General features: G+C 39.2%; 53 protein-coding genes and 1 riboswitch (1 of these 54 cut by a window edge). Of the genes, 7 read left to right on the forward strand and 46 right to left on the reverse strand.

The features are described from left to right. A protein-coding gene (locus ACVWM0_RS05415; protein ID WP_476473602.1) for an amino acid permease crosses the window boundary here: on the forward strand, positions 1–1,285 show its 3' portion. The gene continues 155 nt to the left of window position 1, outside the view; 1,285 of the gene's 1,440 nt are visible here — the last part of the coding sequence; its start codon lies off the left edge, out of view; it ends in the stop codon at positions 1,283–1,285. A 62-nt stretch (positions 1,286–1,347) separates the two neighbouring features. Here ACVWM0_RS05415 and ACVWM0_RS05420 read toward each other — a convergent pair whose 3' ends face one another. From ACVWM0_RS05420 to parE, 24 genes are all read right to left on the reverse strand, one after another. Further along, the gene (locus ACVWM0_RS05420; RefSeq protein WP_476473603.1) at positions 1,348–1,995 is read right to left on the reverse strand and encodes a YfbR-like 5'-deoxynucleotidase; all 648 of its coding nucleotides are present in this window, start codon (positions 1,993–1,995) and stop codon (positions 1,348–1,350) included. Positions 1,996–2,147: 152 nt separating this feature from the next. Next, entirely contained in the window at positions 2,148–3,938 is a 1,791-nt protein-coding gene (locus tag ACVWM0_RS05425; protein WP_476473604.1) for an aminopeptidase P family protein, read from the reverse strand. Between the two features lie 64 nt (positions 3,939–4,002). After that, positions 4,003–4,350 carry a DUF2500 family protein gene (locus ACVWM0_RS05430; protein WP_476473605.1) on the reverse strand — a complete coding sequence of 116 codons (348 nt, stop codon included), beginning with the start codon at positions 4,348–4,350 and terminating at the stop codon, positions 4,003–4,005. A gap of 65 nt (positions 4,351–4,415) precedes the next feature. Further along, positions 4,416–5,039, reverse strand: a complete 624-nt coding sequence (gene pyrE / locus ACVWM0_RS05435; protein ID WP_476473606.1) for an orotate phosphoribosyltransferase — start codon at positions 5,037–5,039, stop codon at positions 4,416–4,418. A gap of 2 nt (positions 5,040–5,041) precedes the next feature. Next, positions 5,042–5,755 carry an orotidine-5'-phosphate decarboxylase gene (gene pyrF / locus ACVWM0_RS05440; RefSeq protein WP_476473607.1) on the reverse strand — a complete coding sequence of 238 codons (714 nt, stop codon included), beginning with the start codon at positions 5,753–5,755 and terminating at the stop codon, positions 5,042–5,044. Continuing rightward, a complete protein-coding gene (locus ACVWM0_RS05445) occupies positions 5,755–6,672 on the reverse strand; it encodes a dihydroorotate dehydrogenase (RefSeq protein WP_476473608.1) in 918 nt (305 codons plus the stop codon). The genes pyrF and ACVWM0_RS05445 overlap by 1 nt, the downstream gene beginning before the upstream one ends. After that, on the reverse strand, positions 6,669–7,463 hold the full coding sequence (locus ACVWM0_RS05450; protein ID WP_476473670.1) for a dihydroorotate dehydrogenase electron transfer subunit: 795 nt from the start codon (positions 7,461–7,463) through the stop codon (positions 6,669–6,671). The genes ACVWM0_RS05445 and ACVWM0_RS05450 overlap by 4 nt, the downstream gene beginning before the upstream one ends. Beyond that, positions 7,460–10,639, reverse strand: coding sequence for a carbamoyl-phosphate synthase large subunit (gene carB, locus ACVWM0_RS05455; RefSeq protein WP_476473609.1), 3,180 nt, complete (start codon positions 10,637–10,639; stop codon positions 7,460–7,462). Before carB ends, ACVWM0_RS05450 begins: the two co-directional genes overlap by 4 nt. Beyond that, the gene (locus ACVWM0_RS05460) at positions 10,632–11,714 is read right to left on the reverse strand and encodes a carbamoyl phosphate synthase small subunit (RefSeq protein ID WP_476473610.1); all 1,083 of its coding nucleotides are present in this window, start codon (positions 11,712–11,714) and stop codon (positions 10,632–10,634) included. Before ACVWM0_RS05460 ends, carB begins: the two co-directional genes overlap by 8 nt. Beyond that, on the reverse strand, positions 11,711–13,000 hold the full coding sequence (locus tag ACVWM0_RS05465) for a dihydroorotase (RefSeq protein ID WP_476473611.1): 1,290 nt from the start codon (positions 12,998–13,000) through the stop codon (positions 11,711–11,713). The genes ACVWM0_RS05460 and ACVWM0_RS05465 overlap by 4 nt, the downstream gene beginning before the upstream one ends. A gap of 7 nt (positions 13,001–13,007) precedes the next feature. Next, the gene (locus tag ACVWM0_RS05470) at positions 13,008–13,934 is read right to left on the reverse strand and encodes an aspartate carbamoyltransferase catalytic subunit (RefSeq protein ID WP_476473612.1); all 927 of its coding nucleotides are present in this window, start codon (positions 13,932–13,934) and stop codon (positions 13,008–13,010) included. A 20-nt stretch (positions 13,935–13,954) separates the two neighbouring features. Next, positions 13,955–15,247, reverse strand: a complete 1,293-nt coding sequence (gene uraA, locus ACVWM0_RS05475; protein WP_476473613.1) for a uracil permease — start codon at positions 15,245–15,247, stop codon at positions 13,955–13,957. A gap of 138 nt (positions 15,248–15,385) precedes the next feature. Then, the gene (pyrR, locus tag ACVWM0_RS05480; protein WP_476473614.1) at positions 15,386–15,916 is read right to left on the reverse strand and encodes a bifunctional pyr operon transcriptional regulator/uracil phosphoribosyltransferase PyrR; all 531 of its coding nucleotides are present in this window, start codon (positions 15,914–15,916) and stop codon (positions 15,386–15,388) included. Between the two features lie 188 nt (positions 15,917–16,104). Next, the gene (locus ACVWM0_RS05485; RefSeq protein WP_476473615.1) at positions 16,105–17,031 is read right to left on the reverse strand and encodes an RluA family pseudouridine synthase; all 927 of its coding nucleotides are present in this window, start codon (positions 17,029–17,031) and stop codon (positions 16,105–16,107) included. Positions 17,032–17,109: 78 nt separating this feature from the next. Further along, the gene (locus ACVWM0_RS05490) at positions 17,110–17,484 is read right to left on the reverse strand and encodes a hypothetical protein (protein WP_476473616.1); all 375 of its coding nucleotides are present in this window, start codon (positions 17,482–17,484) and stop codon (positions 17,110–17,112) included. A 21-nt stretch (positions 17,485–17,505) separates the two neighbouring features. After that, on the reverse strand, positions 17,506–17,841 hold the full coding sequence (locus ACVWM0_RS05495; protein WP_476473617.1) for a thioredoxin family protein: 336 nt from the start codon (positions 17,839–17,841) through the stop codon (positions 17,506–17,508). A 61-nt stretch (positions 17,842–17,902) separates the two neighbouring features. Continuing rightward, on the reverse strand, positions 17,903–18,865 hold the full coding sequence (locus ACVWM0_RS05500) for a hypothetical protein (protein WP_476473618.1): 963 nt from the start codon (positions 18,863–18,865) through the stop codon (positions 17,903–17,905). Between the two features lie 57 nt (positions 18,866–18,922). Then, positions 18,923–19,849, reverse strand: coding sequence for a manganese-dependent inorganic pyrophosphatase (locus tag ACVWM0_RS05505; protein ID WP_476473619.1), 927 nt, complete (start codon positions 19,847–19,849; stop codon positions 18,923–18,925). Positions 19,850–19,922: 73 nt separating this feature from the next. Then, complete coding sequence (locus tag ACVWM0_RS05510; protein ID WP_476473620.1) at positions 19,923–20,237, reverse strand: DMT family transporter; 315 nt, start codon at positions 20,235–20,237, stop codon at positions 19,923–19,925. A 1-nt stretch (position 20,238) separates the two neighbouring features. Next, the gene (locus ACVWM0_RS05515; protein WP_476473621.1) at positions 20,239–20,577 is read right to left on the reverse strand and encodes a DMT family transporter; all 339 of its coding nucleotides are present in this window, start codon (positions 20,575–20,577) and stop codon (positions 20,239–20,241) included. A gap of 62 nt (positions 20,578–20,639) precedes the next feature. Beyond that, positions 20,640–20,752, reverse strand: a riboswitch (guanidine-I (ykkC/yxkD leader). A 44-nt stretch (positions 20,753–20,796) separates the two neighbouring features. Next, positions 20,797–21,558 (reverse strand): pyruvate formate-lyase-activating protein, encoded by a 762-nt coding sequence (pflA, locus tag ACVWM0_RS05520; protein ID WP_476473671.1) that lies wholly within the window; start codon positions 21,556–21,558, stop codon positions 20,797–20,799. A 66-nt stretch (positions 21,559–21,624) separates the two neighbouring features. After that, positions 21,625–23,871, reverse strand: a complete 2,247-nt coding sequence (gene pflB / locus ACVWM0_RS05525; protein ID WP_476473622.1) for a formate C-acetyltransferase — start codon at positions 23,869–23,871, stop codon at positions 21,625–21,627. A gap of 428 nt (positions 23,872–24,299) precedes the next feature. Then, on the reverse strand, positions 24,300–26,747 hold the full coding sequence (gene parC / locus ACVWM0_RS05530; RefSeq protein ID WP_476473623.1) for a DNA topoisomerase IV subunit A: 2,448 nt from the start codon (positions 26,745–26,747) through the stop codon (positions 24,300–24,302). A gap of 24 nt (positions 26,748–26,771) precedes the next feature. Beyond that, the gene (gene parE, locus ACVWM0_RS05535; RefSeq protein ID WP_476473624.1) at positions 26,772–28,769 is read right to left on the reverse strand and encodes a DNA topoisomerase IV subunit B; all 1,998 of its coding nucleotides are present in this window, start codon (positions 28,767–28,769) and stop codon (positions 26,772–26,774) included. A 275-nt stretch (positions 28,770–29,044) separates the two neighbouring features. Here parE and ACVWM0_RS05540 point away from each other — a divergent pair, with 275 nt between their 5' ends. Then, positions 29,045–30,238: an MFS transporter gene (locus tag ACVWM0_RS05540; protein ID WP_476473625.1), complete on the forward strand. Its 1,194-nt coding sequence runs from the start codon at positions 29,045–29,047 to the stop codon at positions 30,236–30,238. Between the two features lie 18 nt (positions 30,239–30,256). Continuing rightward, positions 30,257–31,417 carry a M20 metallopeptidase family protein gene (locus tag ACVWM0_RS05545; RefSeq protein WP_476473626.1) on the forward strand — a complete coding sequence of 387 codons (1,161 nt, stop codon included), beginning with the start codon at positions 30,257–30,259 and terminating at the stop codon, positions 31,415–31,417. 66 nt (positions 31,418–31,483) lie between these two features. Here ACVWM0_RS05545 and ACVWM0_RS05550 read toward each other — a convergent pair whose 3' ends face one another. The 8 genes from ACVWM0_RS05550 to ACVWM0_RS05585 form a co-directional block, all read right to left on the reverse strand. Continuing rightward, the gene (locus tag ACVWM0_RS05550) at positions 31,484–32,050 is read right to left on the reverse strand and encodes an NADPH-dependent FMN reductase (RefSeq protein ID WP_476473627.1); all 567 of its coding nucleotides are present in this window, start codon (positions 32,048–32,050) and stop codon (positions 31,484–31,486) included. A 1-nt stretch (position 32,051) separates the two neighbouring features. Then, on the reverse strand, positions 32,052–33,119 hold the full coding sequence (locus tag ACVWM0_RS05555) for an LLM class flavin-dependent oxidoreductase (protein WP_476473628.1): 1,068 nt from the start codon (positions 33,117–33,119) through the stop codon (positions 32,052–32,054). Next, positions 33,116–33,598: a MarR family winged helix-turn-helix transcriptional regulator gene (locus tag ACVWM0_RS05560; RefSeq protein ID WP_476473629.1), complete on the reverse strand. Its 483-nt coding sequence runs from the start codon at positions 33,596–33,598 to the stop codon at positions 33,116–33,118. The genes ACVWM0_RS05555 and ACVWM0_RS05560 overlap by 4 nt, the downstream gene beginning before the upstream one ends. Positions 33,599–33,717: 119 nt before the next feature. Beyond that, positions 33,718–35,262 (reverse strand): bifunctional metallophosphatase/5'-nucleotidase, encoded by a 1,545-nt coding sequence (locus ACVWM0_RS05565; RefSeq protein WP_476473630.1) that lies wholly within the window; start codon positions 35,260–35,262, stop codon positions 33,718–33,720. A gap of 12 nt (positions 35,263–35,274) precedes the next feature. Then, the gene (gene phnE, locus ACVWM0_RS05570; RefSeq protein ID WP_476471657.1) at positions 35,275–36,084 is read right to left on the reverse strand and encodes a phosphonate ABC transporter, permease protein PhnE; all 810 of its coding nucleotides are present in this window, start codon (positions 36,082–36,084) and stop codon (positions 35,275–35,277) included. Positions 36,085–36,099: 15 nt separating this feature from the next. Next, entirely contained in the window at positions 36,100–36,912 is an 813-nt protein-coding gene (phnE, locus tag ACVWM0_RS05575; protein WP_476471658.1) for a phosphonate ABC transporter, permease protein PhnE, read from the reverse strand. A gap of 4 nt (positions 36,913–36,916) precedes the next feature. After that, positions 36,917–37,666: a phosphonate ABC transporter ATP-binding protein gene (gene phnC, locus ACVWM0_RS05580; protein WP_476471659.1), complete on the reverse strand. Its 750-nt coding sequence runs from the start codon at positions 37,664–37,666 to the stop codon at positions 36,917–36,919. Between the two features lie 65 nt (positions 37,667–37,731). Beyond that, positions 37,732–38,781: a phosphate/phosphite/phosphonate ABC transporter substrate-binding protein gene (locus tag ACVWM0_RS05585; RefSeq protein WP_476471660.1), complete on the reverse strand. Its 1,050-nt coding sequence runs from the start codon at positions 38,779–38,781 to the stop codon at positions 37,732–37,734. A gap of 378 nt (positions 38,782–39,159) precedes the next feature. Between ACVWM0_RS05585 and plsY the strand changes: the two genes are divergently transcribed. Then, positions 39,160–39,792, forward strand: a complete 633-nt coding sequence (gene plsY, locus ACVWM0_RS05590) for a glycerol-3-phosphate 1-O-acyltransferase PlsY (RefSeq protein WP_476471661.1) — start codon at positions 39,160–39,162, stop codon at positions 39,790–39,792. Between the two features lie 32 nt (positions 39,793–39,824). Here the strand turns inward: plsY and ACVWM0_RS05595 are convergent, their stop codons facing one another. From ACVWM0_RS05595 to iolG (ACVWM0_RS05615), 5 genes are all read right to left on the reverse strand, one after another. Continuing rightward, entirely contained in the window at positions 39,825–40,730 is a 906-nt protein-coding gene (locus ACVWM0_RS05595) for an AEC family transporter (RefSeq protein WP_476471662.1), read from the reverse strand. A 58-nt stretch (positions 40,731–40,788) separates the two neighbouring features. Then, positions 40,789–42,702, reverse strand: coding sequence for a 3D-(3,5/4)-trihydroxycyclohexane-1,2-dione acylhydrolase (decyclizing) (gene iolD, locus ACVWM0_RS05600; RefSeq protein ID WP_476471663.1), 1,914 nt, complete (start codon positions 42,700–42,702; stop codon positions 40,789–40,791). 203 nt (positions 42,703–42,905) lie between these two features. Beyond that, the gene (locus tag ACVWM0_RS05605; protein ID WP_476471664.1) at positions 42,906–43,721 is read right to left on the reverse strand and encodes a sugar phosphate isomerase/epimerase family protein; all 816 of its coding nucleotides are present in this window, start codon (positions 43,719–43,721) and stop codon (positions 42,906–42,908) included. 21 nt (positions 43,722–43,742) lie between these two features. Further along, entirely contained in the window at positions 43,743–44,627 is an 885-nt protein-coding gene (iolE, locus tag ACVWM0_RS05610; RefSeq protein ID WP_476471665.1) for a myo-inosose-2 dehydratase, read from the reverse strand. Between the two features lie 26 nt (positions 44,628–44,653). Further along, a complete protein-coding gene (gene iolG, locus ACVWM0_RS05615; protein ID WP_476471666.1) occupies positions 44,654–45,688 on the reverse strand; it encodes an inositol 2-dehydrogenase in 1,035 nt (344 codons plus the stop codon). Positions 45,689–46,027: 339 nt separating this feature from the next. Here iolG (ACVWM0_RS05615) and ACVWM0_RS05620 point away from each other — a divergent pair, with 339 nt between their 5' ends. Together ACVWM0_RS05620 and ACVWM0_RS05625 are read left to right on the forward strand one after the other, a co-directional pair. Beyond that, positions 46,028–46,780 (forward strand): DeoR/GlpR family DNA-binding transcription regulator, encoded by a 753-nt coding sequence (locus ACVWM0_RS05620; protein ID WP_476471667.1) that lies wholly within the window; start codon positions 46,028–46,030, stop codon positions 46,778–46,780. Between the two features lie 11 nt (positions 46,781–46,791). After that, positions 46,792–47,184: a tautomerase family protein gene (locus tag ACVWM0_RS05625; RefSeq protein WP_476471668.1), complete on the forward strand. Its 393-nt coding sequence runs from the start codon at positions 46,792–46,794 to the stop codon at positions 47,182–47,184. Positions 47,185–47,237: 53 nt separating this feature from the next. Here ACVWM0_RS05625 and iolB read toward each other — a convergent pair whose 3' ends face one another. The 7 genes from iolB to nrdR all read right to left on the reverse strand — a co-directional run bounded on the left by iolB (position 47,238) and on the right by nrdR (position 53,533). Then, positions 47,238–48,056, reverse strand: coding sequence for a 5-deoxy-glucuronate isomerase (gene iolB / locus ACVWM0_RS05630; protein ID WP_476471669.1), 819 nt, complete (start codon positions 48,054–48,056; stop codon positions 47,238–47,240). Positions 48,057–48,127: 71 nt separating this feature from the next. Beyond that, on the reverse strand, positions 48,128–49,582 hold the full coding sequence (locus ACVWM0_RS05635; RefSeq protein WP_476471670.1) for a CoA-acylating methylmalonate-semialdehyde dehydrogenase: 1,455 nt from the start codon (positions 49,580–49,582) through the stop codon (positions 48,128–48,130). A gap of 219 nt (positions 49,583–49,801) precedes the next feature. Next, entirely contained in the window at positions 49,802–49,981 is a 180-nt protein-coding gene (rpmF, locus tag ACVWM0_RS05640; protein ID WP_476471671.1) for a 50S ribosomal protein L32, read from the reverse strand. A gap of 55 nt (positions 49,982–50,036) precedes the next feature. Then, complete coding sequence (locus ACVWM0_RS05645; RefSeq protein WP_476471672.1) at positions 50,037–50,609, reverse strand: YceD family protein; 573 nt, start codon at positions 50,607–50,609, stop codon at positions 50,037–50,039. 84 nt (positions 50,610–50,693) lie between these two features. Further along, a complete protein-coding gene (dnaI, locus tag ACVWM0_RS05650) occupies positions 50,694–51,623 on the reverse strand; it encodes a primosomal protein DnaI (RefSeq protein WP_476471673.1) in 930 nt (309 codons plus the stop codon). Beyond that, on the reverse strand, positions 51,623–53,044 hold the full coding sequence (locus tag ACVWM0_RS05655) for a replication initiation and membrane attachment family protein (RefSeq protein ID WP_476471674.1): 1,422 nt from the start codon (positions 53,042–53,044) through the stop codon (positions 51,623–51,625). The genes dnaI and ACVWM0_RS05655 overlap by 1 nt, the downstream gene beginning before the upstream one ends. Before the next feature lie 21 nt (positions 53,045–53,065). Continuing rightward, complete coding sequence (gene nrdR, locus ACVWM0_RS05660) at positions 53,066–53,533, reverse strand: transcriptional regulator NrdR (protein WP_476471675.1); 468 nt, start codon at positions 53,531–53,533, stop codon at positions 53,066–53,068. A gap of 200 nt (positions 53,534–53,733) precedes the next feature. On the opposite strand from nrdR, the gene ACVWM0_RS05665 reads away from it, so the two are divergent. Next, the gene (locus ACVWM0_RS05665; RefSeq protein WP_476471676.1) at positions 53,734–54,921 is read left to right on the forward strand and encodes a DUF998 domain-containing protein; all 1,188 of its coding nucleotides are present in this window, start codon (positions 53,734–53,736) and stop codon (positions 54,919–54,921) included. A 14-nt stretch (positions 54,922–54,935) separates the two neighbouring features. On the opposite strand, the gene ACVWM0_RS05670 is transcribed toward ACVWM0_RS05665, so the two are convergent. Then, positions 54,936–56,450: a UDP-N-acetylmuramoyl-L-alanyl-D-glutamate--L-lysine ligase gene (locus ACVWM0_RS05670; RefSeq protein ID WP_476471677.1), complete on the reverse strand. Its 1,515-nt coding sequence runs from the start codon at positions 56,448–56,450 to the stop codon at positions 54,936–54,938. Positions 56,451–56,628: 178 nt separating this feature from the next. Next, the gene (iolG, locus tag ACVWM0_RS05675; RefSeq protein WP_476471678.1) at positions 56,629–57,633 is read right to left on the reverse strand and encodes an inositol 2-dehydrogenase; all 1,005 of its coding nucleotides are present in this window, start codon (positions 57,631–57,633) and stop codon (positions 56,629–56,631) included. Between the last annotated feature and the right edge of the window lie 38 nt (positions 57,634–57,671).

Genomic DNA, 57,671 nt, shown 5'->3' on the forward strand with positions numbered 1-57,671 from the left:
TGCTTTAATCGTAGGACAATTAGGGTCAACGTTTAAGGACAGTTCTGGTGGGGTTAGTAGTTGGGTTAAAAATACTACTACTAAAAAAATTGGTTACTTTGCTGCTTGGACTTACTGGGTAGTGCATATCCCCTACTTAGCACAAAAGCCGCAACAGATTGTTATTGCTTTCAACTGGATTATCAAACAAAATGGTAATTTAATTAATGAAGTAAGTTCTACTGTTGTCTCTATCATGAGTTTAACGATTTTTTTATTTTTCTTATGGATTGCCTCTAAAGGGTTAACAACCTTAAAAAGAATTGGAAATGTAGCAGGAACAGCGATGTTTATTATGTCATTATTATTCATTTTACTCGCAGTTTCTGCTCCAGCTATCTCAGGAGCAAGCTTTGCAACGCCAGATATGGGAAGTATTAAAACATACATTCCAAACTTTAACTTTGCTTACTTTACAACAGTTTCTATGTTGGTTTTTGCTGTAGGTGGGGCTGAAAAAATTTCACCTTATGTTAACGATACTAAAAACCCATCTAAAGAATTTCCAAAAGGCATGTTAGCTCTGGCTATTATGATTGCAGTTTGTGCGATTCTAGGGTCATTCTCTATGGCTATGTTGTTTGATAGCAACAATATCCCTGCTGACTTGATGGCCAATGGTGCTTATGAAGCCTTTGGTAAATTAGGGGCTTACTATAACGTCGGAAATCTTTTTGTGGTGATTTATGCAGTGGCTCAAGCCTTAGCACAAATTTCAGCGTTAGCTTTCTCTATCGACGCACCATTAAAAATTCTTTTAGCAGATTCTGATAAAGAATTTATTCCTGAAAGCTTTGCACAAACCAATGAAAATGGGACGCCACTTAAAGGATATGCTCTAACAGGTGTCTTAGTTAGTATCCTAATTATTGTGCCTGGTCTTGGGATCAAGAACATGAACGAGTTATACAACTGGTTACTAAATCTAAATTCAATCGTAATGCCACTACGTTATTTATGGGTATTCTTTGCTTATATGATGGTTAACAAAATGCACAAACAATTTGACTCTGAATATAAATTCATGAAAAACCCTAAAATCGGTTATCTTGTTGGCTTGTGGTGCTTTTTATTTACAGCCTTCGCATGTCTTTTAGGGGTTATTCCTAAAATGACCTATGGAGATAACCCAAAAGCCTATATTTTCCAATTGGTATTAAATATTTTAACACCGATTGTCTTAATCGCTCTTGGCTTCATCTTCCCAGCTCTTGCTAGAAGAGAAAATGCTAAACAAGCAGCTTAATCTAAAGGAATATTAAAAAGCCGCAACAGAAAATATCTGTTACGGCTTTTTCTTTTATTAATTTATAAATGTCGATTTTCCGGTAATAAAGCGTTGTTTATATGGGAAACTAACTCTTGTTTCCCATAGAATTCTTTATTTAATAGCTCTGGAAAGATCTCTTTAAAAAAATAAGTCACACTAGCTAAGTGTTGATATTGCTGAATCGTTGTGATGGATTCGATAAACATGCTCTTATAAACAGGTTCAGGGTTGTTATTAATAATTTCTTCAAAAGACTCATACAATAAGTCAACTTTATCAGCTACTGCTAATAACTGGCCCTCTTTAGAACTATCTTTTCCTTCTGATAACCGTTTACGATAAATATCTTGGAAGGCTTCAGGGATTTCTTGGCTAATAAATTCTTCAGCCATGCTCTCTTCAACAATCTGAAGCATCCCTCTTAATTCTACGCTGGCATACTTTACAGGTGTTTTTATGTCCCCGATAAAGCGTTCTGTATAATCATGATTTAAAGCTTTTTCATACAATACTTTCCAGTTAATGGTCTCTCCGCTCAATTCTTCAATATCACCTAGTACTTGAGCAATTGATGTCACTCGGTAAGAATGGGCTGCCACAGTGTGCTCTGTAAACTTAAAAAAACCAGGTGCACGGTATATTTTTTCCAAACTATTTAATCCTAAAATAAATTCATTTAATCCCATAAAAACACCTCCATATTTTTATCTATAATACCATTAACTTTGTTTATGTCAATCAAAATGCAATGATAAAGTTTACTATAATTATATTATGTTAACCATATAGATGAAAAGAAGGAAACAGTTCATCGACTGATTCCTTCTTAAGCTAATATTTACAATGGTTGAGTGATAGCCTTCAACCATATTTGTTCTGATTCAGGTAATAAATCAACCAATAGGCCATAGACTTTTTCGTGATACGCATTCAACCAGTTGATATCTTCTGTCGATAGTAATTCTGGTAAGATAGCGTCTCTATCGAATGGAACATAAGTAATGCTCTCAAAATGCATAAATTGGCCGTATTCGTTCTTTATTCCTTTTTGAACCAGTAGTTCATTTTCTAATCTAACACCGTGAGAACCGGCAATATAGACCCCTGGTTCGTTGGTAACAACCATTCCCTCTTCAAAAGGATGTGATTCACCTGAACGATACTGCCAACGAATACCAATAGGTGACTCATGAATGTTAAGTAGATACCCAACCCCATGACCTGTTCCATGATTATAATTCAATCCTTGTTCCCAGAATGGTTGACGTGCAAGGATATCAAGGTTCACCCCATTCACCCCATGTAAAAAGACTGCTTGTGAGAGACGAATATGACTCTTCAAAGTCGTGGTATAATGACGTTTCATTTCTTCTGTCACTTCACCTAAAGCAAAGGTACGACTAATATCAGTAGAGCCTTGTAAGAAGCCAGCACCTGTATCACTTAATAAAAAGGATCCTGGGGTCACAGTCTTATTACTTTCCTCACTCGCACTGTAATGAACAATTGCCCCGTGCTCACCAAAGGCTGTGATGGGTTCAAAACTTTGACGAATGTAGCCCTCTTGCTCTTTTCTAAAAGCTTCTAATTGCTCCGTTGCGCTCATTTCTGTGATCGTTTTCTTACCTACGTTGTGTTTTAACCAATACATGTAGCGTGTATGTGCCACACCATCTTTTAACTGAGCTTGTTTCATGTTAGCAATTTCAACAGGATTTTTAATCGCTTTAAAGACGACTGTGGGATTGGTTGCTTCAATCACTCTTACCGTCGTTGGAATATCTTGTTGCAAGGCGAAATTCATTCGAATCGGATCAACAAGTAACACGTTTTCTTCTGTTAGCGTTTTAGCATAATCATAGACACCATTGTAATCATTCACAATGACATGATTCGCTTTAAAATCTGCCATGATTGTCTCGTCTAGCTTAGAAGCATCAATAAATAGCTCCACTTTATCTGGTGTTATCACAGCGTAACTCAACACCATTGGGAAAAAATCAATGTCATTGCCACGTATGTTAAGTAACCAACAGATATCGTCTAAAGAAGTCATGATGTGGGTATTAGCACCCATGTCAGTCATAGCTTCTCTTAAACGGGTTAATTTTGACGCCGTGCTTTCCCCACTGAATTGTTCTTCTAAATGGAAAGCTGGTTCTGTTGATAGGGCTGGACGATCTGTCCAAATGGAATCAATTAAATCAGTGTCATACAAAATGCGACCGTTCTTTTTGGTAACAATCTCTTGATACACTAAGCCATCTTCCATAGACACTACTCGGCCATCAAAGCCTAATGTTCCTTGGTCTTGTAAGTTGGCTTCAATAAATTCTGCGATGGTTGGAACATCTGGCTCTCCCATTTTATATAGTGTTACCCCAGAACCTTTGAGTTGTTCTTCAGCAGCTAAAAAATAACGTCCATCTGTCCATAAACCTGCTTGGTCTAAACAAATAACCGCTGTTCCCGCTGACCCATCAAACCCTGTGATAAAAGCGCGCTCTTTAAAGTGCTCTCCCACGTATTCACTTTGATGAAAATCTGCCGTAGGGACTACATACATAGCCATCTCTTGCTCCATCATTAATTGTCTTAGTTGTGCGATTCTATCTGCAATTACTGTCATTCCATACAACACTCCTTCTTATACTCTTTTCTAGTTTACCACTTTTTTGTTATTTTTAAAGGGATTAACCTTGTCTATCAAAGCTTCTAAACCAGTTTCTTTTATAGCGAACAGTGCCTTTATCTCCTACAACATATTGATGGTAGACTTTTTTAGAAACATTCAACGAGAGACGTTCCTTATGAGTGTCTTCAAATATAAATGTATACGTTGTATTTGAATGAGAATGTTCTGTGCTGTGATTAACACTTATGGAACTATCTTTTCCAATTAATGTGACTTTTTTACTTTGTTCTTCTGCGGTGACATTAAGCAGTCCGTTGATAATCGCATAGAGAAACATCCCTACAATCACAACAGTAATCAGCGTAAACATAATCGTAAATAAATCAAATCCCATTATATCAAACATACACATACCTCCACTTTTTTATCCATTATAACAAAAAAAGCTAACAAAAACGTTAGCTTAGAGTATTATTTATCTAACCAGTTCTCAGGATCTTCTTTCCAAAGGGTTAACAAGGCTTTCTCTTCCCCATTTATCACATGGTCTTTTTCAGCTACTTCGATTAATTCTGTGTATGTCGTCAAAGTAAAGAAGGGTAAGTTATGCGCTTTAAAGTTGGCAATGCCTTTAGGTAATTCATAGGTGAAAATAGCTGCCACACCTATCACATCAGCCCCCTCATTTTTCGCGGCTTCTGCTGCATCAATGACACTGCCACCTGTAGAAATCAAATCTTCAATGATCACCATTTTTTGATTCTCTGTGATTCGCCCTTCAATTTGATTTTTCTTTCCATGCTCTTTGGCTTTACCACGGATATAGACCATAGGAAGGTCCAAGTAATCAGCGACCCATGCGGCATGAGGTATGCCTGCTGTGGCTGTCCCTGCGATGACTTCTATATCAGGGTATAGCTCTTTAATGGTATCTCCCAACGCTTTAGCAATGTCTTGACGAACATTGGGATAACTCATCGTCAGACGATTGTCACAATAAATGGGGCTTTTTAGTCCGCTTGCCCAAGTAAAGGGATCCTTTGGGCTTAAGGCTACGGCTTCAATCTCTAATAAATGTTTGGCAATGTGTTTCATGCTTATCTCTCTCCATTCCAGTCTGCTTTTATGTCTTGGTAAGCTTTGTAAGGGTTAGTTGCTTGTGTAATAGGTCTTCCTACCACGATAAAACTTGATCCGATTTCTTTTGCTTCTCTAGGTGTGACAACTCGTTTTTGATCACTGTTATCTGTTTGGCTTGGCCTAATGCCTGGGGTTAAACAAATAAAATCCTCTGCCACTTGTTGTCGGATGTGTTGGACTTCTAAGGCGGAACACACCACGCCATCTAATCCTGCTTCTTCTGTCATTTTAGCGTAATGTACGACGCTCTCCATCAAACTCATCCTCATACCTTGGTCTTGTTTCATTTGTGCTTCACTGGTGGAGGTTAGTTGTGTGACAGCGATTAATTTAGGTAAGGCTCCTTGATGAAGGCTTCCTTCTTTTAGCCCTTCATAGGCAGCGGTCATCATCTCTTTTCCACCTGCTGCATGAACATTTGTCATAGCTACATCAAGACTCGCAATACGTGCCATAGCGGATTTCACTGTGTTAGGAATATCATGTAATTTCAAATCCAGAAAGACATCATGTCCTAAATCTCTTAACCAAGTAACAATACGAGGCCCTTCTGCGTAAAAAATTTCCATTCCGACTTTGACATAAAGAGCTTCTTCCTTAGGGAAATGACTTAAAAAAGTGGCAATCTCCTGTTGGTTGGCAAAATCTAAAGCAATAATAGGACGATTCATTAGCGATTCTCCTTTACTTCTTTGATGAGTTGTTCTAAGGTTTCAATGCCCAGCTCATCCATGCGTTCAGGTAAACCTTGGATGAGTTTCGGGCAAATATAAGGGTCTGTAAAATTCATGGTACCTACACCAACCGCACTAGCACCAGCCATAAACATTTCTAAGACATCGTCCACTGTGGCAACACCTCCCATACCAATGATCGGAATATCTACAGCTCGAGAGACTTGGTGAATCATACGAATCGCCACAGGTTTAATGCCAGGTCCTGATAAGCCACCGGTCCCATTAGCAAGAACGGGCTGACGTGTCTTTAAGTCCAAGCGCATGCCCAGAAGCGTATTAATCATAGTAATCCCATCTGCACCGGCTTCTTCCACCGCTTTAGCAATGCTCACAATGTCTGTCACGTTAGGAGATAATTTGATGTAAACAGGGACTGTGGCTACTTTTTTCACGGCACGAGTTAACTCGGCAGCAACTTTAGCATCTGTACCAAAGGCTAGTCCACCTTCTTTAACGTTAGGGCAAGAGATGTTTAACTCAATGGCATGAACGTTTGGTGCATGACTAATCGCTTCACACACTTTCACGTACTCTTCTTCGTAAGAACCTGCGACGTTAGCAATAATTGGTACATCGTATTTTTCTAGCTCAGGTAATTGATGCGTCATAACCGTTTCAATCCCAGGATTTTGCAAGCCAATAGCATTTAACATCCCACTTGGGGTTTCTGCTACACGAGGGGTTGGATTTCCGTAACGTTTTTCTAATGTGGTTGCTTTAGCCATAATGGCTCCCAATTCACTTAAGTCATAATACTTTGCATACTCCGCACCAAAACCAAAACACCCACTGGCTGGCATAATTGGGTTTTTTAAGTCTAACCCTGGTAAGCTTACTCTTAATCGGCTCATAATTGTATCTCCCCTGCTCTAAATACTGGACCTTCATCACATACTTTGATATTAACGGATGGGTCTTTTTTCGATTGACACACACAGGCATAACATGCACCGACCCCACAGGCCATACGCTCCTCCATGGAAATATAGACATGAGGATGATTCGGATAGTGGGCTTCCACTGATTTAAGCAATCCTTTCGCACCACAAGCAAATACTGCCTTAGGTTTTTGTTTAGCTACTTGATCCATTAGAACCCCCACATGACCTGGGTCACCGTAACTACCATTGTCTGTAGCAATCATGGTATGACCTAAAGCGGTGAATTCTTCTTCGTAATAGACTAGCTCTTTATCCGCAAAACCATTCATAAAAACGATGTTGGCGTTTTTTGCCTTTAATTGTCGACCAAGTTCATATAAAGGAGGGACACCAATGCCCCCGCCAATCACATGAACCACGTCCCCTTCTTCAATCATATCCAGAGGAAAACCGATACCTAAAGGTCCTAAGACATCCACGGAATCCCCTGTTTTAAATTCAGCTAATACGCGAGTACCATCACCATCTGCACGGTAAATAATTTTACACGTCCCTGTCTCCTTAGAAATCTCAGCTAAACTAATCGGACGTCTGAGTAAAAGGTCTGTGCGAGGGACACGAATGTGAATAAACTGCCCAGGCATGCCCATCTCTTTGACCAACTCACCTGCTAAGGTTAATTCAAATATATGTGGTGCCAACTCTCTTTGTTTGACAACCGTCATTTCTTCTTGCTTCATATTCCCTCTCCCTTTCCTTATAACGCCATCATTGAAAAACTACGACCTTCTAACACTCTAAGAATAGCATCTGCTGTATCCAGAGAGGTCATTAATGGGACCCCATTCTCGACAGCCAATCGTCGTATTTTAAACCCATCTGTTGCATGTCGGTCATCGTTACCAGTGGTATTAATAACTAGTTGTGTCTGTCCTAATCTAATCACATCTAGTACATTTAGTTGCTCGTCTTGGCTAATTTTTGAAACTGTTTCAACGACTAAGCCATGTTCTTTTAAGAAGTTACTCGTGCCTTCTGTGGCCATTAAGCCGTAACCAATCTCATTGAAGCGCTTCGCTAAAGCTAATGCTTCTTCTTTTGTTTCATCTGCGACGGTAAACAAGACAGTACCATGATCGGCTAAGTGCATCCCTGCTGCTTCAAAAGCCTTGTATAACGCTTTTTCTAAGGTTACATCTGTCCCCATCACTTCTCCTGTAGACTTCATTTCAGGTCCCAATTGAGTGTCTACTTGATGCAATTTAGCAAAAGAGAACACAGGCGCTTTGACATGAACCAAATCAGAAGATGGGAACAACCCTTCTGGATAACCTAAATCGGCTAAAGTATTTCCTAAAATTAAGGTAGTCGCTACTTGGGCCATAGGAATTCCTGTCACTTTGCTTAAAAATGGGACGGTTCGACTGGCTCTAGGGTTCACTTCGATCACATAGACTTCTTCATCTTTCACGATAAACTGAATGTTCATCATGCCTTTACAATTCAATCCAATGGCCAGTTTTTTCGTGTAATCCACAATTTTATCAATCACACCTTCACTTAAGCTTTGAGGAGGGTAGACAGCCATTGAGTCTCCCGAATGGACCCCTGCTCGCTCGATGTGTTCCATGATTCCTGGAATTAAGACGGTTTCTCCGTCACTAATTGCGTCGACTTCACACTCTGTCCCAACTAAATAGCGGTCGATTAATACAGGATGTTCTGGTGACGCTTTGACCGCTTCTTCCATGTAACGCTCCAAGTCTTTTGTGCTCCAAACGATCTCCATAGCGCGTCCACCTAAGACATAACTTGGTCTAACTAGAACAGGATAATTCAAGCTCTCAGCAATGTTAACCGCGTCTTCTTTGTTGGTTGCTGTAGCGCCTTTTGGTTGTGGAATGTTTAGCTCTTGAAGGGCCTGTTCGAATTTATCTCTGTTTTCAGCACGGTCTAGATCTTCAATCGTTGTTCCGATAATCGGTACACCATGTCGCGTTAGGCCTTCTGCTAAGTTAATCGCTGTTTGTCCACCAAACTGAACGATCACTCCTTTAGGTTGTTCTAAGGCTACTACATGTAACACATCTTCTAGAGTTAATGGCTCAAAGTACAATTTATCTGAGATAGAAAAGTCTGTTGAGACTGTTTCAGGGTTACTATTCATAATAATGGCTTCATATCCAGCCTCTTGAATGGCTTTCACTGAATGAACGGTAGCGTAATCAAACTCAACGCCTTGACCAATACGGATAGGACCAGAACCTAGAACTAAAACTGATTCTTCTTTGCTTCTTACGCTCTCGTTTTCTAATTCATAGGTGCTATAAAAATAAGGAGTCTTAGATTCGAACTCTGCAGCACACGTGTCCACCATTTTATAAACAGGTAGGATGTTGTGTTCTTGTCTTGTAGCATAGACTGCATCGTCTGTTGTTTCCCATAAATCCGCAATAATTTTATCTGTAAAACCATATTCTTTGGCTTTTTTTAATGTATGGATGTCGTCTTTCTTTTCTTTCAATTCTGTTTCGATCTCGATAATGTGTAACAATTTATCTAAGAAAAACACGTCTATTTTGGTAAAGTCTGCGATATCATAGATTGAGTAACCTCTTCTGATAGCCTCAGCAACATGGAATAATCGGTCATCTTGGGCATGAATCATTAAATGTGTTAACTCATCGTCTGATAGCTCTGTCATTTCTGGTAAGGACAAATGATAAGCGCCTATTTCTAGTGACCGAACCGCTTTTAACAAAGATTCCTCAATGGTACGTCCAAGGGACATAACCTCTCCTGTTGCCTTCATTTGAGTACTAAGGACACGATCTCCTTTTTCAAATTTATCAAAGGCCCATCTCGGTATTTTAGATACCACATAATCTAAGGTGGGCTCAAACATGGCATAGGTTGTTTCTGTGACAGGGTTCTTCATTTCATCCAAAGTTAGACCAATGGCGATTTTAGCTGCTAATTTAGCAATCGGAATCCCTGTTGCTTTACTGGCTAAAGCAGAAGAACGGCTAACACGCGGGTTCACTTCAATCACATAGTAATTAAAACTATGAGGATCAATCGCTAGCTGAACATTACAACCTCCCTCAATTTTTAAGGCTTTAATAATTTTAAGTGAGGCATCTCTTAATAATTGAATCTCAATATCTGACAAGGTTTGACACGGAGCGAACACAATAGAGTCTCCAGTATGGATCCCCACCGGATCAAAATTTTCCATGTGACAGACCACAATGCCGTTATCATTAGCGTCTCGCATAACCTCAAATTCAATTTCCTTGTATCCTGCGATACTTTTCTCGATTAAACACTGAGTGGCAGGTGATAAATGTAAACCGTTCTTAGTAATCTCTATTAAAGATGCCTCATCCTCACACATACCACCGCCCGTTCCTCCAAGCGTAAAGGCCGGACGGACAATCAACGGGTAGCCAATCTCATTAGCAAAGTCGATAGCTTCTTGTACCGTTGTAACAATGGCACTCTCAGGTATCGGCTCTCCTAATTCTTCCATTAATTGTTTGAATAAATCTCTGTCCTCTGCTTGATCGATTGCACTAAGTTTTGTTCCTAAAAGTTCAATATTTAATTCATCTAAAATACCATCTTTAGATAAGGCCATGGCCATATTTAGACCCGTCTGTCCTCCTAATGTTGGCAAAATAGCATCGGGGCGTTCTTTTCTTAAGATTTTAGAAACGAATTCTAAGGTAATGGGTTCAATGTAAACTTTATCCGCTACCTCTTTGTCCGTCATAATCGTTGCAGGGTTTGAATTGATTAAGATGACTTGGTAGCCTTCTTCTTTTAAAGCTAAACACGCTTGTGTCCCAGCATAATCAAATTCTGCCGCTTGGCCGATGATAATTGGTCCTGAACCAATCACGAGTATTTTGTTGATATCTTGTCTTTTAGGCATGTTGATTCCCCCGATTTTCCATTAATTCAATAAACTCATCAAAGAGTGAGACCGCGTCATGTGGTCCAGGTGCTGCATCAGGATGAAATTGCACTGAAAACGATGGGTATTGTCTATGTTTTACCCCTTCCACTGTTTCATCGTTGATTTCTACGTGTGTCATCATGAGTTCCGTTGTTTCTAAACTCGCCTTAGATACGGCATAGCCATGATTTTGTGCGGTAAAGTAAATACGGCCGGATGCAATGTCTCTTACCGGATGATTGCTCCCACGATGTCCATAAGCAAGCTTATAGGTATCAGCTCCGTTGGCTAAACTTAGTAATTGATGCCCCAAACAGATACCAAAGATTGGCACTTGTCCTTGAATATCTTTAATCATGTCTGTTACCTCTTCAATGTCTTTTGGGTCCCCAGGTCCATTAGATAACATGACACCATCTGGTGATAGGTCTAATATTTCTTTTGCTGTATAGGTATGTGGCACAACCACAATACTACACTCTCGATTAACCAATTCTCTTAATATGCTATGTTTCAGACCAAAGTCCACGACTACCACATTTTTTCCATTACCAGGGATACTGTAAGCTTTAGTCGTTGAGACTTCTGCTACTTGGTTTCTTGGTAACACTGTGGCTCTTAGTTGATCGTATTGATGCTCAATATTGTCAATGTCATTAATGATGCGAGCTTTCATGGTACCCACTTCTCTAATTTTTTTCGTTAAGGCTCTGGTATCAATGCCTGAGATGCCTGGTATTTTTTTCCCTTTTAAGTACTCATCTAGTGTCATTTGGCTGCGCCAATTGGAAGCTACTCTAGCGTGTTCTTTAACAATCACCCCGTTACATGCAGGTACCATGGCTTCAAAATCATCTCTGTTGATCCCGTAATTTCCAATCAGTGGGTAGGTAAACATAATTAATTGCCCTTTAAAACTCGGATCCGTTAACACTTCTTGGTACCCGCTCATCCCTGTTGTAAAAACCACTTCTCCCGTAGCAATGCCTAAATCCCCAAACGCTTGGCCTTCATAGGTCGTGCCATCCTCCAAAATTAATAATCGCTTCATGCCTTTTCTTCTCCCCTAACGTATACTGTTTGTCCATCGACTAAGGTATATAATGTCTCACCTTTAACTTTTGTTCCGATAAATGGTGTGTTGTTTGATTTTGATGCAAAAGTGTCTGTTATGACGCTCTCATGAGTGATATCAAAGATGGCAATATCTGCCGCTGCACCGATTGTTAAAGTTCCTGCTTGTCTTTTGAATAGTCTAGCCGGTGCTTCAGTCATCCAATACACCACTTGTTCTAAGGTAAACACATCTGTCTCCACAAAATGCGTAAACATTAGTTGAAAGGCTGATTCACTTCCGATAATGCCAAAAGGTGCGTCTAGCATAGATTGATCCTTTTCTTCATGACTATGCGGGGCATGATCTGTGGCAATGCAATCAATGGTTCCATCTAACAGCCCTTCAATCAAAGCTTGTCTATCATCTTTCGCTCTAAGAGGTGGGTTCATTTTATAATGACCATGGTCACATGGGATATCCCCGTCATGTAAGATTAAGTGGTGAGGGCAGACCTCGCAGGTGACGTGAATGCCTTGTTTTTTCGCTTGGCGAATCACTTCCACGCTTTCTTTTGTGGACACATGACACACATGATAGTGACCCCCTGTTTCTTTTGCTAAGAGAACGTCTCTTGCGATTTGAGAAGATTCTGTGGCACTCATGATACCTGGTAAGCCTAACCTTTTAGAGACTTCACCTTGATGCATGACCCCTCCAAATAACAAGGATTCATCTTCTGTATGGGCCACAATCGCCATGTCTAGCGCTGCCGCTTCTTTCATAGCTAAGTACATGGTTCCAGCCGTTTGAACCCCTACACCATCATTGGTAAAAGCAAACGCACCGGCATCCTTTAGCCCTTTAAAATCAACTAATTCCTCACTTCTAAGTTCTTTTGTAATTGGGGCATACTGTAACACTTTAACCATACCGTCTCGTTTAATAATGTCGTACACTCTCTCTAAACGCTCTGGTGTATCTGGTACTGGGTTTAGGTTTGGCATAGCACATACGGTGGTATATCCCCCTTTTGCAGCAGAAAGACTTCCTGTTTCAATCGTCTCCTTGTATTCAAACCCTGGTTCTCTGAAATGCACATGCACGTCAACCAGTCCTGGAGTGATTAATCCTTCTTTTGCATCAATGATTGTTTCAGGGGTTAACTGACGCTCATCAAATCGTCCAATGCCTGCAATAACGCCCTCTTTGATCCATACATCGACTTGGTTTAGTTGATTGTCTCTCGTTACCATATAACCGTTTTTAATTAATGTTGTCATGTTCCACCTATGCCTTTCCATGTAGAATGGCCTCTAAAATAGCCATTCTCATAAATACTCCGTTGCTCATTTGTTCTGTGATACGTGATTGATAACTTTCAACTAGCTTATCTGCTAACTCTACGTCTCGATTAACAGGAGCGGGATGCATAATAATTGCTCCTGGTTTCATTTGTTTGGCTCTCTCTTCTGTCAAACCGTACTCTTGGTGATAGGTTTCTTTCGAAAAGCCTTTGTCCGAATCATGACGTTCATGTTGCACTCTTAACATCATCATGACATCCACTTCGTTAACCACATCATCCATGTCTCTGTAATCGCCGTAAGCTTCATACTTAGGGTTATACCAATCTTTTGGGCCACAAAAATGAAGGTTAGCGCCTAAGCGTTTTAACATTTTCATGTTTGAATTCGCGACTCTAGAATGGGTCAAATCCCCACAAATCGCAATATCCAACCCTTCAAATCCCTTAAATTCTTCATATATAGTTAAAAGATCCAATAAACATTGCGTCGGATGATTCCCGCTTCCATCTCCCCCGTTAATAATCGACGTGGTGATGGTTTTACTTTGAATCAATTCATTGTAATAGTCTTCCTCCCAATGCCTAATCACACAAGCGTGTACCCCGATGGCTGACATGGTGAGTACTGTGTCGTATAAAGATTCTCCCTTTGACACTGAACTGGTCTTCGCATCAAATTCAATCACATCTATTCCTAGCTTCTTCTCAGCTACTTCAAAACTTTTGTGTGTCCTAGTACTGTTTTCAAAAAATAAGTTGGCCACAAACAGCTGGTCATCTGATAAAGATGACTTACTGCCTTGCTTAAATTCTTGGGCACGCTTGATAAGTCCCATGACTTCTTGATCGCTCAGAGCTTCTGCTGTGAGTAGATGTTTCAAACTAATTTGTTCTGATTGAATGATCATGCTATTTTCCCCCTGTTTCTCTATTCCATTTCACTTTTAGCTTGTTCTGGTAATACTAAGTTAAGAATGATACCAAAGACTGTTGCTAGAGCCATTCCTGATACTGCCATAGCTCCCATTTGGAAGGTTAAACCACCAATTCCCACTACTAAGACCACTGAAGCAATCAGTAAATTACGTTTTAAGTTAAAATCAATCTTGTTGTCGATGAGTATTTTTAGACCACTTGAAGCAATGACTCCAAACAGGATAAAGCTGATTCCTGCAATAACTGGCCCAGGGATACTTTGAATGAGTGCTGTTAATTTACCTACAAAGCCCAACACCATCGCAAGGGTTGCAGCGCCACCAATAACGAACACGCTGTGTACTCTTGTAATCGCTAGAACGCCGATGTTTTCACCATAACTTGTTACAGGAGGACCTCCTACAAGACCAGCCATAATTTGTGCTAGGCCGTCACCTGTTAACGTACGGCTCAAACCTGGGTCTTCAAAGAAGTTACGTTTCGTTAATTTGTTTAAGACCATCAAATGGCCAATGTGTTCCGTCATTGTCACAAAAGCAATGGGTGCCATGGTTAACACCGCTGTTAAGTAAAATTTCGGTTGGTAAGTGACAAAGGGTGTTTGGAAGTTAGGTAAAGCAAACCAACTAGCATCTGCGATAGGTTGAGTGTCCACAATGCCAAAGGCTAAAGCCACCAGATAACCACAGACAATTCCTAGTAAGATAGGGATAAGACCTAGAAATCCTTTAAGGTACATGTTGAAGAAAATCGTTAAGGCTAAGGTAATCAATGCAACCGCGATGTATTTAATATTATATAATTGCGTGCCATCTGCTAAATTCTCAAACATGGCCTGATTCGCTGCATTGGCTGCTAAGCCTAACCCAATAACCATAACAACCGGTCCTACTACAATGGGTGGCAACAGTCGGTCTAACCAGCTAGAGCCGATTTTTTTAACGATGAATGCCACAAGCAAGTACACCAGTCCAGTGGTAATCGCTCCAAGAGCAATTGCTGCATACCCGTCACCTTCCATCAACATTTGCATGGCTGCAATAAAAGCAAAACTGCTGCCTAAGTAAGCTGGAATTTTTCCTTTGGTTACGATTAGGTACACGACCGTTCCTAGTCCTGAACTGAATAAGGCAATTCCTGGGTCAATACCTACAAGGATTGGAACTAGTACTGTTGCTCCGAACATAGTGAAGAGATGTTGTAAGCTAAGTCCTAACCATTTCACCCCACTTGGTTTATCTTGTATATCTAATACGACGTCTTCGTTTCTGAATTCTTTTGACATAATGTTTCCCCTTTATAATAAAAAATCCTCGTTTCAATTAGAAACGAGGGACACGAAAAGATAAGACATCAAAGGTTAGCCCCTTGTATCTTGTTTATTTTCGCTTTTCCTAGTCTCTCTGTACTCGATTAAAAAGCTTTATTTTTTAATTAAAATGTGATCAGCGCCGTCTACTTCTTCCACAGCAACAATAATTTGTTCTGTTTTAGAGGTTGGGATGTTTTTTCCAACATAGTCTGCTCTGATTGGTAGTTCTCTGTGACCGCGGTCAACAAGAACGCCTAGTGAAATTTTATCTGGTCTACCGATATCCATAATCGCATCCAGAGCGGCACGAATGGTTCTGCCTGTAAATATAACGTCATCGATTAAGATAACTTCTTTGTTCTCAATTGAGAATGGCACATTAGAAGAATGCACTTCTGGTGTGCCGTGATTGTTTTCATGGTGGTCGTCACGGTAAAGAGTGATATCCAACTCTCCTACAGGAACATCAAGGTTTTCCAGTTCTTTTAATCTTTTAGCGATGCGTTTCGCTAAATAAATCCCTCGTGTTTTGATGCCAATCAGTACGATGTCATCTAATCCTTTGTGGCGTTCAATAATTTCATAAGTAATCCGGGTTAACGCTCGGCTCATGGTGATGTTGTCGACGATTTCCTTTTCCATTCTGTTTATCTTCCTCTCTTTAGACAATAAAAAAATCTCTTACCCAGAGAGGATAAGAGATGACGTTATCACTTTATAGAGACCTACTGCTCCCAAAAAGAGCATAGACTCGTCCACGTGTATAAGCACCTTGTTAGCCTCTCTGGACTATTCTTTAAAGGTTCTACTATTTATTTATTGATTAAATCTTAACTTAGATCTTTACAAAAATCAAGAGCTTTTCTTAATTCTTCTAACGTTTCTTCAAAAATAGCAGGTAATTCTGACGTGAATTCCATGTTTTCATGCGTTGTTGGGTGTTCAAATCCAATGGTTTGAGCGTGTAAGAACTGACCATTTCCTTTTAATGTCTTACGTGGTCCATATAGCGGATCACCAGCGATTGGGAAATCGATGTAGTCTAAATGCACACGAATTTGATGCGTGCGTCCTGTTTCAAGGATACATTCAATCAATGTAAAGTCTTGGAAGCGTTCAAGTACTTGGAAATGAGTAACTGCGTCTTTTCCTTCTTTCACCACGGCTTGTTTTTGACGATTTTTGGGACTTCTACCAATCGGCGCTTCGATGGTTCCTTTATCATGAGGAATAACACCATGAACTAAAGCCACATATTTACGTAATGGTTTTTTCTCTTTTAATTGATTTTGTAAAAATTCATGACTGTGATTGTTTTTAGCCACCATTAACAGACCTGACGTGTCTTTATCAATACGATGAACAATCCCAGGTCTAATCACATCATTGATACTTGAAAGGTCTTTAACGTGATATAAAAGAGCATTAACAAGAGTACCATCTGCATGACCCGCTGATGGATGAACGACCATCCCTTGTGCTTTATTTACAACAATCACATCTTCGTCTTCATAAACAATTTCTAAGGGTAAATCTTGTGCAATTAATTCTAAGGTTTCTGGTTCAGGTGGTGTCACCATGATAATATCCCCAGATTTCACTTTATAGTTTGCTTTAATCACGTCGTCATTGACTGACACGTGGCCATTTTTTAACCAGTTTTGGAATTGGGATCTTGAGATCGTGTCAAAAATCTCTGGTAAGAGCTTATCGATTCGTCCCTTTTCGTCTTGTACTACATATTTTAGTGTATCCATTTAATAGCTCCTTAAGTTATTTCCTTTACAGTTTACCACAAATACTAGGAAATAAAAAAAGAACTTAGTAATTAAGTTCTAATTTTTATCTTCTTCTTTATCACTAAAGATAGCTAAGATCTGACCATCCTCTTGTTTCCCAGCAAATACGAGATACAATGACTCTTCTGGATACTTCTCCAGCTGGTAGCTGCCATCTTCTAAAAGGGCAGCATCTAACTCGTCCCAACTCTCAAACGTGTCAGAAAAACCAAATTTTTTAACAAGCTTTTCTGTTTCAGTTCCCTCTTCTTCTTCTTTTTTAGGCTCTTTTTTAATTTCTTCAATGTTAATTTGACCCGTATCTGTGGCAACTTTATCTGGTGTTTTTTGTTTGACTTGTTCTGAATAGAAGAAGTACCCACCACCTGCAATTAATGCCAACATAATAATCCATGAAAAAGCTTTCTTCACTCTTACATCACCTATCTCTCTTTAGAGACCCAACACACCGTCTCTAATTTTTTTGACTTGTGTATAAAGCTCATTGATGGGAACAAATCTTGCTTTACGCAAATATTCTTTCCCTTCAACAAATAATAAAATAACGGGAACGGTCATCACTTGGTAATCACGACTCACTTCAGGTATATCAAGTGTGTTAACTTCTAAGAATGTGATATCCGTTTGAAATTCTGCTAACTTTTTCTCTACTTGAGGTTTCAACCCATGACAAACGCTACAATTGGGTTGCCCAAAATAAACCAAGGTTAGTGTGTTTTTTTGTACCTCTTCATTTAATGTATCAATATTTTTTACTTGTGTAAACACATTTATCAACTCCTAATAACCTCATTGTAGAGGATAGAAGGAGACTTGCCAATCAATCTGCTTACAACTCTACCATACAGTAGGGGGTATCAGGTTCGTTGATGCTATTAGCTTCTACCAAAGCTTGATACATTAAGGCTTTTAAGACAAAAGGGGCTACTTTTTTTTCTTGATCTCCCATAGTAGATATCACTGGGACTACTTCTTCTTCGTACCATTTTTTTATAATGGCTGTATCTAGCGGTTGAATCTGACGAATATTCCCATGATAACAGCCTTCTTCAAGCCTTACGTATCCCATATCAAGTAAAGAAACCATCATAATATCCGCTTTATCTCCGTGAATCACTTTGCCTTTTAGAAGGCGTCTTAATTTTCTGTCCGTGTAATTAACATAGTATTCTGGGTTGATGTCACCTAATCGGCTCACAAGATGATGGTACGTGTCGTCTTCTATGCTCTCTTGACTTTTGAGAGTTAAATAATCAAAAAACTGTGATTTAGACCCATGAAAGGCCCACGTACTTGGTTGAAAAACGGACAGAACGTGACCATTCATAACTTCAAATGTCCTATCAATTGGCGCTTTTAGCCACTCTTTTGCTGATTCTGACTCTTCAAAAAGAATGAACGGTGTCTCGTCTGTCATACTGTCATTAAGACCTGTCATTAGAGCATAAAAACGTTGTTCCATTGGTACATTTTTCAAGTATTCCTCAAATATGGATACCCACCGAGGTAATTGTTGTTGCCAACAATCAATTAAGTGTTGTTGGGCCTGTGTTGTTAAGCACACCACTCCTGTTGTATATCTCCCGTGAACACGTGTTACTAGCTGTTCTTCCACCAAGGTATCAATCACATTCTCCCAGTCTTGAATCATTGGAAGTTGTCGTTTCATGTCTCTTAAGGTCACTCGTTCCTCTTGATGTTCCAATAAAAAGAACAGAATAGGTAAAAAATCTTCTTTCAATAATAATTCTGCTAGGACTTGGTTAAATGGTTGTTTTATTAGTTTAAACATAGTTCTCCTTTAAAAAAAGCTTTCAAGCACTGAGTCTTGAAAGCTTCATTAATCGACTTAGTTAAAAGCGTTTGTTAATGGTGGTACTACTTGTTTTTTACGAGATACAACGCCATTTAAGACCGCTTTATTATTTTCCAATGTGACATTGAAGGCTTCTTCAATTTTTTCTCTTGGTTCACCAACAACTAATGCTGTAGAATCACTGGTTAAGATATTCGTCACGACTAGTAAGAACAAATCAAACCCGTTCTCAGCATTTTCAGTCGTCATAGCTGCTTCTAACGCTTCTTGACGAGCCATCAATTCATCAACGTCCACTGTATTGACTTGACCAATACGAATGTTTTTCCCACTCATTGGGAATGTTTTAGCGTCACCGTTGATGATTGCTAACTCAGACTTGTCGCCAAGGTTAGTGCCAGCTTTTAACATATCTAATCCATAAACGTCCACATCCACTTCAGCGATTACTGCTAATTCTTTTGCAGCTGCCACATCTTCTGGTGTACAAGTGGGTGATTTGAATAATAGAGAATCTGACACGATGGCAGATAACATCATACCAGCAATGTTTTTTGGAATCTCTACGTTGTGTTCTTTATATAATTTTAAGATGATAGTATTCGTACATCCCACTGGTTCACAGCGGTAATACAATGGATTAGCCGTTTCAAAGTTGGCGATTCTGTGGTGATCCACAACAGATAATACATCTAATTCTTTAATATCAGCTATACTTTGTTGGGCTTCATTGTGATCCACTAACATCACTTGGTTGGTTTCTGGTAAGGCTTGTTCAATGACTCTTGGAGCTTCTACGTTAAAGTAATTTAAAGCATAAGCTGTTTCTTCATTGGGAGTGCCTAAAGCTACCGCCTCTGTGTTTTTTCCTAATTGTTGTTGTAAGTATGAAAATGAGATAGCAGAAGCAATCGCATCTGTATCAGGATTTTGGTGTCCAAAGACTAGTATTTTTGACATAATGTCACATTCCTCCAATAAATTTTTTGCATGGGTCTATTATATCATATATCAAGAGAGATGCTAAAATTATTTAGGAAATAAATTTCAGACCAATCGCTGATAATAAAATGCACGCGATGAAGAACAACCGCTTCGGTTCCTTAGATTCTCCGTAGTAAACAATACCTAGAATCGCCCCTCCTGAAGCCCCAATTCCCGTCCATACAGCATAAGCTGTACTCATAGGCAAGCGGTTAATCCCGTAAGATAACAACAGAAAACTCGCACTAAAGGTCAGGATTAAAAGAACCATATTTTTAAGGCTTTTTTCTTTAACGTATTGATTGATGCTATTAACCCCCAGCATCTCAAATAAGCCTGCTGCAATTAAACTAAACCATGCCATATTACGATTCCTCCTGTTCTTTTTCTTCATCTGACGTTATTTTTAGCCCAATCACTCCGATTAGCAGTAACCCAATAAACAGTAGGGTTAATCCTTTAATGGGTTGTCGGAACACTAAGACATCCACTAGAATAGTCCCAGTGGTACCAAGTCCAACAAACACCGCATACACCGTGCCAACTGGAATCTTTTCTCCTGCCTTAATCATAAAATAAAAACTCACCACAATCCCAATCGCTGTTCCTAGCCATTCTAGTGGACTTTGTGCATGTTTTAATCCCATTACCCACATCACTTCAAATATTGCAGCAATCAGGATATAGCCCCAACTTCGTGTCATATCTTTCACTCCTTCTCTTCTTCTAACACACTTACAAACACAAAAAAGCCTAGGAGAAATACATCTCCCAGGCTTTTATCCTTCCGTGTCGACCTTCTTATATCTAGTGAAGGCAGGCTTACTCTTGGACCAGTCTTGTCAGTCTATTGACAACGGAACCCTAGTAAGTACTTGTTTGTGTCTTAGCTTAAGTATACTCATGTGAGGATATTTAAGCAACTATCTGTTTTTGTAACCTGTATAATCTTCTACATGGAGTAAGGCTTGAGCATTTTTCACTCGATCATTCGTTGGTGGTTCAATGCCTTCTAATGGGTATTTCAATCCCATATCTTGCCATTTGTATCGGCCCATGGTGTGGTATGGTAAGACTTCCACTTTATCCACGTTGTTTAATGTTTTGATAAAAGCATCTAAGCGGATCAAGTACTCATCATAATCTGTTCTTTCAGGAACTAGGACGTGACGAATCCAAACAGGTTTGCCAATTTTTGATAAATGCTCCGCCATTTCAAGAATGGTGTCATTATCATTCATGGTTAATTCCTTGTGTCCGGCTTTATCAATGTGTTTGACATCGAATAATAATAAGTCGGTAACTTCCATTAAGCGATTAAATTCACTAAAGAAAGGTTCCTCATAAGTGAATGGACGACCACAAGTATCTATGGTGGTATGAATTCCTAATTTTTTTGCTTTGGTAAACAAATCAATAATGAATTCTTGTTGAAGTAAGGGTTCTCCACCACTAATCGTGATGCCTCCGTCTTCTCCCCAATAGTTCTTATAGCGTAAGGCTTCTTCAAGTATTTCATCAGTTGTCACTTCACGTCCTCCACCGATTTTCCAGGTGTCTGGATTATGACAAAATTGGCATCGCATTTTACATCCTTGCATAAATACGATAAAACGTACGCCTGGTCCATCTACGGTACCAAAATTTTCAGTTGAGTGAATTCTTCCTGTTACTTTTTCTGCCATCATTATCCATTCCTTATCTAAAAAGAGGCGACCAATCGGAATCAGCCACCTCTTAATTTTTTAGTCTTACATTCTATCGTGAGCCGTTCTAGCAATAACATCCGCTTGTTGTTCCGGAGTTAGGTCACGGAATTTAACAGCGTATCCAGAGACACGGATAGTTAAGTTAGGGTATTTTTCTGGATGAGCTTGAGCGTCTAATAATAGATCCGTTGTGAAGACGTTAACGTTGATGTGGAATCCACCATTGTCAAAGTAGCCATCTAATACGTTTCTTAAGTTATTAATACGTGTTGCATCATCTTTACCTAAACCATTAGGGTTAATTGTTTGTGTATTAGAAATACCATCTAAGGCATTTTTGTAGTTCAAGCGAGCAGTTGAGTTCAATGATGCTAAAAGACCATTTTTCTCACCTAAGAATTTACCATCTTGGTAACTTGGGTTAGCACCTGGTGCTAATGGTTTACCTGCACGACGACCATCTGGTGTGTTACCAGTTGCTTTACCATACACAACGTTTGATGTAATTGTCAATAATGACGTTGTTGGTGTTGAGTTACGGTAAGTATGTTGACGTTTAATTTGTGTCATGAAGTATTCTAAAATCCAGTTAGCCATAGCGTCTGCTTCTTGGCTGTCGTTACCATACGTTGGGAATTCGTTTTGTGGTACATAGTCCACTGCTAAGCCGTTTTCGTCACGGATAACTTGTACGTTACCATGTTTGATAGCCATGATACTATCTGTTGCATGTGAAATACCAGCAATCCCTGTAGCGAATGTACGGTTCAAGTGTGTTTCCATAAACGCTAATTGTGGTGCTTCGTAAGCATATTTGTCATGCATGAAGTGAATCACGTTTAATGTGTTAACGTATAATTCTGCTAACCAATCCATGATGTCTTTGAAGCGATCGATGAATTCGTTATATTCTAATGTATCTCCAGTCATTGGACGGAATTTAGGTGATACTTGTGCTTTTGTAATTTCATCCACACCACCATTGATAGCGTAAAGAACAGCTTTTGCTAAGTTAGCACGAGCGCCGAAGAATTGCATGTCTTTACCCATAACAGTTGCAGAGACACAACAAGCAATTGCACAGTCATCTGATCCCCAGTTAGCGCGTAATAAGTCATCGTTTTCAAATTGGATAGAAGAACTTTCTTTCGCAATTTTAGCTGAGTATGTTCTGAAGCCTTCTGGTAAATGAGAAGAATAAAGAACAGTTAAGTTTGGTTCTGGAGATGGTCCCATGTTTGTTAGCGTATGCAAGATACGGAAATCACTTTTCGTTACTAATGAACGACCATCTAGTCCCATACCAGCAATTGATAATGTTGCCCAAATTGGGTAACCAGAGAATAGTTGGTTATAATCTGGTGTACGAGCAAATTTAACCATTCTAAGTTTCATAATCAAATGATCAATCATTTCTTGCGCTTCATGTTCTGTAATGACACCATTTTGTAAGTCGCGTTCGATATAAACATCTAAGAATGCTGAGACACGTCCGATTGACATTGCCGCACCGTTTTGAGATTTGATTGCTGCTAAGTAACCAAAGTAAGTCCATTGGATCGCTTCTTTCGCGTCTTTAGCTGGAGCAGAGATATCATAGCCGTAGTAAGTTGCCATTTCTTTGATATCAACCAAAGCACGAATTTGGTCTGATACTTCTTCACGTAAACGGATAATTTCTTCCGTCATTGTTTTATTACCAACGTTACCTAAATCTTTTTTCTTTTGAGCGATTAAGAAATCAATTCCGTATAAAGCTAAACGACGGTAATCTCCGATAATACGTCCACGGCCGTAAGCATCTGGTAAACCAGTGATGATTTTATTTTTTCTAGCTGCTCTCATTTCAGGTGTGTAAGCGTCGAATACACCTTGGTTATGTGTTTTTCTATAGTCAGTAAAGATATGAGTTATTTCTGCATCTGATTCATAGCCATTCGCTTCTAGAGCGTTATTAGCCATGTTGATCCCGCCATAAGGCATGAATGCTTGTTTCAATGGTACATCGGTTTGTAAACCAACGATTGTTTCTTCTTCTTTGATTAAGTAACCTGGTTCATGAGAAGTGATGGTAGCTGGGATATTGTTATCCATGTCGTACACACCATTTTTTTCATGTTGTACTTCAAATAATTCTTGCAGTTTTGTCCATAATTTTTCTGTACTTTCAGCTGCTGGTTCTAAAAAGCTGTCATCACCTTTATATTCTGTGTAGTTAGCTTGAATAAAGTCTCTAACATCCACCGTTTCGCGCCATTTTTCGCCTTTAAATCCATCCCAATGTCCCATTATGAGAATCCTCCTTCAATACTTGTAATTAGTTTTTTTAGGTTTTTAAGTTTTATATTTGTTTTACATGTTCATTATAACACAAGACTAAAATCATACAAGTGTTATAGTGTAAAAAAACGAACTTTTTTGTTATTTTTTACACAATCTTTTACAAACCCTTATAAATAAAGGGTTTTCACCTTATTAAATCAGTGAAATCTCTTTGTTCACTCTGTTTCAATAATACGTACAACTGTACTATAACAGTAAGGTAAATCAAAACCTGTTTTACAACAGGTGTTCATTAAGTGTGTTCGTTTTTGATTAGTATAGACCTTTTGTGAAAAATATTCTTAGTTTAAATATCTTTTCACTTTTAATAAACAAGAATGTTTTTTTAAGAGGATAAAAAAGACCACTATCCCCAGGATAATGGTCTTTTTCGCTTATTCTTCTATTATTTTAGAGCTAACGTGGATCGTTTCTCCCATTTCTTTTTCATCAATCACAAAACTTCCGTTGGATTGACGGTCGCTTGTCGTCAAATCAGAACTTGCTATAGCAAACTCTGCTCCGCCTTTTTCAGACGTCAGGTAGAGCATTTGATTCGCTCTAGCCATATCTAAATAAACAATGCGGTGAGGGTTCTTTTTCAACTCTCTTAGTAGCATTAAGCCTCGTTTAGCTCTGCTTAATTTAGTCAAATCAGTTAATTTCATTTTCTTAGCTGCGCCGCGCTGGGTTACAATCACTAACACAGACTCTTCGTTAGCCGGTATAATCAGACCGTTGACCACATAATCTTCTGGTTTTAAGTTGATTGCTTTAACCCCACTCGCTTTAGAACCAACTACTGGGACTTCTTCTAAATCATAATACAACCCAAAGGCTTGGTGTGTTCCTAAAACAACACGGTAATCTTCTGACTCATCTACTAGGTAGGTAGCAATCACTTCATCCGTCTTGGTTTTAAGTTTCATGCAAGCCGTTGAACGACTCTTATATGTTCGCCAAGGAGAGAATTCCCCAAGGGAGGTTTGTTTGATCATTCCTTCTTTGGTAATAAACACAAAGTTCTTGTTTTCTTCAAGATTGGTATACGCATGAACGTACATAATATGCTCTTCTGCTTCGAAGTTCGTGACATTTAAAGATAAATGCTCCCCAACTTCTTTCCAACGTTTGTCGACTAACTCATGAACAGGTCGATACAACATGTTACCTTTATTGGTAACAAACAATAAGTGATCATGGGTATTAAGTTGTCCAGAAAAAACAAGGGCATCTGTTTCTTTCATATCAATCGCATCTTCTTTTGAGGCACTATAAGAACGTAAACTACTACGTTTAATGTACCCTTCTCTTGTCACGCTTACCATCACCTCTTCTTGAGGAATGAGGACAGCTGTTTCAATTTGGATTTCCTCTATCTTGTCTTCAAGCTGAGTTAATCTTGGGTTACCGTATTGTTTTTTGACTTCTCTTAGTTCTTTTTTAAGCACCGTTAACAATGTTTTTTCCTCTGTCAAAATAGCTTGTAATCCTTCAATTGTTGCTGATAGCTCTTTGTTTTCCGCTTCTAGTGCTGTGATATCAGTGTTGGTTAAACGGTACAGTTGAAGAGAGACAATCGCTTCTGCTTGAAGCTCTGTAAAATCAAAACGCGTCATTAAATTCGCTTTTGCGTCTTTCTTATCTTTACTTCCTCGGATAACGGCAATCACTTCGTCTAAAATAGATAACATTTTAATCAGACCTTCAACAATATGTTGACGGGCTTCTGCTTTTTTCAGTTCAAATTGACTGCGCTTAGTAATCACACTTTTACGATGAACAAGGTATGCTTCTAACATTGTTTTTAAGCCGACTTGTTTCGGACGTAATTCGTGGATGGCTACCATGTTAAAGTTATAATTAATTTGTAAGTCTGTATTTTTGAATAAGTAGTTCAAGACACCATTCGCGTCCACTTCTTTTTTCAATTCAATCACAATGCGAAGGCCTGTACGGTCACTCTCGTCTCTGACTTCTGAAATTCCTTCTAACTTACGAGATAACCGCAATTCATCCATTTTTTTGACAAGAACCGCCTTATTTACTTCATAAGGAATTTCCGTCACAACGATTTGTTCACGCCCAGCTTTTAGAGGTTCAATGGCTGTCTTAGAACGTAAAATAACTTTCCCACGCCCTGTTTCGTACGCTTTACGCAATTCTTTTTTCCCTTGTAAAATTCCACCTGTTGGGAAATCTGGCCCTGGAATAAAGTCCATTAATTTTTCAACGGAGGCATTCGGGTGATCAATCAGATACACTGTACCATCAATTACCTCTGCTAAATTATGTGTTGGAATTTCCGTCGCATACCCTGCTGAAATTCCTGTTGACCCGTTCACTAACAGGTTCGGGTATTTAGCTGGAAGAACAGTTGGTTCTTTTTCTGTATCGTCAAAGTTCCAAATGAAATCAACGGTCTCTTTTTCGATATCTTTAAGTAATTCCCCACTTAATTCTGATAATCGGGCTTCCGTGTAACGCATGGCTGCAGGCGGATCACCGTCCATACTACCATTGTTACCATGCATCTCGATTAGGGGTTGGCGTAATTTCCAGTCTTGGCTCATTCGAACCATGGCTTCATAAATACTGCTGTCCCCATGAGGATGATAATTCCCCATAATATTCCCTACAGACTTAGCTGATTTTCTAAAAGCTTTATCATATGTGTTGCCATCTTTATTCATTGAGTACAAAATACGTCGTTGTACTGGCTTTAATCCATCTCTTATATCAGGGAGGGCTCGATCTTGGATAATATACTTAGAATATCTACCAAATCGGTCTCCCATTACTTCTTCAAGGGTTAGCTCTTGAATGCCACGTTCTTCACTCATTGCTTTGTCTCTCCTTTATGGGCGTTAAAATAATTTAATCTCTTCGTAATCTTCTGAGTCATCTTTTGGACTGGCATCATGGCCTTCTAAGATGCTACCTTCTTCTGACATGGTAAACTGGACATTTTTTTCTATCCATTTACGTCGAGGTTCTACTTTATCCCCCATCAATGTGGTCACACGTCGCTCGGCTTGTGCCGCATCATCTATTCTAACACGAATTAACGTTCTTGAATCTGGGTCCATTGTGGTTTCCCATAATTGGTCGGCATTCATCTCACCAAGTCCTTTGTAACGTTGGAGCATGTAGCCTTTACCCATAGTATCTGTAACTTCTTGTAATTCTTCATCTGTCCAAGCATAATTTATAACAGCCTTCTTGCCTGTTCCTTTTTGCACTTTGTATAAAGGAGGCAAAGCAATGTAGACTTTGCCCGCTTCAATTAACGGTTTCATATAGCGGTAGAAAAAGGTTAGCAGTAACACTTGGATATGTGCCCCATCTGTATCCGCATCGGTCATGATGATGACTTTATCGTAATTACAATCTTCAATATCAAAATCAGCGCCCACACCGGCACCAATGGTATAAATCATGGTGTTAATCTCTTCGTTTTTTAAGATGTCTTGTAACTTCGCTTTTTCAGTGTTAATAACTTTACCACGTAAAGGTAGGATAGCTTGGAATTTACGGTCTCGTCCTTGTTTAGCTGATCCTCCCGCAGAATCTCCCTCCACTAAGTACAATTCGTTACGTTTAGGGTTTTTAGATTGGGCTGGGGTTAACTTACCAGAAAGTAACGCTTCCCCTTTGCGTTTCTTCTTGCCGTTCCGGCTATCTTCTCGGGCTTTTCGAGCCGCTTCTCGCGCTTCTCGGGCTTTAATGGCTTTACGGATAAGCATTTGTGACATGTCACTATTTTCCTGTAAAAAGAAGCCTAGTTGATCACTAATAACACTGTCTACAATCGTTCGAGCCACAGGGGTTCCTAGTTTTCCTTTTGTTTGTCCTTCAAATTGAAGCAAGTCTTCTGGAATTCTAACAGAGATGATGGCTGATAACCCTTCTCTAAAATCTGTTCCTTCTAGGTTTTTGTCTTTCTCTTTTAGTAATCCCACTTTACGGGCGTAATCATTGTAAGATTTCGTCAAGGCAGACTTCATTCCCGCTTCATGGGTTCCTCCATCACGAGTTCTAACGTTATTAACAAAAGATAACGTATTCTCTGAATAACCATCATTGTATTGATACGCAAATTCGACTTCGATGCCTTCTTTTTCCCCGCCAAAATAAATCACGGGAGTTAAATCATCTTTGTCTTCATTTAAATAAGCGACGAACGCTTTAATTCCATCTTCATACAAGAAGGTTTCAGTAACATCATGACGCTCATCTGTTAATGTGATCTTTATCCCTTTTAATAAGAACGCTGATTCACGTAAACGTTCTGCTATGATGTCGTAGGAATAATTAGTTGTTGAAAAAATCGTGTCATCTGGGGTAAACGTAATAATCGATCCATTTTTTTTACTAGCCACTTTCTTCTTGGCAATTGTTCCTTGAGGCTTTCCGCCATTGGCAAAACGGATATCTACTTGTGTACCGTCTTTAACGGTTGTCACTTTCATCTCTTTTGACAAAGCGTTAACAACACTGGCACCTACACCATGAAGACCTCCGGATGTTTTGTAGCCCCCTTGACCAAATTTACCTCCAGCATGGAGAACGGTAAAAATCACTTCAATGGTCGGTTTACCTGAGGGGTGCATCCCGGTTGGTATCCCACGACCATAATCTCTGACACTAATACTATTATCTTTATGTATCGTTACATCAATTTCATCACCGTAACCAGACAAAGCCTCGTCCACAGCGTTATCAAATATTTCAAATACTAAATGATGTAATCCTTTAGAATCTGTTGAACCGATGTACATACCAGGTCTTTTCCTTACAGCATCTAAGCCTTCTAATACCTGTATGGATGCATCATCATATTGTCCTTCTTGTCTTTTTGACATTCAAAAAACTCCTTTGTCTTGAAACTATGTGTCTGTTTCAAGCAATTTTTAGATAGATAGAAGCAAAAAAAAACAACTTGGTCACAAGCTGATTTGTCTCTCGTATCTTCAACTAGTCATATTTTAATACAAAACGTCTCATCTTGCAAAGTTTAATCTTTTAGTATTTTATGCGTTGTTCTCTTTTCAAATCATGGTTTTACGTGTATAGTAGTAAGGAATTAAATGTTCAAATAAACATATTTAATATTAAACTGTATTAAAGGACTGGTGTTATGATAAATAAAAGAAAACAAGCACATCCCAATCTCGTTTTATGTTCGTTATTCCTTGGTTATATGATGGTTTATATCGATAAATTATCTGTTGGTATTTCGATTGTTTCTATTGATAAAGATTACCCTATGTCAGAAGGGACAAAAGGGCTCATTCTTAGCGCCTTTTTCATAGGTTATGCCCTAATGCAAATTCCTATGAGTTTCCTCATTAATCGATTCGGTGCAAGACTAGTTATCCTTTCATCCTTAGTACTTATTGGTGTTTTTGACTTCTTATTCGGTAGGAGCTCAAGCGTTGAAATGCTCATCGCTATGCGTTTGTTGACAGGCATGTTGGCACATTCAGGTTATGCGTCTGCTGCGAGCAAAGAAGTGACAGACTCTTTCCCTATTGAAAAACGGACCTTCGTTAAAGGAATCCTCATTTCATCATCAGGTGTCGCTGGTGTGTTAGGTCCCATTCTACTCTCTCCTATCATTGAAATCAATGGTTGGCGGGCAGGCTATACCTTACTAACCATTGTCTCTTTAACAATCGCTGTGATTGTGGCCTTTACTATTCCTAAGAACAGAACTACCAATCAGAGAAAATTAGCTGCCAGTGCGGTCCCTATCCGTACTATTTGGAAGATGCCGATGATATGGTCTTTGTTCTTCGCGGCCTTCTTCGCTAATAATTTAGTCTACGGGCTAAATAACTGGTTGCCTAGCTATTTAACATCCGTTAGAGCTTTAAGCTTAACACAATCAGGCTTCATTGCCTCCTTTATCGGCTTACTATCACTTATAGGCGCTCTTGGAGGTAGTTACATTGCCAGTCATTTCTTCGCGAATAAAGACAAAGAAATCATCATGGTCTCCTCATTCATCGCAGGTATCTTAGTCTTTGTTTCCTATTTTCTATCAAACATTTATTTATTCACGTTGCTTTTAGGTATCGCATCTTTGTTTTTAACGACCACATTCGTCGTTCTCATGGCCATACCTATGAAACGTTTCGAAGGAGCACTATTCGCTCCTAGTTACTCTACCATCGCTACAGGCGGTATTATTGGCGGTGCGGTTGCTCAATTGGTTATCGGATTGTTAGTCGAAACGACAGGTTCTTACCTAACTGTCTTTTTATATTTTTTATCTCTAGGCATCCTAACTTGTCTTAGTATGCTCTTTGTTAAACAGAACCATCAATAAAAAAATGAGGTGTAACAAATGAACGTTTTAGAACTAGTCTCTCAAAAGAATCTGAGTCGTTGGCGTCGTCATCTTCATCAATTCCCTGAATTATCTTACAAAGAAGTTGAAACTACTCGCTATATTGAGTCCATCCTTGATCAATTCGAAGGCATTACACACCAGCGGTTAAGTAGCACAGGTGTCGTTGCAACATTAGTCGGAGCACACCCCGGCAAACACATCGCTTTAAGAGCGGATATCGATGCGTTGCCTATTGAAGAAGAGTCAGACGTGACGTTTCCTTCACAGCACACTGGCGTCATGCACGCTTGCGGTCACGACGCGCACACTGCCATGCTACTTGGCGCCATAGAAGTATTAGCCACTATGCAAGATTCAATACAAGGAACCTTGACCTTTATTTTCCAAGCGGCTGAAGAAGTACCACCAGGCGGAGCGAAGGAATTAGTAGAACTAGGTGTTTTAGATGATGTGGATAAAGTATTCGGTCTTCATGTCGCTCCGATGATGCCTGTTGGACAAGTTGCTCTTATGTCAGGCTTTGTGACAGCTGCATCCGATACCTTTCATCTAACAATCAAAGGAAAAGGCGCTCATGGTTCCACACCAGAAGTCGCCATCGATCCGATTATGATTGGTGCTGAAATCATTTCAAATGTAAACAACATCATTTCTCGAACAATCAGTCCTTTAGATAAAGCCGTTATTTCTTTTGGAGAATTTCATTCAGGCCAAGCAAGCAACATCATCCCTGGTACAGCTACTTTAAGCGGGACTGTTAGAACCAATCGACCAGAAACAAGGCAACAGCTGAAAGAACAGCTACATAGGACTATTTCTCATATCTGCCAAATGTATGGTGCTGATTTTGATTTGTTATACCATGAAGGCTACGGTTCGATTAATAATAATCCTTTAGCTACTGAGATGGCTCATGATGCCATTAGTCAAATCATCAACCCTGAGAACATTTTAGAAATAGAACCCTTAATGGGAAGTGAAGATTTTTCTGCTTATACAGATGTTCGTCCTGGCGCTTTCTTTCTTTTAGGTGCAGGCGTTGAAGCAGAGGGGTGTGGCTATATTAACCATCACCCTCAATTTAAAATCAATGAAGATTGTCTATTATTAGGTAGCGCTATGCATATCCTAATCGCATTAGAGGCCTTAAAATAAAAGAGTCACTAACCGTTATCTTCTTATCTGATTGATAAGAGAGGGGTCGGTTAGTGACTCTTCTTTTTAGAAATCAAAGCTATTATTAATGGCTTCTTGAATGAAACGTCGGCTGTCTAAAGTCTGACTGAACTCTTTAGCTAAACGGTCTAATCGCGTCTTAATGTCATCATTCACGATAGCTCCTTGATCTACATCTTGTTCTTCTAAAAAGACATAATTCGTTAAATGAATAGCTTTCATATAGGATAAGATAGGTTTTAATTGATGTTCAACCATTAAATAATGTTTGGGTGTCCCTGCAGTAGTAATAACCCCCACGACTTTATCTTGAAAGGCATATATTGGTAATAAATCAAACACATTTTTTAAGACGCCTGGGATTGACGCTTGAAACGTAGGCGTACCGATGATAATACCGTCTGCTTCCATCAATGCTGATGCTATATCTAAAGTATCCCCAGTGTACTCAAAATAGGGTCTACCATCGCTAAAAACAATGTCTTTTCCTGCTAAATCCACAACCTTAATCTTCATATCTGGCCTTTGTTCTTTTAACATACTCTCCATAGCAAGAAGAGCTGTTCTTGTTTTATTTCCTACAATTGAGCCGACTAACAATACAACGTTCATTTTAAATCACTTCTTCCTGACGGGTATATTTTTTAATTTCAGGTAAAATATCATTACCAATAATCTCAATGTTTTTCATAATTTTGTCAAAGGGAACCCCACCAAAATCAATTTGTGCCATAAAACGACTCATGCCATATAACTCATGTTGGAACAATAATTTTTCAATGATTTGATTCTTATCTCCCACCATTAGGGCATCTGTTCTACTTGGCGCTTCAGCGAATTGTGCTTTGGGATAACCTGTACCACGAATGGTTTTGAAGCCCGTATCAATGTGAGGATACATCCCTCGAAGGGCTTCTTGCGTGGTGTCCCCTACGTGAAATAGACTCGTCGTAGCCACTGGAAAATCTTTCGGGTCATAACCATTTTCGATAAGCGTTTCTCGGTAAATATCGACAGAATATTTAAAGTTCATCGCTGGCCCACCTAACGTAGTTAACATCATGGGTAACCCCATACGAGCTGCTTTTATTGCACTTCCCGGAGGACCGCCTACTGCACGCCAAATCGGTAATGTGTCTTCTAAGGGTTGAGGGTAAATCATGGCTCCTTTAAGAGGCGCTCTGAATTTCCCTTCCCATGTCACCACATCTTCTTCATTAATTAATTTTAACAAGCCTAATTTTTCCTCAAAGATGTCTTCATAGTCTTGTAAATCGACGCCTAGTAAATGATACGCTCCTACTCTTGACCCACGTCCTGCCACAATTTCAGCACGTCCATTAGATAATAAATCAATGGTTGCGAAATCTTCGTAGACTCTGACGGGATCTGCCACACTTAAGACGGTGGCACTGCTGCTTAATTTAATTCGTTCTGTGGCTTGGGCAATGGCTCCCAGCACAACAGTGTGAGCTTGCGTTGTAAAATAGGTTTGGTGACTTTCTCCCACACCAAAGACATCTATACCCGCTTGTTCTGCTAATACAGCGGCTTCCACTAGCTCATCTAGTCGTTGTTTAGCAGAAATTCGCTTGCCATCTACTGGGTTTTTCATGTGATCCCCTAAAGAATACAACCCAAATTCCATTCCTTTGGTTGGATCAATGTGTAATTTTGTCATATCTGTTGCCTCCTATTTCCTTTTATGTCTGTCTTATTTTTTTGATTAAGTAAGGTTTGTTCTGTTTTTTGTTGCAGCTTTGTCACCAACTTGTATAACTCTTTTTGTTCCGATTTTGTCAAACTGGCTTCGAATAAAGAGGTTTGAAACGCCAGTTGCTTAGGATAGACAGACTCTAATCGTTCTTGACCTTTATCGCTTAAGCGAATGAATTTTGTTTTCCATTCGACTTGTCTTTGGATAAGTCCCTCTTGTTCTAAACGTTTTAACATTTTAGACATACCTCCAGGAGAAACTAGGACTTTCTCGGCGAGTTCTTGTTGTGACACTGGTTGATGCTCGGATAATTGAAGGAGGACATCAAACTGGGCAGCAGTTAACCCGTAGTCTGCCAAAAACTGATGACTTAGTTCATTGCTTTGATTGGTAAACCGGGCAATACGTAAATAAATCAACGCCCCTAACGTATTTTTTTTCATATCGTCTCCTCCTTTCTATATCATCACTTTACTAGGAAACTGATAATAATACAATTGATATGCTTACTTTTTGGAAGCGAAAAAAGCACCAGAAGATGGTTCTCTTCTAGTGCTTCTTTTTAATAGATTACTTTAAAATTATTTGGCTGTGTCGCTTGAATCACAGGGTTCTTAATCAGGTATTCTGAGATAAGTTCTGTCATATCAACAGTGACTTCTTTAATAATTTTATCAGAACCAAACATGTCGTAGTCCCCACCGCCGACTGCTCGGTACTGGTTCATCACCACATCTAATTCTTGGTTGTCTTCGATAGGTTGCCCATTATAACTTAGCTTTGTTACCCGTTGACCTTTAGGGTGTTGAATATCAAAGTCATACTCAATCCCACTGTAGATATCATAGTTGTAATGCTCTACCTTTGGTTCTAAGAATTCTTTACTAACAACCAACTGATTGTCCTCGTTCACGTCAAAATAGCTCGCACAGCGCTCTAAATCGGCTTTTAAATCCGCTCCCGTTAAACGAAGAACAGCTAATGTGTTAGGGTAGATATAATTTGTGACAATGTCTCGCATGCTAATGTTTGATTGGAAACCTTTTCCATTGTTGTCAAACAACGCAGTGCCTGAAATCGTCGCCCCAGTCGCATCTCGTTGGACGTTTTGGATGAACTCAATATAAGGATGACCACAAACACGGACGGCCATTGGGTCTGTAATGGTCATATCCCCTTCAACTTTGCCTAATCCTTGATCTAACCACTCTTCTACTTCATTTAATAACGGCGTAAACTTAGCAACAAAGGTCTCATCTTCCGCCAAGGTATTTACTTCAATCAACTGTGCAGAACGTTCTGTCACCTTATGGGACGTTTCATCTACGGTAACGTCAACACGACCGATGTAACGGCCTTTGTCCCCTGGTTGTGTAACAGCACATGTTTCTGTGGTTAGTTCAATGACACGGTGTTGATGCCCTGTTAGAAGCACGTCAATCCCTGGAACATCATGAAGTAAATCATACCCTTCATTTTCTCCCGTTAAGGTTTCTGTTGGTTCTCCTGTGGTTAAATCTTTCTCAAACCCACCGTGGTAACTGACAACAACAACATCTGCTACTTCACGTAGTTTAGGAACAAATTCTTTGGCTGTTTCTACGACAGAATGGAAGACTAAGCCCTCTACGGTTTTTGGTTGTTCCCAGTGTGGAATATAAGGTGTTGTTAAACCTAACACAGCTATTTTCAACCCATCCCGCTCTAAAATAACATAAGGTTTCCCTGTTAAGTAGTCCCCATTATCAAAAGTGATATTGGCACAGACAATAGGGTAAGTCAAATTGTCAATGTTTTTCTTCAAGTAATCAAGTCCATAATTAAACTCATGATTGCCTAATACGCCAACATCAAAGCCCATCTCATTCATCATGTCAGCCATGGAAACGTCTGTGTTTCCTTTGGCGATGTAATAACTCATAGGAGACCCTTGTAAAAAATCCCCATTGTCAATTTTAATCACACTGTGGTGTGTTTCTTTCTCTATCTGGTTAAATACCTCTTTTACTTTTGTCAGACCAAAAGATAAAGACTGATTACGCGAACGGTAATCAGTCGGGTATACGTAACCATGAGTGTCACTTGTAGATAAAAAAGTAACGTTCATGCTTAACACTCCTTATCCATTTACTAATTTGCTTCTTAATTTGTTTGATAATACTTCAACAAGTAAAATCAAGACAATCAGTCCGATTAAAATCGAACCTACTTGATGCCAACGATATGAGTTCATCGCGAAAATAAGTGGTGAACCAATACCCCCAGCTCCTACTAAACCAAGTACCGTCGTATCACGTAAGTTCATGTCAAAACGGTAAATCGTAATTGAAGCGAAGTTGGCACTTAATTGAGGAATGATACCAAAGCGAATTTTTTCGAATGTGGTACATCCCATTGAGTCCATTGCTTCAAGAACGCCTGTGTCGATGTCTTCAATCACATCAACGTATAATTTAGATACCATCCCGATTGAGGTTAAAGACATGGTCAGTACCCCTGCAAAAGGACCTGGGCCTGATACACGAACAAACATTAATCCGTAAACAATCGCTGGTACTGTTCGAATGATAATAACGAAGAAACGTGTTAATAAGTATACAGGTTTTGGTACAACACTAGGTGCCATTAAGAACGCCACTGGAATCGATAAAATCGCTCCAAAAATCGTTCCCAAAAAGGCAATACAGATTGTTTCAAATAATAAATATAATACCCCTTGATTGGTAAAATTAATCAATAGGTCCATGTCTGGGGTTAAAATACCTTGAATGATTTTAACCGCAATTTGCCAACCACCATTATCCATTTCATTAAACGATACAGCAGATAGTGACCAAACAAACGCACCAACAATAATGGCGATCAACATGGCATATTGCATTTTTTTTGAAGGTTCTTCACGCAATTTTGCTTCTATACCTGGATTCATTGTCATACTCCTTTATTATTGTAGTTTCTTTCTTGCGTATTCACTGATCATTTCAATGATAGCAACGGTCACAATTAAAACAAGTAGGATCGTTCCTACGTTGCTATAATTACGGAATCCGAGTTCTTTGTTTAATAAAATACCTAAACCACCCGCGCCAACATAACCTAAAATAGCTGAATAACGAATGTTCCCTTCAAAGTTGAAAAGAGACGTTGATAAATAGGTCGGTAATACTTCTGGAATTACTGCGTAACGGAACGCTTGGAATTTTGTTAATCCCATTGATTCCAACGCTTCAAATGTTGACATATCAAGTGCTTCAATTTGTTCATACGTTAATTTACCAACATACGCCACTGTAAAAATAAAAATAGCTAATGTACCAGCCATTGGTCCAATCCCAAAAATGAAGGTAGCGATCAAAGCTGTTACAATCGTTGGTAACGTACGCATGATACTTAAAATCAATTTAAAAAAACCTGTGACAAAACGATTTGGGACAATGTTAGATGAAGCCAGCAAAGCTAAAGGAACAGCTACTAACGCACCTAATAAAGAGCCCAGTAGAGACATTTTGATCGTATCAAATAAAAAGCCCCACACAGAGTCTAAATAGCTTAAATTAGGTGGAATCATCTTACCTAAAATAACGAAAAACTCATTACCTCGTGTTGCCAATGCTTCAAAATCGAACTTAGTAACTCTCATTGAAACAAACGTAAAAACCAAAACGATGACGGTTACAAGGGGCGCAACGGACGGCTTCTCAACGACCTGTTTACCATTAGGTAAGTTAATCGTTTTACCTTTAAATAAATCTTTCATCCTTTTAACCTTCCTTTTTATCTTCTAAATAGATTTGATCCAGGACCTCTTGTGTTACATTCTCAGACGGGCCATCAAACACTATTTCACCTTTACGAATACCAATCACTCGGTCAGCATATTCTAACGCTAAATCCACATGGTGAATGTTAATTAAGACAGAAATATTCAAATCTTTATTGATACGTTTGAAATCATCCATAACCACGCGGGCTGTGACAGGATCCAACGCAGCAACTGGTTCATCAGCTAAAATAATTTCGGGTTTTTTAGCTAAAGTACGAGCTAATGCCACACGCTGTTGTTGTCCACCAGACAATTGATCCACACGAGTAAATGCCTTATCCAAAATCCCTACATTGTCTAACGCTTCTAAAGCAACAATTTTAGATTCTTCTGGGAAGACACCCAATAATCTACGCCACCAAGATAACTCTGACACAGATGAAATCATCACGTTTTTTAAAACAGTTGCACGAGTAATTAAATTAAACGATTGGAAGATCATGCCGATTTTCTTTCTGAAGGTACGTACATCTTTTCCTTTTAATGTGCTTACTTCTGTTCCATTTACTTCTAAAGAACCCTCTGTAATATCATGCATTTTATTGACACAACGAATCAAGGTTGACTTACCTGCTCCAGATAATCCGATAATCGCGATAAACTCGCCTTGTTCAATCTCTAAGTTAATATCTTTTAAGCCGACATAACCATTTGGATAGGTTTTCTGTACATTTTGAAACTTAATCATAAAAATTGTCCCTTCTTAAAAATAAACTGTGACCATGAAAACAGTCACAGTTTACTAATCTTATTTTACTTCGTTTCTTCTTGGATTAATTTTTGAGCTTCACGTTCATTGTCATAATCTTTTGATGAAGCTGGTTTGTATCCTTCGTGGCTATAAATAGCAATCACTTCTTTACCTTCTTCAGTGTTACCAAGGTTGATGAATGCTGTTTCTAACGCTTTTTTCAAGTCGTCATCCATGTTTTTAGATGTTTTACTTACTGAGATTGTGTCGTTGAAGATTGGTGGAGTTACACCAATAACGTTTGTTTCATCCCAGATGCTTTCTTTTTGGTTATACTCTTTAGTCCAGTTCTCTTCAAAGTCACGACGAGCGTCAGCATATGATAACACAACGTCAACTTGTCCAGAAGCTAAACGGGCAAAAGCACTACCGTAAGAATCTGCTTGAACGCTTGATTTCAAGTCAGTTAAGTTTTTACCAAAGTTATCTTTTAACCATAAACTTGGGAAAATATATCCTGCTGGTGATGTTGGGTTCATAATTGACCATGATGCGTCATTTAATTCATCCCATGTTAATTCTTCACCTTTGTTAACTTTTTCAGCTAATGCTTGCCCTTTTTTAGAAGGTCCAGCGATTAATAATGCTCTGTAAAATTCTGCTTGTTTGTCAGTTGGTGCAGTTGGTTTGTTGTCGTTCCATTCTTTTGCATCATCTGAATCGATTGATAGACCTGAACGAGTTGCTGTTAACAATACATCCACATCGTCATCATATAAAACATAAGTACCACCTGGAATGAACCCTACATCCAATGTACCAGCAGATAATGATTCACCTACAGCTTCGAAACTTGTTCCAACAGTGATATCAACATTTTTGATGTCATATCCTTGTTCCTTCATTTCTTTTGTTAGTAATTCTTTTAATGGTTCAGTTGCAGAAACAATCTCCTCTGGATCTCTTGATGGAACAAAACCGATTGATAATTTATCAAGTGATTTACTTCCTTCTGATTCTTTTGCCGCGCCACTATCATTACTACTTCCACAAGCTGTTAATGTTACCGCTAGGGCCATTACACTTGCATACTTAAGTGCTTTTTTAAACAATTCCTTTTTCCTCCTTAGAATTCACATAGTATTACTTTTGAATACCTTTTGAGTATATCATTGAAACCGATTAAATTCTATAATAATTAAATAATTGTCCTTATTTTTACATTTAAAATACATATAATTAACGTATTATTAGACAACAAAGTACGCTTTATTGTTATAAAACAGCGCAAAAAGCCCTGTTGTAACCACTTCCAAGGATGTTCATTGATTTTTTTACTTAAAAATACGTATTTTCTCTTCTTCACTAAGGTCTAGCCCACTTCTGTTCATAAAATGGCAACAGGATTAAAAAAACACTGGAGGATAATTCTAATTGTGAGTTGGTGGGTTTCATGATAAAATAAGTAAGATTTGTAAGGAGGATATGACGTGAAACCCTTGTTATTATTTATTTTGGCCTACCTACTTGGTTCATTGCAATCAGGCGTTTGGTTAGGGCAATTATTCTATCAAAAAGACATCCGTCAATTTGGTAGTGGCAATACAGGAACAACGAATACCTTTCGTGTTCTTGGTAAAAAAGCCGGTATTATCGTATTATTCATGGATATTTTAAAAGGAACCTTGGCGACTTCCCTTCCTACACTGTTCCACTTGGACATTAATCCTTTATGGTTTGGTGTAGCCGCAATACTAGGTCACACGTTTCCAATTTTCGGTAAATTCAAGGGTGGTAAAGCCGTGGCCACAAGTGCAGGAATGTTATTAGCTTATAGCCCTATCTTTTTTGTTTACTCTGCCAGTATTTTTGTGATTCTATTACTTATCACAAGCATGGTTAGTTTGACGAGTATGTTGAGTGCCTTTTTGATTACTTTATCTACTGTCTTACTTCCTCTTTTCTGGCCTCAAGTATTACCTGAACAAGATTGGTTGTTAACAATCTTAGCTTCTGGAATCACTTTATTTATTATTATTCGCCACAGAGATAACATTAAACGCATTCTGTCAGGCACAGAAAGTCGTGTACCAATTGGGTTAAGAAAATCTGAAAAAAAATAAGCGAGAACACACATCCTGTGCTCTCGCTTTTTTTATAATGTCATGACAATTGGTAATGTTAACATGCTTACTACCGTACTCAGTGCAATGTACTGAGAAACCTTGTTCCCTTCACCGCCATACTCTTCTGCAAGCAGGGCATTCAATGAACCTGTTGGCATTCCTGTTACTAAGGTAAGAACACCTAAAATCACCGGCTCATGAATCAAGAGACGCAGTGCCCAGATAAATAAAAGAGGTACGAGTATCACCCGAGCTAAGGTAAATTGTAAATTATCCTTGTCTACAATTAATGACTTAATGCTATTTTGAGAGAACAACGCCCCATTAATAATCATGGCTAAAGGTGCGGTCATACCACTCATTACTTCATTAAAGGTTGTGATTGGCTGAGGTAGTTTAATACCTAAAGCAAAAAACACAATCCCGACAAAAGCTGCAACAATGGTGGGCGTGGTAAATATTTCTTTCACACGCGCTTGTTTCGTATTAGAAAAAATCATAATGCCAATGGTGAATAAAAATAAACTCGTCACCGTATTATAGACTACTAATACGATCAACCCTTCTTGACCGTATAACCGTCCCACAATGGGGATTCCGATAAATAGAATATTAGAAAAAGTTAAGCAATTAACCCAAAGTCGTTTTAGCACGCCTTTTTTTCTAAATACGGTTGCTAATACATAGCCTACACCTAGCGTTACTAGTAACATAATCAGAGAATACACAAAAGTCGTTACCATTAACTTCGAAATTTCTGGTGTCCTCTCAACCTGAAAACTATGAATAATCGCCGCAGGTAAGGCGACATGGGTTAGTAACATCCCAATAAATACGCTGACAGATGGTTTATATGCACCCTTTTTATTTAAAAACCATCCGACCATCATGTAAAAAATTAACACAATGGTTTCACTAAAAACAATTTGTCCCACTTTCATCCCTCACAAAAAGGAAGGACACGGGGGTATCCTTCCTTCCATCTTTCTTTGCTTAGTATTTCCAAGCACCTTTTAATGTTTCTTTTCTTGCTGCAGCAGCTTCTCTGACACTTTCTTTCTCAGATACTTCTGCCACACCAACATTCCACCATCCATTATAACCGTCTGTCATAGTTTTTGGTAGGACTTTTATGTCAATTAAGGTTGAAACCGTTTGTTTTTTAGCCTCTTCAATCGCTGCAATTAGCTGTTCACGGTTGTTAACACGGTAAACTTTAGCTCCGTAACCTTCTGCTACTTTCGCATAATCAATGGTCATAATTTGGTTGTCATGGGTTCTGAATTCGCAGAAGTAACTGCCGCTTCCGTTCCCCATTTGGAGGTTGTTAATACAACCAAAACCAGAGTTATCAAATAACATCACATTGATTTTGTGACCGTATTGTAAAGAGGTCACAAGTTCTGTATGAAGCATTAAGAAACTACCATCGCCAAGCATAGCATAAACTTCTTTGTCTGGCTCCGCCATTTTAACCCCCATAGCTCCCGCTACTTCGTAACCCATACATGAATACCCATACTCTAAATGATATGTGTTTGCTTCTTCTGGATCCCACAAACGTTGCATATCTCCTGGTAAAGATCCAGCAGAAGCAACAGGAATACTGCCTTTTTCTACTGTGTCATTAATCGTAATAAAAGCATCCGTTTGCGTAAATTCTGTCTTTAAGGCATCTGCATAATCGTTCATAGTCTCTTGATCGAAATGCCCTTTAATTTCTGGTTCAAAATTATCACGGTTAAAGGTTGTGTTATGTAGACGTTCTCTCTCAACGTACCATTCTTTACGCCACTCAGCTAATTGCTCACCAAAGGCTGTTTCATAACCTTCAAGTAATGGTAACAAGGCTTCTAGCGTCACTTTAGCATCTCCAACTACTTGGAACGCATCAAATTTATACGTTTGTGGACGACTCACATTAATATTTAAGAACTTAGTTTGATCGTAATTAAAGGCTGTTTTAGACGAGGTGGTAAAGTCACTGTAACGCGTCCCGATACCAATCACTAAGTCAGCGTCATCAATGGCATGATTTGCTGCTGATGTTCCTAAAATACCTGTCCCACCTAAATTGTTAGGGAAAGTATACGCTACGGTTGATTTTCCTGCAGCGGTTTCCACTAAAGGGATCATGTGTTTCTCTGATAATTCTTGTAATACGTCACCAGCAAAAGAATACTTCGCCCCGCCCCCTACAATAATCACCGGACGCTTGCTTGCTTTAATCAGTGCTGCCGCACCTTCGATTTCTCTAGGTGATGGTAATTGACGATCCACATAGTGAACACGTTTTTTGAAGAACTCAACGTCATAGTCAAAGGCTTCTCCTTCCACATCTTGAGACAGACACACTGCAACAGGTCCTGCTGTGACAGGGTTTGTCATCACTTCAAAGGCACGAATCAAGCTACTCATTAATTGTTCTGGACGTTGCACGCGGTCCCAGTAACGCGTTACCGCTTTAAAAGCATCGTTTGTTGTCATCGCTCCGTTATGATCAATCTCTAACTGCTGTAACACAGGATCTGGTTGTCTTGTAGCAAATGTGTCTGCTGGTAAAATCAACATAGGAATATTATTGGCATAAGCTGTCCCGGCAGCTGTCACCATATTCGCTGAACCTGGACCTGCAGATGCTGTTACAGCAAAGGCTTCGGTTCTTAATTTTTGTTTACTAAAGGCAATCGCCGCATGAGCCATCCCTTGCTCGTTTTTCCCTTGAATCACATCAAGGTGTCCAGGGTCTTGCTCCAACGCTTCCCCTATACCTAAAACGTTTCCATGACCAAAAATATTAAAAATACCTTTAATAAATGGTTTTTCTACCCCATCAATTGAAATGTATTGTTGGTTAATGAATTTAATAAGTGCTTGCGCTGTGGTTAATCGAATCGTCTCTCTCACTTGTTGTTCATTCCTTCCTAAATATAAAAATTGGTTATGTTTTGATTATATTTTACTTCTTTTTTGGTATATTGTCAATCAACTTAAGGTGCAATTGAGCACAATAGCCACTCTTTTTGTTAACAAATAAAACTTAACTCCCCTTTATCAAACGAAGTTACCAATAAAAAAGTGAAGCCTTTTCATAAAAGCTTCACTCTTTTTTATTCAGTCAGTCTGACAGCGAGTTTTTCCAAGGTATCACGGTAAAAGAATAAAACTCTTTCAACGTAATCTCCCCTTTTGATTGGCGTAAAAGGATCCGGTCCATCTGCGGACATCTCCATGATGATCGGGCCTGTATAGCCAATCCTATCAAGCATACTTACTTGTTCTATTAACTGACTATGCCCACGCCCCATTCCTTCACGGTTGGAGTCTGCCAAATGATACACCCCTAAGTGTCTCCCTGCTTGTTCTATACTACGAACAGGATTTGGTTCTTCAATGTTCATGTGATAAGCATCTAGAAGTAAACTTAACAAAGGTGAATCGACTTCCTCTACCAAAGCCAGCCCTTCTACCACTCGGTTCATTTGGTGGTTTTCGTAACGATTCAGGAGTTCAAATACAACAGGTATCTCGTATTTACTAGCTTCTGTCATAATCTCTTTCGTACTCTGAACCAATAAAGACCAATCCAAAGCCTCGTTACCTGAACCAGCTACTTTTCCAACCTCACCGTGTAAGCAGATTCTCGGGGCATCAATCTCACTTGCCCAAGATAGTAACGCCTTAAAGTAATTCACAGCTTCAAGGCGTACTGCTTCATTCTCACTCGAAATATCTTTGTTCTCAGGAGTAACGGATAAAACAGATAGGTTATGCTTTTTGAGTATGTCTTTGACCAGACTAGGAGGTATGGTTACATCTCCTATTATTTCTACACCATCAACGCCTAATTCTTTCGCTAGACGACATTGCTCATCCATGTCGCTTATCCCTAATGTCCATAGACAAATACCAATCTCTCGCTGCATTCAACACACTCCCTGACTGATTTATAAACCTGTAACATCCTTAATGTAAGTACGTGCTTTTTGCGCATAAATGAAGGGATTTGCTTTTGCTGGGTCTTGTTCTGCTTCAACCACAATCCATCCTTCATAGTTGTCGGCTTTGATTTTGTCCCAAATAGGTGCGAAGTCAATCATACCGTCACCAGGTACCGTAAAGACACCTTCTTTAACGCCATTTAAAAAGCTCATGCTGTTAGCCGTTACTTCAGCCATTTTATCTTCACGAATGTCTTTAAAGTGAATGTGTTTAATACGGTCTTTGTGCAAATCATAAATCTCGATTGGGTCTTCCCCAGAAAATACTAAATGACCTGTATCGTATAATAGAGATACTTTGTTAGGATCTGTATTAGCCATTAGACGCTCGATTTCTTCTGTTGTTTGGACCCCAGTTCCCATATGGTGATGGTAAACAATGGCCATGTCTTTTTCTTGCGCCAACTCGCCTAATTTTTCTAGACCTTCTGTTAATTTTACCCATTCTTCATCGGTAAAAACGGGTTTTTGATCAAACACGGGTGTGTCCATTTGCCCTTGAACGCTGTGACCTTGCTCAGAAACAACAATCACTTTCGCTCCCATGGCATGTAAGAAATCACGGTGCTCAATAAAAGCTTCAGCCGTTTCTTCAAAAGGTTTTGTCGTTAAAAAGGCACTAAACCAAGCACTTGCTACTGATAAGCCTCGGGGTTCTAAGTAGCTTTTTAATGTTTCTGGGTCTCGTGGGTATTTGTTCCCAATTTCAGTTCCCACAAAGCCTGATAACGCCATTTCACTAATACATTGCTCGAAACTGTTTTCTTTTCCCAATTCTGGCATGTCGTCGTTTGTCCATGCGATAGGTGCGATTGCTAATTTGATTGTCATGTTAATACATCCTCCTCAAGTTTATGTTAATTAATTTCTTTTAAACTCACTAATTCATCGGTTTCATAAGAGCGTTGGCAAGCGATTGCCACTCGTGTAGACTCTAAGCCGTCGACAGCTCCCACTCCTGGTTGACGTCCTTCAAGAATACATTGAATGAACTCTTTCGTTTCGTTAATGAAAGCTTGGGCGAAACGTTCTGGGAAGTTTTGTGATGTTGGACGAACAATCCCATGTTCATTCATTAATGTCACTAAATTCTTCTCAGGGACTTGGGCAATTCGTAGCATGCCTTTTGTTCCGATAAGTTCTGTTTCAACGTGGTAACCATGTTGACTGTTACGTCCAGCGACTAAAATACCCATGGTTTTATCTTCCATTTGAACCATTGCAGCCCCTGTTTCAAGCTCTCCTACGGCATCTAATTCTGGATAAGCCGCATTTTTACCAATGGCCCACACTTTTTTAGCTTCTTTATTCGTAAACCAGCGCAGTAAGTCAATGTCATGAATCGACATATCCGCGAATAAACCACCGCTATTACTTGCTCCAGCGAATTTAACAAAACTTTCTAACCCATCACTTGGGTCAATCCCGTAACATCTGACCACTGTCAACTCACCTAGATCGCCACGGTCTACCATTTCTTTAGCGTATTGGTACGATTCATCGTAACGACGCATGAAACCTAGCATAAAAAGTTGCTCTGGGTGTGCATTAATCACATCAATGGTTTGATTGATTTCTGGAATATCAAGGCCAATCGGTTTTTCTGAAAAGACATGTTTTCCTTGCTCCATGGCTTTTTGAATTTGCTCACAATGTAATCCTGAAGGTGAAACGATAAATACCGCATCAATGGCCTCATCTTTCACCATGTCATCGTAATTTGTGTAGACTTTTTCTACTCCTAATTCACGTTTGGCATAATCCAACTCATCTTCTATCATGCTACATGCTGCATATAATTCGCAATTTGGTACATTAAACGCCAAATTCTGCGCGTGGGCTTTCCCTAATCTTCCTAAGCCAATAATTCCTACTTTAACCGTTTTTGCCACATTATTTCCCTCCTATACGTTCTCGATAAAACCCTTTCAAAAGAGTTTTAATAAAAAGGACAACAACGAAAAGATAACCAGAAATTCATCATCATCTATGGCATATAATATCATATCAACCAACAATTGGTCAATATGAATGTTAATTTAATCAAAAATAAGGAAAGTTAGTTAATTCATTGAGATAACAAGCTTATATTAGTCTTTGTGAAACAGATACACTTAAATAAAGCCACTCAAGGACAATAAAAATAGTTAAATCGTGACTAATTCTTGATTAAGTTAACCATAAATGCTATGATGACCTTATAACTAAATGAGAAAAGATGGTAGATTTGTATGAAAGAGAAAAGGAATGACAAGATTAAGGATTATATTTTGCACAACGAGCAAGTCTCATTAAAAGAACTACAAACCACCTTTAATGTATCCATGAACACGATTAGACGTGACATTTCACTCATATTGGATGATCCTCGCTTCGAAAAAGTCTATGGTGGCATTCAAGTTAAAGAAAACCCCATTGTGTCTTACGAAAACCGAAGCGTTAAGAATCGAGACATTAAGATGAGCATTGCTAAAGAGGCAGCTGCCCAAATTAACAATAGCGACTTAATTTACATTGATTCTGGAACAACGACCAAGTATATTCTCGATTTCTTGGATAAAGATATTAACATTACAGTCATTACGAATAGTTTAGACGTGATAGTGAAAGCGGAACACTTCCCTAACATGTCACTGTTTGCTTTTGGTAACATCTTCAGAAAGAAAACCCGTTCATTTGTAGGGATTTCACCAAATCAAATTATTGATAAGTACAACGTGTCAAAGGCGTTTATTTCTGCTACGGCAGTGTCGATTGATAACGGATTAATGAATGCTGATATTCTTGAATATGAAATGAAAAAACAAATCGTTGGAAAGGCATCAAAGGTTTATTTACTCGCTGATCAAAGCAAATTTAATAAATCCAATCTGTTTACCTTCGCATCCCTCCACCAAGTGAGTGATGTGTTCACAGACTTCCAGGTAACGCAAGATTATTTAGATTATTTCAACGAGCACGATATTATCGTGCATCATTTATAGGAGGAATCAGTATGCCATTAGTACAATTCAACATCGTTAAAGGAAAATCAAAGGAAGACATTCAACAATTATTAGATCTCTCTCACGAGGTATTTGTTAAAAGTTTGAACCTTCCACCAGGCGACCGTTTCCAAACTGTTTCAGAATATGAGGAGCACACACTTGTGATGAAAGATGTGGATTTAGGTTTCACTAGAGACTCTGAGCGCATCTTAGTATCCGTGGTAAGTCGTCCTCGTCCAAAAGAACAAAAAGTAGCCCTATATAAGGAGTTAGTAGAATCTTACGAGACACACTTAGGTATCAAACCAGAAAACGTGATGATTAATTTTGTGATTAATGATGACGAAGATTGGAGTTTCGGCTTCGGTCGCGCGCAGTTCTTAACAGGTGAATTAAGTTAACACAAGTAAAAAAGGCCTAACCTCTCAGGTTAAGCCTTTTTTTGTTGGTAATCTTAGTCACGAGATAAAATCCATTCGTGATCTGGGTCATTATGAAATTGCCATTTTTTCGTTGGGCCAGCCATAATGTTCAAGTAATACGATTCATACCCATCAGGAACTGCAACTGGGTGGTAACCTACAGGAACGATCACCATTTCTTCGTTTTCAACAGTCATGGTTTCGTTTAAACTACGATCATCTGTGTACACGCGTTGGAAAACAAACCCTTGAGGTGGGTTCACTTCATGGTAATAGGTTTCTTCTAAAAATGATTCGTAAGGTAAATTGTCTTGATCATGTTTGTGTGGTGGGTAGCTTGACCAGTTTCCGCCACCTGTGTACACTTCTACTACAATTAATTTATCTGAAATCGGACTTTGGTCATCTAAAATGTTATGAACTTGGCGTTTGTTGTTGTATTTACCACGGTGCTCTATTGTATTATCAGAGGCTTTGATTAATGTGGTTGGTAAATCTGCCGTTGACGGTGCGTAACATAACAATACTTTCGCTGTGCTTTCTGCTGTTACAGTGATGGTTTTACCTGAGGCCACGTACACTGAGTCCGTCGGGCATTTTTCGAAAACAGAGTCACGGGTACCAATAGATGAGAAGGTTTGCTCACCGTCAGAAACCGTCACACGTCCTGTCAGTGCGACAACACACACTTCTAACCCATCAAGAGTTTCTGTGTATTCTCCCCCTTGGTCCAAACCTAAAGAACGAGATTCAATGTACTCAAGTCCCGCATTTTCTCGCGTTACGTGTTGTTTTTCTGTTACTAAGTCATTAATTTTGTTTGCTTCTACCACTCTTTTTAATTTAGCCATTGTTATCTTAATCCTTTCTGTCTCACATAGAAATAAAGGGAGGGAATGTCCCTCACCTTCTTATTTTTTTATTAGATATCGTCTCTTGATAAGCGTGCTGTTACTACTTTGTTGCGTGTGTAGAATTCCATGCCTGCTTTACCATTTGCTGGTAAAGTACCGTAGAATGATGATTTCCATCCTGAGAATGGGAACATTGCCATCGGTGCGGGTACGCCTAGATTGATTCCTAACATGCCTGCATCAATGTTCTCACGGAAGTAGCGGATACCTGCGGCGTTGTTTGTAAATAAACATGCCCCATTCGCAAATTCTGATTGGTTGGCAATAGCAATCCCTTCTTTTAAGTCTTTGATCTTCATCACGGATAAAACGGGTGCGAAGAGTTCTTCTTGCCAAATCGTCATCTCAGTTGTGACACCTTCAAAGATTGTAGGCCCAACAAAGTAGCCTTCTTCATTGACTGTTTCACGGCCGTCAATGGCTAATTTAGCCCCTTCTTCTACTCCTTTGTCGATATACCCTAGGGTACGTGTCAAGTTGTCCTCACGAATCACAGGTCCTAAGAAGACCCCTTCGTCTAAACCATTCCCCATCTTAATGTCTTTCGCTTCTTGAACCAAACGGCCCATGAACTCGTCATAAATCCCTTCTTGAACGGTAACAACCGCAGCGGCCATACAACGCTCACCCGCTGAACCAAATGCTGCACCAACAATAGCCGGCATGGCGTCATCTAAGTTCGCATCATTTAAAACAATCGTGTGGTTCTTCGCCCCTGTTAAGGCTTGGACACGTTTCAAGTTCTTAGACCCTTCACGGTACACATACGCACCAACAGGTTTAGACCCAACAAATGAAATCGCTTTAATATATGGGTGTTCTAAAATACCATTCACCACATCATGAGCACCGTAAACAATGTTAAACACACCATCAGGCAAACCTGCTTCATGTAGTAACTCTACGACTTTTTCCATTAACATCGGTGTACGTTCTGATGGCTTCATGACTACTGTATTACCTGTAGCAATCGCCATTGGGAACATCCAAAAAGGAACCATCATTGGGAAGTTGAAAGGTGTGATACCACCCACTACTCCTACTGGGTATTTATACGTTGTGGCTTCAACGTCTGTGGCAATTGATGACAGGCTATCACCCATCATAAGGGTTGGTGCCCCTGCTGCGAATTCAACGTTTTCAATCCCACGTTGCACTTCACCATAAGACTCTGATAAAGCCTTTCCATTTTCAATCGTTACAAGACGAGCCAACTCATCTTTATTTTCAGTGAGTAATTGATGAAATTTATATAAAATACGGGCACGTCTAGGAACAGCAACTTCTTTCCACTCCATAAATGCTGTTTGAGCAACCTCTGCTGCGTTGTCTAAGTCTTCACGTGTTGATAAAGGGACCTGGCACATAACTTCCTTCGTTGCAGGGTTAAGTACATCCTCATAGTGCGTGGTATGACTCTCTACCCATTGACCGCCAATAAAGTTCTTTAATTTCCTAACCATAATTACTCTCCTTTATTTAACCAAAAATAATGTCATCTTTTGGTTACATTGATTATGTTCACATCTAAATATTACAACTTTAAATGATTAAAGTCAATAATTCCTACTGATTTATCCCACTTAACCAACTTAACCATCAAGAAACACTCTTTTGAGCGCACAAAAAAACCATAGACTTCCATGGTTAGTCTATGGTTTTGACATTTTCATTAAAATGTTTTACGCTTCTTTGTTCATAACGTCTTTCCCGTCATAATGTCCGCATGAAGGACAAACGTGATGGCTTTTTCTCATTTCACCACAGTTGCTACAAGTTGTTAAACCTGGTGCAGACAATTTGTAATGAGTACGGCGTCTTGCTTTTTTGGCTTTTGACGTTTTTCTTGCTGGTACTGCCATTCTTAAACACCTCCTTAAATCTGAGTATATGTAAAATTACATATATATTCCAATCTTACTCGTTATCGTCGTTAAGTAATAACTCTGATAATTTCGCAAGACGAGGATCAATTTTATCTTCTGATTCTAATTCGTCCAAATGTTTCTTGGCTTTCAAATCTTCTTCAGAAATAACGTTCCAAAATTCACCTTTTGGAAGGTCGGTTGTTGTCATCTCTTCTTCTGTTAAAATTTGCAATGGCAAATTCAATAGAATGAAATCTTCAACGGCTTCAGTTAAATCAATCAAATCTTTTTCTAAGACCATGATTAAACTTTTTTCATCTTCTGAGATATCAGCTAAGCCCGCGTACGTGCTCTCTGTCATATAATCTTCATCGATCGTTAAAGTTAATGGATACTTAACTGGTGTTAAAGATCGTGATGAGGGTAATGTTAGCACGGTGTCCATTGTGAAATGTGCCAAGTATCGACCAGTGTCGACTTGGATAAAGCCATCTACACGAATAGGTTCAACAGCTAAAATTTGTGGTTCTCTTTGTTTTAGTGATTCTTCTAAATCAATGGTTTCGGTAAATCTTAGTTGATCGTTTTTAAATTTATTAAGCTCACTTAATGCCCACTTCATATACTCACCCCTTAAGCAACAAAAATAATTATACTAGGGGACTATCCCTTTGTCAATCAGTTTTTACTAAAAAACAAAGAGCCTCTAGCCTTGACGACGATTTTGCCCAATCATGTTGATTTCTTTTGATAAATAACGCACCCGTTCCATGATGCGTTTTGCTTTCAACGGTTCATCTTCTCCTCGCTGAGAATACCTTAAATGCTCGTTTTCTAACTGCGCCATGTTAAAGTTCGACGAGAAAAATGTGGGCAGTTGTTCTTGCATTCGGTACTGTAAGATAACACCTAAAATATCATCTCTGACCCAGCTACTCATGGAATCTGCCCCGATATCATCTAACATCAAAATAGGCGCGTTCTTAATGCTTTCTACTTTCTCTCCTAGGTTATCCTTCCCAATGGCTTGCTTCATTTCCACTGCAAGGGTTGGAAAGTGAACCAGAGTCGTAGAAAAGCCCTTTTCTGCCAAAGCATTAGCAATAGCTCCTAACAAATAGGTCTTGCCTACACCGAAAGTCCCTTGAAGGTACAATCCTTTATGGAAGCCTTTAGGATTACTTTCGTACTGGTTAACAAACTGAATGGCTTCTGAAAAAGCTTCTTTCCGTTCATTGGTCATCTCAAAGCGGTCAAGACGGGCTTCTCGTATGTCCTTAGGCATGTCCATCGCTTTTACTCGGTTACGTACCTCAGCAGCTTTTCTCTCCTCTATCAGCCTCTCTGTGGGCATATAGGTCACATCAATGTAATGATGATTGATAAATAAGGCGGGTTGGTAACCAGGAGCAAGCATGGTGTGATTGTTCGATTCAAATTTTTTCTTCTCTTGCACAAATTCATAAAGCTTCGAATAACTTCTGACAATGTCTTCATCCGTTAGACGCTCTCGGTTGTTAGCGATAAACAATTGCACATCAGGATCTCGCAGAGCTTCTTCCATTAAATCATCAAACTTTTTAGAGAAGCCTCTTTTCTTAAAGGTATGTTCAATGCCTTTACCAATATGATCCATTATGAGTCACCTCCTGATTTTGTTTGTAATAAGCGTAGTTGTTCTTCAAAAAAGGCTTGGTCTTCGGCAGAAACAGGGGTTTCTACTTTCGCGTTTCCCTCTTTGGCCCAATCAGGCAAGGTTTCTTTACGGGACGATTTTCCTTGTCCCCCTTTTTTACTATAGGTGTTTCTTTTAGGTGCCGCTTCTTTTTCTTGTTTTAGCGCTTTGACTTTTTGAAGGCCTTCTTCAGCGGTTTTTACCTTACTTTGAGCCCAGTCGTTCGCAATACTGTTAACCATGTTTTGATTCAGGGAGCTGTTTCCTTGGACAACGAGCATATAATGAATCAACATATTAATCACACTATTAGGCAAACCAGACTGATTCTTCAGATTCTCTATGGTCCACCGCTCATTATTGGCAACATACCCATTTTTTTGCTTTTTAATGGCTTTCAAAAAGACCATAGGCGGGGTTTTTTCACAGGCAATCAACACACCCACTTCCCCTTTAGAATACCCCAAACGGCTCAATTCTGTTTCCCTTAAGCTCATTTGTTTAGACGCCACTTCTTCCTCCCTAGAAACAACAGGGGCTTGTAAGGGTTCTTTCGGGCGTTTCTTTTGATGGTATTCCTTGTAGACACTTTTCTTAAATTCGCTAATATTAATAGTACCTGTCACAAAATCAAAGGCGCGTTGGATGTAATCAGACATGACCATCTCATCGATGCCATATAGATAATGGAAAGTATCAATGCTTTTTTGCAGTTCTTTTTCCATGGTATCTGGGCTAATCGGCATCCCTTTTAGTAAGCTCTTAAAGAAATCCCAATCAAAGGTTTCTTTCTTTATATCCAACTCTATTCCTTTGTCTTTAGACGCACTTTCTTCAATGCCTTCATGCTTTAATAACGCTTCATGGCTTTCCAGTTGGTACGAATTCACCTGATAGACGTCAAGAAACTTCTTCGTGATAGGTTGATAATCTGGAGCTATGTCTATCCTTTTTAAGAAAGAGTCTCTCAGGGCTAGAAAAGCGTCTTCCCCGATTTTTTCTAACAATAACAAAGACAAGACATCATCTTTTAAGAATACTTTCGGCTCTAAAGGTTTTTGTAACACATACATAAAGTGATGGTCCTCGTCCAAAGGTTTGACGTAACTGGTCATCAGCCCAATCCCTTCCAGTTTCAACCGGGCCTCATAGAGTCTTGGAAGCCCAATATCTAATCGGTTCAACAACACATTATGGCGTTGGTTTCCTTTTAGGCCTGTTTCTGCTTCGATAAATAAGGAATGGAGCAAAGCGAAAGCATCGGTGCCAATGATGGGCTGATACAAGCGGTTAATAATTTTTATGTCTGTATCGGTTATCCAATCATTCAAGACCACCGTGTAATAATCTCTGGGTTTTAAATGTTTCCATGGATCATTCATTGTTGCACCTCCCTTTCTTTCTTACTTATCATCGGTTTCTTTATCAATGATTTCTTGTAACTCTTTTAAAAACACACTCATGTCTTTGAACTGACGATAAACACTAGCAAAACGAATGTACGCAATTTCGTCAAGGTTAACAAGGTCTTCCATCACGTATTCTCCAATATCCGTGGTGGATACCTCGTTTTCGCCAATGTTTCTCACTCTATTTTCGACGCGTTCTACCACTTGTTCCATCTGTTCTAAGGACACAGGTCGCTTTTCTGCAGAACGGATCAAACCACGTAATATTTTTTCTCGATTAAATTCTTCTCGTGCACCGTTTTTCTTCACCACAAGTAAAGGAGCCACATCCACTCTTTCAAAAGTTGTAAAACGGAAGGTACACTCTTCACATTCTCGGCGGCGACGTATCGCGCGACCGTCATCTGCTGGGCGGCTATCAACAACACGAGAGCCGTTGTAATGACATTTTGGACACTCCATCTTTCTAACACCTCTCTCAAACTTCCTATTATCCTAAATAATACCAATATTATAACATGGAGTGAAGGCTTTGGTATAGTCAAGTCATATTATCATCATCATCCAACTAAAAAGCACTCATTTTAATCTGTCCCTTCATTATCTTTAGAGAGAATCTATGCTATGATAATAAGCAATAACTGACACATAGGAGTGATGATATGAAGACGACAAAACAGGTTTCTTTACCAGAAGACTGGCTCGAACAGCTCAATTTATCCAAAGAAGACACTTATCTGTTAAAGAAGCAACAACACAAACTCGTTATTGAAAGTACCAACAAGCCCCTAGAGAGTCAACAAATTTCCTTGCGGTGGTTTATCCTTCCCGTCCTAATAACAAGTCTCATCTTTTTTATGACCTTTTATGAGACTGGGCGCTATCAAGTTCCAATGAACGGGGATAAATCCATTGCTAGCATGATTATCCTCCTAGGATTGACAAGCGGGATGATTTCCTTTTCTTTTTTCTTTATTAAGATGAAACGACGGACCGACAATGACGAACTCAGAAAAATTCACTGGCGTAACGTTCCTACGATTATTTTTTCGTTTGTGGTGATCTTGTTACTCGTTTTATTGGGCTTTTTTTGGGTGCTAGGCACGGTGTTTGAGGGGGCGAGCTTTGATTACTACACAGCTACCGCTATTTTCGCAGTCTTTATGGCCATTATTAACTATGTCATGATTATCGCTGCCTTATCTTTTTCATCAGATATGATTATTAAATTACTCATTACCGTTATTATTAGCGGCGTCTTTTTCGCTATGATAACCAATAGCCAAACAAGGTGGTGGCAACATAACTTTAGTTATCTCGGCACCAATGAAGCCTCAAGCAGTTGGCAATTTAATTTAACCTTAATGCTTTCCGCCTTTTTAATGATTGCTTTGATTGACTACTTGTTCGAATCATTGAAACACACAGAACATGATTCTCTCAAATTGCTAATTTTAAGAATTCTCTTAACCCTTGTGGCCATTTCTTTAGCCGGAGTAGGCTTTTTCCCGAACAACGGGCGTGGACAACTGCATCTGCTCCATACTAAATCAGCCACGTGGCTTGTCTATCTCATCGTTATCTTGATTATAGGCATTAAATGGTTGTTGCCAAAAGTGACCAAGGAATTTTTATTTTTTTCTTATTCTATGGCCATTATCCTTGTGATAGCTAATGTGTTATTCCAAACGATTGGCTACTTATCTTTAACGGCTTTTGAACTCATTGCCTTCGCCTTGGCTTTTAGTTGGTTACTCCTTTTATTGCAACACATCCAAAAACTATCCTCAGATAGTCCCCATCAGTTTTACATCACCTTTGAAGCAGAAAAAAATGAGGCCAACCCTTAAGGTTGCCTCATTTTTCATTTGCCAACGATGCCTTCTGCAATAGTGTAATCCCCTAAATAAGGTTCATCCACTCCATTTACTTTTTGATAAGCATCTCGCCCTTTTCCAGCAATAATCACAGAATCTCCTGATTGACTCATCTCAATCGCTCTATGAATCGCTTCTTCACGGTCCATGACCATCACTTGTTCCACACGGTCTGTTGTAATATGAGCTGAAATTTCTTGTGCTATCGCTTCTGGCGATTCATGGCCTGGATCATCTGCTGTTAAAATGACCACGTCTGTCAATTCTGATAAAACATGACCAAAGTCCGCTCTTCTTGAAATAGACTTATCTCCTGGACTTCCTAAAACCGTAATAATACGGCCTTTAGTGTCTGCTTTAGCAAAACTTAGCAATTGTTGTAAACTCACATAATTGTGGGCGTAATCAACAAAGATTCGTGCCCCATTTTTATGGGTTAGCTGTTCCATTCGACCTGGAACGAGAGCGTCACCTAGTCCTAACTGAGCCTCTTGAACCGTTGCCCCTGCCAGTTGAGACGCCAAAATACTGGCCACAGCGTTGTCTTTATTGAAGTCCCCCATTAAGTTAATTCGGTAATTCCCTCTTGGGTTCACTGGTAGAGACTCTGTTCTTGTTGCCACATCAAAACTTAAGGCATCATCAGCCCCCTGTGTCCAATAAACATCTGGGTGATTTTCTTGACTACCATAAGAAAGGTAAGGCACATTATAACCTTCGCACATCTCTTTTAGCAAAGTATAGTCCTGACAGTCCACATTTAAAACCATCTGTTTCGAATGGCGAATCAACTGACGTTTGCAGTAATAATAGTCATCAAAAGTAGGATGTTCAATTGGGCTAATGTGATCCGGAGAGATATTTAAGAAAATACCCACATCAAACATTAAATTGTACACTCGCTCCACTTTGTAGGCTTGAGACGAGACTTCCATAATCAAGTGTGTCATACCATTGTCCACGGCTTCTTGCATCATGCGGTACAGGTCAATCGATTCCGGTGTGGTTAAGGCTGACTTAAAATAGGTTTTTCCATCTAAACTGGTGTTCATCGTGGAAAAAATCGCTGTTTTTTGATCCGTGTGATGGTCTAAAATGAACTTAGTAAAGTAAGCACACGTGGTCTTGCCTTTGGTTCCTGTGTAAGCAATCAAGGTCAATTTATCCTGAGGGTTATCATAGAAAGCCATACTCAGCACTGCCATGGCTTGTCTGACGTTGGTCACAATAATCCCTAGCCCTTTTTGCGTATCATAGACTTCTTCGGATACATAAATCTCTAACCCTTCAGTCATGGCTTTTTGTAAGTACTCCTCTTTAAAACCAAAGCCTTTACAGAAGAATAAACTGTCTGGTGTGACGGTTCTTGAATCATAGGTAATGTGTGTCAAGGTTCTATCTGCTACAGGTAAGTTAAAAAACCAATGGGACTCGTAAGTAAATTCTTTTAATAAATCATGTTCTTTTAATATCTTTTCTATGTCTCGTAATGTTATTGTCATCAAGGAATCCCTCGTTTTCACTCATATTTGTTCCGAATGAACGGATGTCTTTTCCCATTTTACCACATAATTCTCAAAACACTTGAGAAAGACCTCGAAAAAATAGAAAAACACCTAGAAAGTCTATGTGTATAGCTTTTCCAGGTGTTTTATGTCAGTTAAGTTGTGTAATAAATGATTATAGTTTTTGTACTTTCACAGGTTGACCTGTTTTTAATGATTCGTTCGCTGCAAAAGCCAAACGTTGCGCCATGATACCATCAACAAAAGTAACCGGTGTTTCTGTGTCTTGTTGAATCGCATCTAAGAATTGTTGCACTTCTTCAATATACGCGTTGTTGTAACGTTCTAAGAAGAAATGCAGCGGGTTTTGGCTATGTACCCCTTCTTTGTTAGATAGTTTAACGTTGTTGACTAATTCGTTTTCTGCTTCTGATGCTCCTTTAGAACCAAAAGCTTCTAAGCGTTGATCGTAACCATAAACCGCTTGACGACTATTACTAATCACACCAAGACAGCCATTTTCAAATTTCAATGTCACAATCGCTGTGTCCACATCAATTCCTTTAATTTCAGGGTTCACCAAGGCATCACCTGTAGCAAAAACTTCTTCTACTTCGCTCCCAGTAATGAAACGAGCCATGTCAAAGTCATGAATCATCATGTCAAAGAATAGTCCGCCTGATGACTCAACGTATGATAAAGGTGGCGCTTCTGGGTCACGTGAATCAATGCGTAATAATTGAATGTCGCCAATTGCTCCTGTGTCCACATGATCTTTGACTTGGGCAAAGTTGCGGTCAAAACGACGGTTAACCCCAATTTGGAATTTTACCCCAGCTTTTGTTACAGCTTCATAGGCTTCTAATGTTTCTTCATCTGAAAAACTAATTGGTTTTTCACAGAAAATATGTTTGCCTGCTGCTGCTGAACGCTTGATTAAATCAACGTGAGTATCTGTTGGCGTACAAATGAACACCACATCAATTTCTGGGTCTTCAAAAATCGTGTTAAAATCAGAAATCAACGGAACCCCTGTTTCTTTCTCAAAATCTGGCATCTTGTCTGCAAAGATATCTGCCACATATTTCACGCGTACGTCTTTCATTTGAACTAAGTTGTGTGTGTGTAGTTTCCCGATACGTCCTCCACCAATAACACCAATGACTGTTTCTTTACTCATTTCTTTTTCAGCTCCCGCTCTTTATTAGATTCATTTTT

Source organism: Vagococcus sp. 211 (assembly GCF_056322705.1).

Excerpts from the sequence above, each read along its gene's own strand:
- ACVWM0_RS05420 (WP_476473603.1), bottom strand. The coding sequence starts at position 1,995 with ATGGGATTAAATGAATTTATTTTAGGATTAAATAGTTTGGAAAAAATA.
- ACVWM0_RS05425 (WP_476473604.1), bottom strand. The coding sequence starts at position 3,938 with ATGACAGTAATTGCAGATAGAATCGCACAACTAAGACAATTAATGATG.
- ACVWM0_RS05430 (WP_476473605.1), bottom strand. The coding sequence starts at position 4,350 with ATGTTTGATATAATGGGATTTGATTTATTTACGATTATGTTTACGCTG.
- pyrE (WP_476473606.1), bottom strand. The coding sequence starts at position 5,039 with ATGAAACACATTGCCAAACATTTATTAGAGATTGAAGCCGTAGCCTTA.
- pyrF (WP_476473607.1), bottom strand. The coding sequence starts at position 5,755 with ATGAATCGTCCTATTATTGCTTTAGATTTTGCCAACCAACAGGAGATT.
- ACVWM0_RS05445 (WP_476473608.1), bottom strand. The coding sequence starts at position 6,672 with ATGAGCCGATTAAGAGTAAGCTTACCAGGGTTAGACTTAAAAAACCCA.
- carB (WP_476473609.1), bottom strand. The coding sequence starts at position 10,639 with ATGCCTAAAAGACAAGATATCAACAAAATACTCGTGATTGGTTCAGGA.
- ACVWM0_RS05460 (WP_476473610.1), bottom strand. The coding sequence starts at position 11,714 with ATGAAGCGATTATTAATTTTGGAGGATGGCACGACCTATGAAGGCCAA.
- ACVWM0_RS05465 (WP_476473611.1), bottom strand. The coding sequence starts at position 13,000 with ATGACAACATTAATTAAAAACGGTTATATGGTAACGAGAGACAATCAA.
- ACVWM0_RS05470 (WP_476473612.1), bottom strand. The coding sequence starts at position 13,934 with ATGATCATTCAATCAGAACAAATTAGTTTGAAACATCTACTCACAGCA.
- uraA (WP_476473613.1), bottom strand. The coding sequence starts at position 15,247 with ATGTCAAAAGAATTCAGAAACGAAGACGTCGTATTAGATATACAAGAT.
- pyrR (WP_476473614.1), bottom strand. The coding sequence starts at position 15,916 with ATGGAAAAGGAAATCGTCGACAACATCACCATGAGCCGAGCGTTAACC.
- ACVWM0_RS05485 (WP_476473615.1), bottom strand. The coding sequence starts at position 17,031 with ATGGATACACTAAAATATGTAGTACAAGACGAAAAGGGACGAATCGAT.
- ACVWM0_RS05500 (WP_476473618.1), bottom strand. The coding sequence starts at position 18,865 with ATGTTTAAACTAATAAAACAACCATTTAACCAAGTCCTAGCAGAATTA.
- ACVWM0_RS05505 (WP_476473619.1), bottom strand. The coding sequence starts at position 19,849 with ATGTCAAAAATACTAGTCTTTGGACACCAAAATCCTGATACAGATGCG.
- ACVWM0_RS05510 (WP_476473620.1), bottom strand. The coding sequence starts at position 20,237 with ATGGCATGGTTTAGTTTAATTGCAGCAGGCTTATTTGAGATGCTGGGG.
- ACVWM0_RS05515 (WP_476473621.1), bottom strand. The coding sequence starts at position 20,577 with ATGACACGAAGTTGGGGCTATATCCTGATTGCTGCAATATTTGAAGTG.
- pflA (WP_476473671.1), bottom strand. The coding sequence starts at position 21,558 with ATGGCAGAAAAAGTAACAGGAAGAATTCACTCAACTGAAAATTTTGGT.
- pflB (WP_476473622.1), bottom strand. The coding sequence starts at position 23,871 with ATGGGACATTGGGATGGATTTAAAGGCGAAAAATGGCGCGAAACGGTG.
- parC (WP_476473623.1), bottom strand. The coding sequence starts at position 26,747 with ATGAGTGAAGAACGTGGCATTCAAGAGCTAACCCTTGAAGAAGTAATG.
- parE (WP_476473624.1), bottom strand. The coding sequence starts at position 28,769 with ATGTCAAAAAGACAAGAAGGACAATATGATGATGCATCCATACAGGTA.
- ACVWM0_RS05540 (WP_476473625.1), top strand. The coding sequence starts at position 29,045 with ATGATAAATAAAAGAAAACAAGCACATCCCAATCTCGTTTTATGTTCG.
- ACVWM0_RS05545 (WP_476473626.1), top strand. The coding sequence starts at position 30,257 with ATGAACGTTTTAGAACTAGTCTCTCAAAAGAATCTGAGTCGTTGGCGT.
- ACVWM0_RS05550 (WP_476473627.1), bottom strand. The coding sequence starts at position 32,050 with ATGAACGTTGTATTGTTAGTCGGCTCAATTGTAGGAAATAAAACAAGA.
- ACVWM0_RS05555 (WP_476473628.1), bottom strand. The coding sequence starts at position 33,119 with ATGACAAAATTACACATTGATCCAACCAAAGGAATGGAATTTGGGTTG.
- ACVWM0_RS05560 (WP_476473629.1), bottom strand. The coding sequence starts at position 33,598 with ATGAAAAAAAATACGTTAGGGGCGTTGATTTATTTACGTATTGCCCGG.
- ACVWM0_RS05565 (WP_476473630.1), bottom strand. The coding sequence starts at position 35,262 with ATGAACGTTACTTTTTTATCTACAAGTGACACTCATGGTTACGTATAC.
- phnE (WP_476471657.1), bottom strand. The coding sequence starts at position 36,084 with ATGAATCCAGGTATAGAAGCAAAATTGCGTGAAGAACCTTCAAAAAAA.
- phnE (WP_476471658.1), bottom strand. The coding sequence starts at position 36,912 with ATGAAAGATTTATTTAAAGGTAAAACGATTAACTTACCTAATGGTAAA.
- phnC (WP_476471659.1), bottom strand. The coding sequence starts at position 37,666 with ATGATTAAGTTTCAAAATGTACAGAAAACCTATCCAAATGGTTATGTC.
- ACVWM0_RS05605 (WP_476471664.1), bottom strand. The coding sequence starts at position 43,721 with ATGCAGCGAGAGATTGGTATTTGTCTATGGACATTAGGGATAAGCGAC.
- iolE (WP_476471665.1), bottom strand. The coding sequence starts at position 44,627 with ATGACAATCAAATTAGCAATCGCACCTATCGCATGGACAAACGACGAC.
- ACVWM0_RS05620 (WP_476471667.1), top strand. The coding sequence starts at position 46,028 with ATGAAAGAGAAAAGGAATGACAAGATTAAGGATTATATTTTGCACAAC.
- ACVWM0_RS05625 (WP_476471668.1), top strand. The coding sequence starts at position 46,792 with ATGCCATTAGTACAATTCAACATCGTTAAAGGAAAATCAAAGGAAGAC.
- iolB (WP_476471669.1), bottom strand. The coding sequence starts at position 48,056 with ATGGCTAAATTAAAAAGAGTGGTAGAAGCAAACAAAATTAATGACTTA.
- ACVWM0_RS05635 (WP_476471670.1), bottom strand. The coding sequence starts at position 49,582 with ATGGTTAGGAAATTAAAGAACTTTATTGGCGGTCAATGGGTAGAGAGT.
- rpmF (WP_476471671.1), bottom strand. The coding sequence starts at position 49,981 with ATGGCAGTACCAGCAAGAAAAACGTCAAAAGCCAAAAAAGCAAGACGC.
- ACVWM0_RS05645 (WP_476471672.1), bottom strand. The coding sequence starts at position 50,609 with ATGAAGTGGGCATTAAGTGAGCTTAATAAATTTAAAAACGATCAACTA.
- dnaI (WP_476471673.1), bottom strand. The coding sequence starts at position 51,623 with ATGGATCATATTGGTAAAGGCATTGAACATACCTTTAAGAAAAGAGGC.
- ACVWM0_RS05655 (WP_476471674.1), bottom strand. The coding sequence starts at position 53,044 with ATGAATGATCCATGGAAACATTTAAAACCCAGAGATTATTACACGGTG.
- nrdR (WP_476471675.1), bottom strand. The coding sequence starts at position 53,533 with ATGGAGTGTCCAAAATGTCATTACAACGGCTCTCGTGTTGTTGATAGC.
- ACVWM0_RS05665 (WP_476471676.1), top strand. The coding sequence starts at position 53,734 with ATGAAGACGACAAAACAGGTTTCTTTACCAGAAGACTGGCTCGAACAG.
- ACVWM0_RS05670 (WP_476471677.1), bottom strand. The coding sequence starts at position 56,450 with ATGACAATAACATTACGAGACATAGAAAAGATATTAAAAGAACATGAT.
- iolG (WP_476471678.1), bottom strand. The coding sequence starts at position 57,633 with ATGAGTAAAGAAACAGTCATTGGTGTTATTGGTGGAGGACGTATCGGG.